Origin of the sequence: Huintestinicola butyrica, from assembly GCF_025567215.1 — a bacterium.
Lineage (GTDB): Bacteria > Bacillota > Clostridia > Oscillospirales > Ruminococcaceae > Huintestinicola > Huintestinicola butyrica.
Map to the genome: position 1 here is coordinate 1 of NZ_JAOQKB010000014.1, position 57671 is coordinate 57671.

Genomic DNA, 57671 nt, shown 5'->3' on the forward strand with positions numbered 1-57671 from the left:
TGGCTCTGCTGCGGAGCTTCTCATAAGGTCAACCTTTACATAGTAGCTGTCATGAGACTGGCTTGAAGGTTCACCTGCCCAAACCTTATTGACTGTTATATCAGTCTTAGGTGCGGGAATTGTAGCTTCCTTCCAGGTATTGGTTACTGTAGTGCCGTTGTAAGAAACTTCATAACCTGACTGAACTCCGTCAATATACTCGGGAGCGTCTGTAACCTCATTTGCTACAGTATAAGTATAAGTATTTCCGTCTGCGTCCTTTTCCTTAAGTCCTGTGAAGGTGTATTCAAAGTTGTTGGACGAATCAAGTATTGCATTATCTATCGCCTGAGCGGTCTCTGCTGCGGAGCTTCTCATAAGGTCAACCTTTACATAGTAGCTGTCGTGGGACTGACCGGAAGGCTCTGACCATACCTTGTTGACTGTTACATCAACAGTAGCAGACGCAGGAACTACAGGATTATATGCTCCCACAAAGTGCGACTCGCCTGTTGCGCCTATGTTGTTTGCAACGATAACACCGCACCAGTTTGAACCGACCTTCGCAGCGCCCTTGGGAATAATGATAGTACCATGCGCCGCATCAGTCATTGAAACAGTTTTGGTAGTCATTTTGTCGGCAGCGGATGAATCGTAGAAATTATAATAAATTCTGTTGACATTATCTTCAAGGATTACATCCTCATTCATAGTGGGCTGATTTCCGCCGATATTGAGCCTGAACGGCTTTCTGTCCCAGGATATATTTTTCAGGTCAATATTCAGAACTATGGAAGCTGTTGATGTATCACTAAAATTGATAATAGCATCACTATTTATCTTAGAGAAATTGGTATCATCAATGTTATAGAACACTGTGCCGCTTTCGGCAGTAACATTGATCCTATTGATATTCTGCCATGTATTAGAGCTACTGTCGTACTGACCATTAAAGCCAATGCCCTCTGTTGAATCAGCGTTTTCAGCCAGCATAGCAGAATAGCTTATAAAGCTGTTCTGAAGATTAACAAGGTCTATGTACTTATTGGTTGCGGTCTCAGCCTTGATATTTGTGACACTGGGACTTACCTTGACATGGTTAGGCTCGATGTATCTTTCCGAACCATTTGTAGAAATAGTATAATCGGAACCAAGTGTAAGGTTTGATACGCAGGGGTCGTTCTCACCTATCTTAAGCTCTCCGCTGATATTCTCGGGAAGCTTGTTGACATAGTATTCATATACTCCCGCATAGTTCTTTCTTATGCCCATGTCGCCAGGCAAACCTACGACCTTGTTGACCAGAAGATTTATGTGCTGGTGACCGTTCATATCAACTTCGTTGAAGCCTATGAAAGCATAATTTTTCATGATATCAACAACACTGTTAATATCACTTGGATGTTCATAAGTCACCTCTTCATCGGCGAATGCGCTTGTAGTCAGCAGACCTGCCGCCATTGCAGCAGCCGTAATGCCCGAAATGATCCGCTTGAAGAGCTTGCCCGAGCGCCTTTCTGATTTAAAATCAAATGAATCTTTTGTTTTAAGATCCATAATTACCCACCTTTCTGAAATTTGATTTTCTCCCTTATTTTCTTCCATATCATATGCCGCTGTTGATTTTAATTCATTAAAGCGACAAATTAAGAAAATATTACACCTATTTATAATTCAGTCTTTGTTACTGCTTATTGTAGCATTTATGCACCGCAATTTCATTAACAAGTGATTTGTTTTATCTAAACAAAGTGTTACGCATACTAATTTTAATGTCCCGATTTGGACAAAACGCATAAAGCCAGTAAAGGTCTATTAACAATGATTAAAAGCTGCCTGCACTATTGCATATTGGGCGGCAATGTGCTATAATATCATTAGAGTTTGCATATGCTAATCAATATATCGGAGGTATCACAATGGCTATAAAGGTAACAAGTCTCACAGAGCAGGAAATATCCGAAATAGGCGAGGCATTCGCCTACTATAACTATGCCGAGGGCGAATACGGTATGTCCGCCTTATACAAAAGCAAGGAGGACGTAAAGAAGTACATATGCGGATATGCCAGAGCAATGCTGAAAGCAGGCTTCCTCTACAGCACAAGCGAGGAGCACGAGGCATTCATCGCATTCAAAAGCTCTAAGGAAAGCCTTGGCTTCGGGGCAGTATCTGAGCTTATAAAGGCAGTTATCAGGACAATGCGCTTTCGTGACATGATAAAGCTGGTAAAGCTTGCAAAAAAAGGCGGCGAGTCCTATGAGGACTCGCTGAAAAAAGCTAAAAAGCCGTATGTATTCGTGGGAATGCTGGTGGTTCGCCAGAAATATCAGGGTCAGGGCTATATGCGCAAGGTGCTTGATATCGCCTATGAGGAGGGCAAAAAGCTCGGCTGCCCGGTTCTCCTTGATACCGATGCCGCCCTGAAGCGTGACAAGTACGTTCATCTTGGAATGAAAAACGTCCGTACCCGTAAATTTGACGAGGGCATTGTCCTTTACGATCTGGCAAAGGAAGACTGAATACCCTCAGCAGATCAGTATATGTACCGTATCCTTTTTGAAAGCATAAATCCCCCGAGCATGAAAACAAGTGATACACCCGCATAGCCTGCGGCGATAAGAGGAAGCTTTCCCGACATTGATATGACAGCTTCATATACTCCCGCAATAAATTCCAGATCACCGAAAAGAGCATAAACAAAGGCAAGCAGAGATATGCCGATAATTATCAGCGCCGCCGTATTGTTTGCTGTATCATCACCGTATTTCAATGAGATAAGGTTGTATAATGAATAAAATGTCATTGAAAATCCGTATATGATAAATGTGGGAGCAAAACAGGTCAATGTTATCTCAGTACCCCCAATAAGGCAGTCTGCGATTATGAACAGGGCCGCAAGAACTGCCGCAGCTGTATGGACAAGGAACGTAAAAAGATATTTTGCAGCGGATATATCCGAAATATCCGCAGGAGCTGCTAAGAGATATTTACCGAATTTTGACTTGTTCTCGTGCATATCCGATATTGTACACACTGCCGCCGCAAAGGCGGTTATCGTTACGGAGCAGGTAATGCCTGTTATATCCGACGTTTTATCACTGCCCGAAAGTGAAAACATGAAAAATATGGAGCAGACACCAACCAAAACACTGCTCTTATTAAAATGCGTCCTTATCAGAATAAGCTTTTCTTTGATAAGCGTTTTTATCATGAGTTATACACCCTGCCTTTCCTGAATTCAGTGCTAATGAGAAACGATACAGCAAACAGCCCTGCATATGCCGCCACAGGCATAATCGTCCAAAGGACGGGAGCAGCAGCCACCATGCCACGGAAAACTGTGACTGGGTCTGACGATATATCGGGAATAACAAGCGATATGCCTAAGCTGATTGCTCCTATTACAAACATTGTAACGGCCATAAATGCGTCAGGGTTTGTTTTGGAATAACCAGCCGGTATCTGTATCGCTGTATATATCACATCGGCAGCACCGACTATCAAAATCAGCACAAAACATGATATATCGGCAGGAAGAACTCCCATTGCCACAAAAAGCCCGACATAAGCCTCCGACAAAAGTATAAACCCGCCTGTCATTATAATGATGAACAGATAAAGCGACAATACATCTTTTTCCGCGCTTACGGGAGATGCCAGCATGAACCTGTCAAAGCCGCTGTCCGAATCATTTTTCATCGACTGCCCCACAAGACCTGTCATCATGGGAACAATGGCAGTCAGACTGATAAAGGTCATTATCAGATATGGAAAGACCTCGCTTTCGGCAATGCCCATTGCTTTAAGGTTTCCGCATACTGAGCTGAGATAAATAAGGAATGTAAACACGAACAGCCCCAGCGAAAGGATAAGTCCGAACCGCAGATTTTTTCGGCTGGCTGTCAGATGCCTGAATATCAGTTCTTTCATTTCACACCTCTGCTTGAAAATACAATGATGTCCTCGACCGATGCGTTGCAAAGCATTATGTCGGGATATTTTTCCGCAAACGCCCTGCGGTCTGTGACCAGCGCTTCACAGCCGAAGGGCGTTTTTCTCAGCCCCGTGTACTCCTCAGGGGAAATGCGTGGAATATCCTCCTCGCCGAATTTTGCCACAGCTCTCGTTTCGCTCAGTTCAATGGTATCTTCCGAGAAAATTATCCGACCGCCCCTGATAAACACTATCCTGTCGGCAATGCGCTCAAGGTCGCCTATGATATGCGATGAAAACAGCACCGTATGCTCCTCATCGCAGACAAATTCCTGAATAATGTCCAGTATCTCATTCCGTGCGGCAGGGTCAAGTCCGCCTGTAGGCTCATCAAGGATAAGCAGCTTTGCCTTGTGGGAAAATGCCGCGGCAAGGGAGAGCTTCATAGTCATGCCCCGTGAAAACCGGGCAAATTTCTTGTCAATAGGCAGGGCAAATCTTGCACAGTAGCCCACAAACTCATCTTCGTCCCAGTTTTTGTATATGCCCGACATAATTTTATTAAGGTCGCAGGCGGTCAGAGTATCGGGAAATTTCACCGTGTCAAAGACCACACCTATGTCCTCGTGTATCTCGCTTCGGTGGGTGATGTTGTCCATTCCGAAAACAAGTATCTCACCGCTGTCACGCTTGATTATGTCAAGGATAAGCTCTATCACGGTTGTTTTTCCCGCACCGTTTTCGCCCACAAAACCCGTTATAGTTCCCGACGGAAGCTTAAAAGAAACATTGTCTATCTTAAAGTCCTTGCGTACCTTGCAAACGTTTCTAAGCTCCGCAGCATTTATGCCTGTCATAAATATCAATCCTTTCCGCTGTACATAATGTCGATAAGTTCTTTCAGTTCATCTGCCGATATGCCGCATTTCACAGCCGCATCGCAGGCGGCAGATATGGAAGCGTCGATTATTTTCAGATTTTCCTCCCTGATAAGCTCAGAGCTTTTTGACCTTACAAAGCTGCCCTTTCCCGTGAATGACTCGATAAATCCGTCCCGTTCAAGCTCTTCGTAGGCTCTTTTGGTGGTTATTACGCTTATCCTCAGCTGCTGCGCCAACACACGCATTGAGGGCAGAGCATCCCCCGCTTTCAGCACGCCCGAAAGGATCATTTCCTTTATCTGTCGGTATATCTGCTCATATATGGGTGTTCCGTCCGTATTATTTATAAGTATCTGCAATTACTCACCGCCTTATAATGTATATATTGGATATATACATTATAAGCTATATATACACATTTGTCAATAGGTATGAGAAATTTTTCAAAAGAAAAAGGACTGCCGCAGTGTAATGCAACAGTCCTTTGCTATTATTATAGTATATCACTTATTCCTGTACCACTCTGTCAGCACCTTTTCAGCCTTTTTGCCGTGGATACCGAAGCCTGTGTCAACAGCGATCCTCTCGGGCGCCATAAGATTTGTTTCCCAGTCCCACCAGAAAAAGCCCTCAAAGTAAGGCTCGTCACACATGGCTCTCAGTGCGCTCTCGTAGAAATTCGCCTGCTCGTCCTCGTCTCTGGGGAACTCCTGATGAACAAAGTCCCAAGGCATAGCCGCACAGCCTCTTGCGCTGCGGCAGCCTATCTCCATGAAGATTATCTTCTTGCCGAACTTCTCGGCTATCTTCTTCATGCCGACCTTGTGGTGCTCCCAGGCTTTGACCATCTCGTCAGCGCTTGCTCCGCCCTCTTTTTCCACAGGATAATATGCCGATGTGCCAATGTAGTCCAGTGCGTCGAACCAGGTAACGTTCTCTTCCTTGCCGTGGTTTGCGTTATAGACCAACGGGCCGTGATATATCTCACGAACCTTTGCGATAAGCTCACGCCACTGCTCCTCCTTGTGCTCGGTGCCTATCATCTCGCAGCCGATGCACAGCATTTCGCAGCCTGTGTATTCGGCTATCTCCGCATAGTGGCAGATGAATGCAGTATAGCATGAAAACCACTCGTTCCAGTAGCTTTTCAGGCGACCGTGCTCGTCATAAATGGGAAATTCTCTCTCTGGGAAAGTGATGTTCGCTCTCCATGTGCCGTCCTCGCAGTTGAGGATAGGCTTGAGGCAGACTTTCAGTCCGCTGTCCTTAAGCTGCTTGATGGCAGTTTCTATCTCCCTGTCGGTGTCAACAAAGCGGAAGTCCATGCCGAAGCGTGAGGAAGAAAACTTCTCCTGAGTTACCGCAAATGCCAGAGCAGCCCAGTTGCCGCCCATTGCCGCCAGAGCCTTGACGGACTCATTTGCCTTTTCTGTGCCAAGCATACCCTTGTGGCTGTCCCAGCCGTAAGTAAATCCTTTTATCTCCATTATATATAGTACCTTTCGTATTTAATAGCGCCTTGACGCTTTGTATAAGTATATCATCACAGCATCGCAAAGGCTATAAAATTCAAATCAAAAAATCGTATAAATATATCAGTAGCAGATATCCGCAGTCTGACCGTTAATGAGCTTGATGATGTCGGCAGGAGCCGCTTCTATCTGCAAGCCTATCTTTCCGCCGCTGAAAACAACAGTGTCAAGAGCGTTAACGTCCTCGTGGAAGGTAGTCTTGAACTGCTTTTTCATGCCCACAGGAGAGCAGCCCCCACGGATATAGCCCGTAATGCCGTTTATCTCCTTAACGTGTATCATCTCAACGGACTTTTCCCCCACAGCCTTGGCAGCCTTTTTCAGGTCAAGCTCCTTGGCAACAGGGATAACGAAAACGTAGAAATTCTTAGACGGATTGGAAGCCCCTCTTGTAACAAGGGTCTTATATACCTTAACAGGGTCCTGACCCGTAAGCTTTGCCACGTTCATTCCGTCAACAGCCTCGCCCTCTGTGTGGGGATATGTGTGCATCTCATATTTTATCTTGGCACGATCAAGGATACGCATTGCATTGGTTTTGGTCTCAGCCATATATGTCATTCCTTTCATGGTTTATCATATTGATATAATTATAGCATCTAAGGCGAACCATTTCAACATTCACGTATTTTTACGCCGTGAAAAAACTGTTTACAAAAGCAAAAGTCATGGCAGCGTGTTTTTTTGCCGTCTTTACCCATGACTATAAATAAAGGGCCGCCGCATCATGTGCAGCAGCCCTTATACTGATCACCAATAAAACTATAGACAAAAAATCTTCACATAACCCATACACGCAAGATTATGCTCGATTTTTTGTATAGTTTTTAATTGGTGCTTAGTATTAATTAAATTCTCTTATTCCTTTATACCGTCATTCTCACGGATCTCAACACGGCGTATCTTGCCGCTGATGGTCTTGGGAAGCTCATCAACGAACTCGATTATTCTGGGATACTTATAGGGAGCAGTGTTTGCCTTGACATAGTTCTGAAGCTCCTTAACAAGCTTCTCATCGCCCTTGTCCTTGTACTCGCTGGTGAGTATGATAGTCGCCTTGACCACCTGTCCTCTGATTGGGTCGGGTGCAGCGGTGATGGCAACCTCAAGAACTGCGGGGTGCTCCATAAGGATAGATTCTATCTCAAAGGGGCCTATGCGGTAGCCCGATGACTTGATAACGTCGTCGATACGTCCCACATACCAGAAATATCCGTCCTCGTCCTTGTATGCGGTATCGCCTGTGTGGTAAAGTCCGTATGCAAATGCCTTTTCATTGGCTTCATCATTATTATAGTAGCCTTTGAAAAGTCCGTTGTTAACGCCCTCGTGGAGCTTTACGCATATCTCGCCTGTGGTGCCTGCGGGGCATTCATTACCCTCAGGGTCTGCGATGATAACGTTGAACATAGGCATTGCCTTGCCCATGGAGCCTGAACGGCTGACGCTTCCCTTGGGGTTGCCGATAAGCAGAACGGTCTCTGTCTGACCAAAGCCCTCCATAAGAGAAAGACCCGTATATTCCTTGAACTTGTTATAGACCTCGGCATTAAGTGCCTCGCCGGCTGTTGTGGCATGTTTGAGGGAAGAAATATCGTGGCCCTCCATGCCCTCCTTGATAAAGAAGCGGTACATTGTGGGGGGGCAGCAAAGAGAAGTTACCTTGTACTTTTCAATGATATGAAGCACGTCTGAGGGAACGAACCTTGAAAAATCATAGGTCATTACAGTTGCCGCAAGAGCCATCTGACCGTATATCTTGCCCCAGAAGAACTTGCCCCAGCCGCTTTCGGAAATGGTAAGGTGGATGCTGTCCTTGTTAATGTTGTGCCAGTACTTTGCGGTGGGTATGTGGGAAACGCTGTATCTGTGGGAATGGATTACCATTTTGGGGTAGCCTGTTGTGCCTGAGGAGAAGAACATGATGCAGTCGTCATCAACGTTTGTGGCAATTCTCTCCAGAGTGTCGGGGTAGTTCATAAGCTCAGCGTCAAAATCTATCCAGCCGTCATAATGCTCGCTTGTCTTTACGATAAATTTCAGTTCAAGGGGATATTCTGCGCACGCCTTTTCGATATTCTCACGTACATCGCCGTCGCCTGTGGCAATGATATGCTTTATGTCGCCTGATTTAAAGCGGTAGGTATAGTCCTTTTTCTTCAGCTGATTTGTTGCGGGAATAAGGATGGCGCCGATTTTTTCCAGCGCAAAGGTAACTATCCACATCTGCCAGTGGCGCTTGAGGACGGTCATTACCTTGTCGCCCTTTTTCACGCCCTTGTCCAGCAGCATATTTGCAGCACGGTTTGAAAGCAGCGAAAGCTCGCCGTAAGTAAAGATACGCTCTCTGCCCTCGTCATCGCACCATATCATGGCACGTCTGTCAGGCTCTATTTCCGCAATTTTGTCTATTATATCGTAAGCAAAGCTGAAATTTTCGGGAAGACGAAGGTCGAATTTGTTTACAACTCCGTTTTCGTCAAAGTCCTCTGTGATATACTGCATATGCACGTCCTGAACGTTCATTGAACTAACCTCCAAAATAAAATAAAATTAAATAAATTCCCTGTTACTTGCCGTTTACAGCCGCATTATATATATCTGCGGGAGTTTCTGCAATATACACCGCATGGTTTTCTTCAAGCTCTTCCCTTGTGCGGAAGCCCCACAAGCAGCCTATGCTGTCGCAGCCCGCATTTGTTGCTGTTTTCATATCAACCGAGGAGTCGCCCGCAAAAAGCGTATCTTCGGGGGAAACGCCCAGCTTTTCCATTATGTGGAGCGCAATTCCCGGGTCGGGCTTCTTTTCAAAGCCGTCCTTCTTGCCGGAAACATATGAAAACGTCCCCGCTTCAAACATATCGGAAACAATTACCTGAGTGAACTCATCAGGCTTGTTGGAGGCAACTGCGGTAAGTATCCCCTTGGCTTTAAGGTCGGCAACCAGCTTTACAATGCCGTCGTATGGGTGGGTAAGGCGGTTATAGGTGCGGCGGTATATCACATCAAACTCAGCCTTGACCTTTGCCAGCACCTCATCGGTTCCCTTGTCTGCGGGAACAGCTCTTTTTATGAGCATCGGAACGCCGTCGCCCACAAAATAGCGATATTTTTCAATATCATAGGTAGGGAACCCGAACTTTGCCAATGCCTCATTGCAGGCATTTCCCAGATCGGCAAGAGAGTTTACCAGAGTTCCGTCCAGATCGAAAATAACAAGCTTATACATATTATCATTCCTTTTTGAGAGCCTTATTATCCCTGGATCACAGGCTTCTCATTCCTTTATCAGGTCGATGCGTTACTCATTTATAATAGCATATCGCAAAAGAAAAGTTCAGTCTTTTTTGTGTACTGTCTAAGAATTTTTGTTATAATACACTCATTAAATTGTTACTGTCAACAAAAAGCGGCTCAAACGGACAAATTCCGCCTGAGTCGCAGGATCGGTATCACATAAATTACAGTTTTGATGCCAGAAGAGGGGAATATTTTGCTCTGAACTGCTCAAATTCGCCCTTTTCGATAGCGTCACGTATTCTTTCCATAAGAGTGTTGTAGAAATAAAGGTTATGAGCAACCGCAAGTCTGCCTGCCAGCTGCTCGTCAGCCTTGAACAGGTGACGGATATATGCACGGGAGAAGTTGCGGCAGGTGGGGCAGTCACACTCGGGGTCAAGAGGCAATGGGTCAGTCTCATAGCACTTGTTTGTGGCGTGCATGATGCCGTTCCAAGTGAATATAGTTGCGTGACGTGCATTTCGGCTGGGCATTACGCAGTCGAAAAGGTCTATTCCCCTTGCCACGCCCTCGATGATGTTGGAGGGAGTTCCCACGCCCATAAGGTAGCGTATCTTATTTTCGGGCATTACGGGGCAGAGGATATCAAGGATATGATACATCTCCTCAGTTGGCTCGCCCACTGCAAGGCCGCCCACAGCGTAGCCGTCCATATCAAGCTTTGCTATCTCTTCCATATGGCGCAGTCTAAGGTCATCGAAAACAGAGCCCTGATTTATTCCGAAAAGCAGCTGGTGCTTGTTGATGGTGTCGGGAAGGGAATTGAGCCTTGTCATCTCCTCCTTGCATCTGTACAGCCAGCGGACAGTTCTGTCGCAGGAATTTTTGGAATAGTCATAAGCCTTGCGGATTATTCTGTTCTTGGCCTTTTCGTCCATATCGGGGGTGATCTGAGCCATATGGTTGTCGATGCACTCGTCAAACGCCATGGCAATGGTGGAGCCGAGATTTGACTGTATCTGCATGGACTCCTCGGGGCCCATAAATATCTTTCGTCCGTCAACGTGGGAGTTGAAACAAACGCCCTCTTCCTTTATCTTTCTGAGCTTTGCAAGGGAGAACACCTGAAATCCGCCGCTGTCGGTGAGAATGGGCTTGTCCCAGTTCATGAACTTGTGCAGACCGCCCATCTGCTTTATCACCTTGTCGCCGGGGCGCACATGAAGATGATAAGTGTTGCACAGCTCCACCTGGCATTTAAGGTCGTTTTTCAGGTCAATGGAGGAAATACCGCCCTTTATGGCAGCGGCAGTTCCCACGTTCATAAAGCACGGGGTCTGGAATGTGCCGTGAACAGTTTCAAACTCTCCTCTTCTGGCTTTGCCTTCTGTTTTAATAAGTGTGTACATAAATGTTGATTCCTTTTTTATAAATTTATTTTAAAAAAACGCCAAATATCAAAATAAGCATCAGCAAAAGCAGTATCACTGCAAGAAACATTACTGTTTCACGCAGCGAATACAAGGTGCATACCCTGCTGTCATCACAGCAGTAAACATCGACCTCACAGTTTAAATGCTTTGTGGGCTTTCTTCCGTCATATACAGCCAAATTCTCAGCTGAAATATATTTTTTATCATTTGCGGTAACGATGTAGCGGTAATAATCAACGCCCCTGTAAGTTCTGCGTATCTCATATCCCGTCACAATACCTGTACATTTTCTTCCAAATAAAACTGCCTTTAATATGGAAAAAATCATTTGACAAAATCCCTTTTTTAAAGTATCAGCATAGCATCACCGAAGCTGAAAAATCTGTATTTATCCTCAACTGCGGTCTTATATGCGTTCATGGTGTTGTCGTAGCCCATAAATGCGGAAACAAGCATTATAAGGGTGCTTTCGGGCAGATGGAAGTTTGTGATAAGTCCGTCGATGACCTTGAATTTGTAGCCGGGGTAAATGAAAATATCGGTGTAGCCCTCGTGCTCGTCCATATCCTCAAAGAATGTGCCCACGCTTTCAAGAGTACGGCAGGAGGTGGTTCCCACGGCAATTACACGGCCGCCCTCAGCCTTGGTCTTTTTGATAAGCTCCGCCGTTTCCTTTGGCAGATGATAATGCTCGGAGTGCATCTTGTGTTTGAGCACCTCGTCCTCCTTTACGGGACGGAATGTGCCAAGTCCTACATGAAGTGTGACGAATGCGGTGTTTATTCCCCTGGCACGCAGGTCGTCAAGCATTTCATTTGTAAAGTGCAGTCCTGCGGTGGGAGCTGCGGCAGAGCCAAGCTCGTGGGAATATACTGTCTGATAGCGCTCCTTATCCTCCAGCTTTTTGGTGATGTAGGGCGGAAGAGGCATCTGACCGATATCTTCAAGGGCAGTGAAGAAATTGCCCTCGCACTCAAACTTTGCAATGCGGTTGCCGCCCTCAACAGTCTCAAGTATCTCAGCCTTCAGCCTGCCGTTGCCGAAAGAAAAGCGTGTGCCGGGCTTTGCCTTTTTGCCGGGACGGACAAGTATCTCCCACAGCTTATCGCCCTTCTGTTCAAGGAGCAGGAACTCGATAAATGAGCCTGTGCCCTCCTTTTCGCCGTAAAGACGTGCGGGAAGCACTCTGGAATCGTTCATTACCAGCAAATCACCTTTTTTCAGGTGCTTGCATAGATTATAGAAATGGTCGTGTGTGATATCGCCGCTCTGACGGTCAACGCACATAAGGCGGGAAGCATTTCTCGGCTCCACAGGCGTCTGTGCGATAAGCTCTTCGGGCAGATCATAGTAAAAGTCCGAACGGAGCATATTCTCAGGGTCTATCTCGGTGGTGACAACAACGTCGGGAGAGGCTTTCAGCTTTGACACAGCTTCCTCAGCCCAGGGCATAAGCTCCCTGTGATAGTTTTTCAGATGGACCGAATCCCCTGATGAGACCTCGCTTTCAAGAAAAGCCTCCAGCTTCTCTTTTGAATCAAGCTGAGCAAAATCGACCGTGATGTTTTTCAAATTGTATTTATCCTTTCATACCCGCCCCGAAAGACACTCCGCAGCGGTTAATAGCATAAAATTATTTAAATTTGGTATTGACAAAGGCTGTGCAATATTATATAATAAAAAAAACTGATAGAGGCGCAGTAAAGATCAGTAACCTGACAGAGGCTTCCGCTCCGAATGTATGTCAGGGGAAAGGCGATGCTGCCGAAGCTCCGTCGTGATGCGGTTTACGACCCTGCTGAGCATATGCCGAACAGGTATATGATTGTCATCATGATTGTATGATGGAGTGCTATCTGACACTTTATACATTATATAGTTATGATGGATCGGTTTTCAACCGATTTTTTTTATTTCTCTGTAAAATTTTATTAAATAATAAAGGAGTATTTCAGATGAAGCAGTACAACGTAGGTATAATCGGCGCAACAGGTATGGTAGGTCAGCGTTTTTCACTCCTGCTGGCAAATCACCCCTGGTTCAATGTAAAGGTCCTGGCAGCATCTCCCAGAAGCGCAGGCAAGAGATATGAGGACGCAGTAGGCGCAAAGTGGGCAATGAAGCAGGATATCCCCGAGCAGTTCAAGGATATGATCGTTCTTGACGCAACAGCAGATATCGAGAAGATCGCTTCTCAGGTAGATTTCGTTTTCTGCGCTGTTGATATGAAGAAGGACGAGATCAGAGCACTTGAGGAAAAGTACGCAAAGGCTGAGTGCCCCGTTGTATCCAACAACTCCGCTCACAGAGCTACTCCCGACGTTCCCATGGTCGTTCCCGAGATCAACCCCGAGCACATTGAAATAATAAAGGCTCAGAGAGAAAGACTTGGCACAAAGAGAGGCTTTATCGCAGTTAAGTCCAACTGCTCTCTCCAGAGCTATGTTCCCGCTCTCAACGCTCTCAAGGATAAGTACGGAATCAAGCAGGCTATGGTTTGCACATATCAGGCAATTTCAGGCGCAGGCAAGACCTTTGAGACAATGCCCGAGATCATCGACAACGTTATCCCCTACATCGGCGGAGAGGAAGAAAAGTCCGAGCAGGAGCCTCTTAAGATCTGGGGTCACATCGAAGGCAACAGGATCGTCAATGCCGACGGTCCCAAGATCTCCTCTCAGTGCCTGAGAGTTCCCGTTTCCGACGGTCACACCGCAGCTATCTTCGTTCAGTTCGACAAGAAGCCTACCAAGGAAGAAGTTATCAAGGCTTGGACAGAGTACAGCGGCGTTCCTCAGGAGCTGGAGCTTCCCTCCGCACCCAAGCAGTTCCTCCACTACTTCACCGAGGATAACCGTCCCCAGGCAAAGCTTGACAGAAACCTTGAAAACGGCATGGCTATCTCTATCGGCCGTCTGAGAGACGATATCATCTGGGACTACAAGTTCGTTTGCCTCTCCCACAACACTCTGAGAGGCGCAGCAGGCGGAGCCGTTCTTATGGCTGAGCTTCTCGCTGCAAAGGGCTATTTTGACTGATAACGCCATGAGTGCGGTTATTGTAAGAAATGCTGATGTTTCCGACGCTCCCGAGCTGTGCAGGCTCATAAGGGAGCTGGCGGAATACGAAAAGATGTCAGATGTATGCTCTGCCACTCCCGAGGGAATCCGTGAAATGATGTCGGAGCCTAACGGTCTTGGCGGAATCATCGCCGAAAAAGACGGCAAAGCTGTGGGAATGGCTGTTTACAGCATCTACAGGCTGGCAACTTTTTCGGGAAAGCGTGTTTTCTACATTGAAGATATTTTTGTGGAAGAAGCCGAAAGAGGCAGCGGTATCGGAAAAATGCTTTTTGATAAGATAAACGAGACCGCAAAAGCACTGGACTGCATCAAGATCGAGTGGAAATGTCTCGGCTGGAACAGCAGTGCTCAGGCTTTCTACGCAAAACAAGGCGGAGTCTCCGACGACGGATGGCTCACATATACAATAGATCTGAGAAAGGGCTGATATTATGAAAAATACTATTTTCACAGGCGCAGGCGTTGCTATCGTTACCCCTATGCACGATGACGGCTCCGTAAATTATGCGGCTCTGGGCGAGCTTATCGAAATGCAGATCGCAGGCGGCACAGACGCTATCATCATCTGCGGAACCACAGGCGAAAGCTCCACTCTTACCGATGACGAGCACAGAGAGTGCATTCGCTACACTATTGAAAAGGTAAACAAGAGAATACCCGTTATCGCAGGCACAGGAAGCAACGATACAGCATATGCCATCGAGCTTTCCAAGGACGCCGAGGCTATGGGCGCTGACGGACTTCTGGTTGTAACTCCTTACTACAACAAGACCTCCCAGAGAGGACTGGTGGCTCACTACACCGCCATTGCGGACGCTGTAAATATCCCAATTATCCTCTACAACGTTCCCTCCAGAACAGGCGTTAACATTTCTCTTGACACATACAAGATCCTCGCCGAGCATAAGAACATCGCAGCTGCAAAGGAAGCCAGCGGAAATATCTCCGCTATTGCAAAGCTCATTGCAGAGTGCGGCGACAAGCTTGATGTTTACAGCGGCAACGATGACCAGATAGTTCCTATCATGGCTCTGGGCGGAAAGGGCGTTATCTCCGTTCTTTCAAACGTTGCTCCCAAGCTTACGCACAATATCGCTCAGCTTTGTCTCGATAATAACTGCGCAGAGGCTGCAAAGCTTGCGGCTCAGTCACTGGAGCTTGCAAATGCTCTCTTCATCGACGTTAACCCCATTCCCGTAAAGGAAGCCCTCAATATGATGGAAATTGACGCAGGTCCCTGCCGTCTGCCCCTTTATGAAATGGAAGATGCTAAGAAAGAAAAGCTGGCTGCCGCTCTCAGGAACGCAGGCATCATCAAGTAATAAGCAAAACAGGGCGGCTTGATGCCGCCCGTGCTGTATATGCGAAAGGAATGTTTAAAATATGATAAATGTGACCATTACAGGCGCCAACGGCAAAATGGGTCATGTCATCAGCTCCATTATTGCAGAGCGTGACGACTGCACCGTTATCAGCGGAATTGACCTTAACACCGCCGACAACGGAAAGTTCCCTATCGTATCCGAGCCTGCACTTCTCCCTCAGAAGCCCGATGTTATCATCGACTTTTCTCACCCCTCCGCACTGGATAAGCTCCTTGAATACTGCCTTTCCACAGGCACTCCCGTTGTTATCGCAACCACAGGCTTCTCCGATGAGCAGATAGCAAAGATAAAGTCCGCAGCAGAGCAGGTTCCCGTGTTCTTCTCTTTCAATATGTCTCTGGGCATCAACCTGCTTGCAAACCTCGCTAAGACAGCCGCAAAGCTTCTCGGCGGTCAGTTCGATATCGAAATAGTTGAAAAACATCACAACCAGAAGATAGACGCTCCCAGCGGCACTGCCATTATGCTTGGAAACGCTATCAACAGTGTCCTCGACGACAAGTATCACTATGTTTACGACCGTCATTCCCGCAGAATGAAGCGTGAAAAGTACGAGATCGGTATGCACTCTATCAGAGGCGGCACGATCGTAGGCGAGCATGACATCATCTTCGCAGGCCGTGACGAGGTGATCACCCTGAGCCACTCCGCTGCTTCAAAGGAAGTTTTCGCAGTAGGCGCAGTAAACGCAGCCGTGTTCCTTGCTGACAAGACCGCAGGGCTTTACGATATGTCCGATGTTATTGCCGAGCTGAAGTGATATACTATTTCATCAATACAATAAAAATCCCTGTCTCACACGAGGCAGGGATTTTTATTATATAACATAATTATCGGACAAATGCTCACGGGAATGAGTTATGATATCCTCAACGGTAATGTTATCCACAACGTTTGTTATAGCCTCGTAAAGCTTTTCCCACACATAAAGTGTCTCGCACTCGGCAGCACGTTCGCAGGTGTTCACATTGTCCTCAAGACAAACAACGGGAGCAAGATTGCCCTCTGTCAGTCGGAGTATCATTCCAACGGTGTAATATTTCGGGGGATTTGTAAGCTTATATCCGCCCTGCGCACCTCTTACGCTCTTTACAAAGCCCGCTCTGCTGAGAAGAATAACTATCTGTTCAAGATATTTTACGCTGATATTCTGGCTTTCGGCTATGTCACGCAGAGGAATGGCAGTTCCGTTATCATTTGCCGCAAGGGTACACATCATACGAAGTGCATATCTGCCCTTGGTAGATATTTTCATAACAACTAACCTTCCTTTCATCTATCAAATCATATATTTCATAGTAGATTAGTATTATTATACTCCTTTTTTCCGAGAATGTCAATAGGGTTTTAGGAAATTAAATTTATACTGATATTTAATCGTTCTATAGGCAAAGCCAAGGATTTGTCTATAGGCTGATTGAGGATCAGTATTATATAAAAAAGCTGCTCCGCAATACGATATTTGCAGAGCAGCTTTTGCTTAACCGATATTATTCGGAATACTTGCTTCCGCTGTACTTTCTCTTTGTGGCAAATGCAAGAGCAATAGCCGAGATAACGGCTGCGGCTTCTGCTGCATAGAGAGGAGTGCGGCTCTCACCTGTCTTAGGATTGGAAACTGCGGAGAAGTCAGTAAGAGGAACATCGCCATCCTCTACAATTACCATATCGGTAAGAGGAACATCAGAGTCATAAACCTCAATATAAGTGGTGTTGGTCTCTGTTGTTTCGGTATCGGTGGTATTTGTAGATGTGCCCGTTGTTACACTTGTGCCTGTAGAGGTGTTGGGTGTATCAGGAACTGTGGGAACATCAGGTGTGGTATCAGGTGTATCGGGAGTAGTGCTGTCATGATCGCCTGTGTTGGGCGTGTCGGGATTGGTGTTGCCCGAACCGCCGTTATCGGGAGTATCAGGATTTGTATTTCCGGAACCACCGTTGTCAGGGATATCAGGTGTTGTGCTGTCGGAAGTTCCGGGATTGGTATTGTCCGAACCGCCATTATCGGGAGTATCAGGATTTGTATTTCCGGAACCACCGTTGTCAGGGATATCAGGTGTTGTGCTGTCGGAAGTTCCGGGATTGGTATTGTCCGAACCGCCATTATCGGGAGTATCAGGATTTGTATTTCCGGAACCACCATTGTCGGGAGTATCAGGGTTTGCGTTGCCTGAATCTCCGCCTGTAGGTGTGTCGGGATTTGTGTTGCCTGAATCTCCACCTGTAGGTGTATCGGGATCAGTATTGCCCGAATCGCCGCCTGTGGGAGTGTCAGGATTGGTATTGCCCGAATCTCCACCTGTTGGTGTGTCAGGATTGGTATTGCCCGAATCGCCGCCTGTAGGTGTATCGGGATTTGTGTTGCCTGAATCTCCACCTGTTGGTGTATCGGGATTTGTATTGTCCGAACCGCCGTTATCGGGAGTATCAGGATTTGTATTTCCGGAATCACCGTTGTCAGGGGTATCAGGTGTTGTGCTGTCGGAATCTCCACCTGTTGGTGTGTCGGGATCAGTATTGCCCGAATCTCCACCGGAAGGTGTGTCAGGGTTGGTGTTGCCCGAATCTCCACCGGAAGGTGTGTCAGGATCAGTATTGCCCGAATCTCCACCTGTAGGTGTGTCAGGATCAGTATTGCCCGAATCTCCGCCTGTAGGAGTGTCGGGGTTGGTGTTACCGGAATCCCCGCCTGTAGGTGTATCGGGATCAGTGTTGCCCGAATCGCCGCCTGTAGGTGTATCGGGATTTGTGTTGCCCGAATCGCCGCCTGTAGGAGTGTCAGGGTTGGTGTTGCCCGAATCTCCACCTGTAGGTGTGTCAGGATCAGTATTGCCTGAATCTCCACCTGTAGGTATGTCAGGGTTGGTGTTACCTGAATCTCCACCTGTGGGTGTATCGGGATTTGTGTTGCCCGAATCTCCACCGGAAGGTGTGTCAGGATTTGTGTTGCCCGAATCTCCACCGGAAGGTGTATCGGGATCAGTGTTGCCTGAATCTCCACCGGAAGGTGTGTCAGGATTTGTGTTGCCCGAATCTCCACCTGTGGGTGTGTCAGGATCTGTGTTGCCCGAATCTCCACCTGTAGGTGTGTCGGGATTTGTGTTGCCCGAATCTCCACCTGTAGGTGTGTCGGGATTTGTGTTGCCCGAATCTCCGCTGGAAGGTGTGTCGGGATTTGTGTTGCCCGAATCTCCGCCCGAAGGTGTATCGGGATTTGTGTTGCCCGAATCTCCGCCCGAAGGTGTATCGGGATCAGTATTGCCCGAATCGCCACCTGTAGGAATGTCAGGATTTGTATTACCTGAATCGCCGCCTGTTGGTGTATCGGGATTTGTTTTACCCGAATCTCCACCTGTAGATGTATCGGGATTTGCGTTGCCTGAATCGCCGCCTGTAGGAGTGTCGGGGTTGGTGTTGCCGGAATCACCGCCGTCGGGATTATCGGGATTGGTATCGCCGTTATCGCCCTTATCGGGAGCAGTGGGGTCATCGGGGACAAACTGTGTGCCGCCGAACTCATTTACACCCTCGTAGTTCTTGCAGATAAGCTGGCCCTCGAAGTGAGGATGACCGCCCATATCTGTGGAAGTAACATCAGCGTTGGGAGCAAGGAGGTTGCCCATGCTTGTTCCGATAGAAACGCCGTATGCGTCGGGAACGTTGAAAAGGATATTTGCGTTGTTTGCAGTGCCATTGCTTACAGCCTGACCTGCATAATATGTACCGCAGTTGACAGCCATATTAAGGTAACCCTCGCCTGTGATGTTGACAATGGCAACAGAGCCTGCGGGAACATCAAAGGTGAATTTCAGCTGACCGTAGGAGTTTGCAAGAATGCTGTTATACTCGCTGACAGACATTGTAAAAACGTTGATATCGTCATTTGTGCCCACAAACTTCATCTCAGCGCCCCAGTCGCCGTTGGTAACATAGCCGTTGGGGACCATTGCCGCAAGCTTTGCGGAAGTAGCTCTAAGGTTTGCGAACTCTACAGCAAAGTCGATACCCTCAGCATCGGCTGTGGTATATCCGTTAAGGAAGCTTCCGCCGAGAATAGTGCCGCCTACAACAGTCTTATAAGCGGAATAGCTTTCGGGAACTGTAACGTTTCCGCCTACTGCGAAATTACCCGGGCAGTCTGCGCCGTTAACGGTAAAGTTATTCTCAACGAATACGTTGTACTCGGCTGCCTTGCCGAGGAATGCGGTAGTGCCTGCCTCGCTGCGAAGCTCTGTTTCAGCCTCATCATCTTCATCGGTATCGGAATCAACATCGGTGAAATCAGCGTCCTCAGACTGACCGTCATCGCCGTTTTCTTCTTCGTCATAGTTTGTGGAAATGTCATCTGCATCATCGCCGTTGGCTTCGCTGTCAGTGGTCTTGCCCATAACACTGCCTTCACCGCCCTCGTTGTCAGCGGACTCGATTGCTGCTGTTTTAACGATAAGACCGTTAGCTGCGGAATCAAGAGTCTCAGCGGAAGCGCTTCCCTGAGCATTTGCAGCAAAAACAGTAAGAGCAAATGCAAACGCACTCAGCGACTGCATTATCTTACGTTTTTTATCGGTATTGCCGTTCATATATTATCTCTCCTCTCAAAAAATTAAAAAGGATAAACTTCATAATTAAAGCATAGGGATATTATTCCACCTGCTTAGTGTAATTATATCACTGTTGCTATGATTTTTCAAGGTTTTTCACTAAAAATTGTATAAAAAGGCTAAATTGTTGTTTTGTACAACCGTAAACCTTTACGTTTTGGCGGTATTGCAATAAATATACAAATCTTTAATAAAAAGATACAATCATTACTGTTTTCCCCGTGACAATTCTATCTTTTTGCTCATCATTGCAGGGCTTGAAGCATACTCCACAGCCGTCTCTTCGGAGATGATGCCCTCGGAGAAAAGCTTGAAAACAGCGCTGTCCATGGTCTGCATACCCTGAGTGGTCTGCATCACGGTCTCTATCTGGTGGGTCTTGTTCTCACGTATCATGGTCCTGATAGCGTTGTTGACAACCATTACCTCAAAAACGGGGTAAAGAGTGCCGTTGGTATCGGGCAGGAGCTGCTGGGAAATTACAGCTTTAAGCACCATGGAAAGCTGCATTCTTATCTGCTGCTGCTGATTGGTGGGGAAGCCGTCGATTATTCGGTCAACGGTATTGGCAGCGCCCACGGTATGGAGCGTCGAAAGCACCAGCTGACCTGTTTCCGCCGCAGTCATGGCAATGCTCATAGTCTCATTGTCACGCATCTCGCCCAGCAGGATAACATTGGGCGACTGCCTGAGAGCCGCTCTCAGGGCATCGGAGTAGCTTTCCGTATCAATGCCTATCTCACGCTGGCTGATAATGCTCTTTTTGTGCTTGTGGAGGAACTCGATAGGGTCCTCAATGGTAACGATATGCCCCGGGCGCTCGCTGTTTATCTTGTCTATCATACAGGTAAGGGTGGTGGATTTTCCGCTGCCTGCCGCTCCCGTTACAAGGATAATGCCGTTCTGGTTCTCCGCCAGTGACAATATGCTGTCGGGGATATGAAGCTTTCCGCTGTCGGGAAGCTCAAAGGGCACGCTTCTCAGCACTGCCGCAAGTGTACCTCTCTGACGGTAGGCATTCACTCTGAATCGTCCCACGCCCGCAAAGGAGAAAGAAAAGTCCATCTCACGGCGCAGATCCTCCGCTTCGGTATCAAGCTCCGCCAGAAGAAAAAGCTCCTTCATAAGCTGTGCCGAGTCCGCAGGCGTTACCGTCTCGTCATCGCAGCGCATAACATTTCCGAACACCTTGAAGCTTACAGGCGTTCCCGTTACTATAAAAATGTCCGAAGCGTTCAGCGTGACCGCTTCTTTCAGTATCTCTCTTATGCTTCGCATATTATCAGCCCTTTCTATCCGAGCCATACGTTGATGTGCTCTTCTTCGCTGCTATCTTCAGGCTCCAGCGCAACAGTGCGCCTTGCCGTGACCGTGTACCGCTCCCCCTCTGCCGATGCGTCAAGCGGCACCTTTATCTCCCAGTAAACAGCAGTGCTGCCGTCAACGGGCGTTGTGCAGGAAACAGTATAAAAGTCCTTTTCTATATGATATTCCGCATAGTCAAGCTCTGAGACCATTGCCTCAAAATTCATATCAAAAAGTCCGCTTTCCGCCGCCTGAGCAATGCAGCCGTCAACCTCTGCCAGCCGCTTTTCAGAAAGATTGTACGCACTGCGGTATCTGGTCAGATATTCTGCACTCCTGTCAGCCAGAGCCGAACCTCCTGCCGCTGCGGCGCAGGCAAGTCCTCCCAGAGATACAAGGCTCACTATCAGAAAAACGGTGATAAGGGTCATAAATCCCGGAACTGTGATGTTCTTTTTCATATTCCACCCTCCATAAAGTCAGGCTCATATCTTGCGGCAGTTTCCGAGATCTCTCCGTCCTGCCATATGATATTTATGACCGAGGTTTTCATCTGTCCGTAGGCTGAGTCCTCGGTATCCTCGCTTATTATGATGCTTATATTCCCCTCAGGGTCGTATGTAAAGCTGCTGTCTGTGATAATGGCAGTCCCCGATATGCCGAAAAGCTCCTCCGCACACTGTTCGAACGATCTTCCCGCACTGTACAGCTCGCACCACGACTGGGCACAGGCAATGGCAGAAGCCTTTATCTGCCTGTTTTCCGCCATCTTTGCGGCAATGGAGAACATCTGGAGCACCGCACAGCAGGATATGGCAAACACAGGGATTATCAGCACAAGCTCGGTAAAAAACGAATCAAGCAAAATGCCCCCGTCTGCACGCCTGATGCCGAAAATATTCTTTCTCACTCAATCGTCCTCCGCTGTCAGAAAAGTCATTTCAGCCCCCGCAGCGGTATAAACGGTGCAGGTGTTCCCGCTGCGGCTGGTAACGGTTATCTTTGCCGTGTCACCGCAGTCGGTAACGGTAAGCCCCTTTATCTCGAAAATGCCCTCACCTGCCGAAGCGCCGCTGCCCTCGGGGATAAGTGCCTCGCTGAGCAGTCCGTTTGAGCAGGTCATAACATTCTCGTAGCCGTCCCTGCGGGAAACGGTCATTTTCTCAAAATTTCCATTGCTGTCCGTATAAACGGTTATAGCCCCCTCTGCGCTGCGGATACGGTTGGCAGTGAGCTGAGCCGCCGCCAGTCCGTCAACAGCGTCCGAGCTGCTTTCGCTTATCCTGTCAAGGCAGCCCACCGCCGCCCACATAAGTGCAAATGCGCATACGGTGAATATGACCATCAGCAGCAGACTGACAGGGCGCACGCCGCCGGTATGCACCTTTGTTTGGGTAAATCTGTTCAAGCCGACGTGCCCCCTTTGCAATATCAGTATATCTCGGAGAAGTTGCCCAGGAATTTGAAGTAGCCCATGCCCGATTTAAGGTCATCAAGGAATGCAGCCACCTTGCGGTTTGCATATGAACCGTCAAAATCCAGGAAGATGATAGCCTCAAAATCCTTGCCCGCAAGGGTCTTGTTGACGATCTTTTTAAGGTTAAGGCCATAAACCGCAAACTTGGTAAGTATTCTGTAAAGTCCTCCGGGAGTATGGGGAACGGAGAAGGATACGGAAATAGTATTTGCCCCCTCGGGCGCCATGAACTTCTTGGAGAAGCAGATAAATCTTGTAAAGTTGGGATATGCGTCCGCAGCGTGCTCCTCAACTATTTTAAGTCCGTTCTTTTCTGCGCAGGACTTGGAGCATATGCAGCCGATAGTGTTGTCCGTGCTGTCACGCACCATCTCAGCGGCAAGAGCGGTGTTGGTGTATTCCGAAGGCTCATATCCGCAGTTTTTGATGTAGTTGGAGCACTGTGCCAGCGCTTCTTTCTTGGAATATACCTTTCTTACGTCGGCAGGGTCGGTGTCAGGCTTTACCGCAAAGCAGTGAGTTATCTCCACACGGACTATGTTTGTTATGTAAAAGTCGTGGTTTGCCATAAGGTTATAGGTCTCCTCAATAGAGCCTACAGTGGAGTTTTCCAGAGGCAGTATGCCGAAATCCGCACGTCCTCTTTCAACCAGGTCAACCACGTCCTTGAAGCCTGTCACAAAGCGGATAGGCTTGTTTTCGCCGAAAAGCTTGATGCAGGCAGCCTCGGCATATGCACCCGAAGTTCCCTGGCAGGCAATTACCTGCGCATTTTCGGGGTGGAATATCTCAGGCTTTTCGTATATCCTGCCCCATGTATATACCTCTGACTGGAGGCACTTGCTTATGTCCATTACCTCCGTGAACATTACCGCCGCAGCGTCCGCCATATGCTCGGGAGAAGCGGCTCTTACCTTGTCAATGACCTGCTGCTCTCTGCCCTCCTGCATAATGGGAAGGTCGTTTTCCTTTTTGTACAGAGCTATGCTTTTGCATATCTCCATTCTTTTCAGGAAAAGCTGGAGCATTTCCCCGTCTATATCGTTAATTTCTCTTCTGAGATCATCAAGCTTCATTTAAATAAATTTCCTTTCATTTTGCCTGCTTTGCAGCCGCTTACGAAATATCAGCAAGCTCCAGATATGCGCCGCCGTTTTCGGCAATATAATCCTTTCGTCCCTGAAGGTCGTCGCCCAGAAGCAGGTCAAACATCTTTGAGGTAGCCTCCGCATCTGCGGGAGTTACCTTGATGAGCCGCCTTGTTTCGGGGTTCATTGTGGTAAGGGACATCATCTCGGGGTCATTTTCGCCAAGTCCTTTTGATCTGTCTATCTTGTACTTTTCATCGCCTATCTTTGCAAGTATCTCCGCCTTTTCCTTTTCGTCATAGGCAAAATATGTCATCTTCTTTGTGGTTATCTCAAACAGCGGCGACTCTGCAATATAAACGCAGCCCTCCTCGATAAGCGTGGGGGTGAGCCTGTAAAGCATGGTCAGCACCAGTGTTCTGATCTGGAAGCCGTCAACATCGGCATCGGTACAGATGATGACCTTGTTCCAGCGGAAATTTTCCATGGAAAAGCTTGAAAGCTCCTTGTTCGCCTTGGATTTTACCTCAACGCCGCAGCCCAGCACTTTGATAAGGTCGGTGATGATATCGTTCTTGAATATCTTGTCGTAATCCGCTTTAAGGCAGTTGAGTATCTTTCCTCTGATGGGGATAACAGCCTGAAATTCGGCGTTTCTTGCAGTCTTGCAGGAACCGAGAGCCGAGTCGCCCTCCACGATATATACCTCCCTGCGTGATTTGTCACGGGTACGGCAGTCAACGAACTTTTCAACCATGTTCGCCAGGTCTATCTGCTTTGTAAGGGTGTTCTTGCTTGTCTGCCTGATGCGCTCCGCCGACTCTCTGCTGCGCTTGTTTACAAGCACCTGATCGGCTATCTTTGCGGCATCATCGGGATTTTCGATGAAATATACCTCCAGCTGATGCTTCAGGAAATCCACCATATTGTCATAGATAGACTTGTTGTTGATAGCCTTCTTGGTCTGGTTCTCGTAGGAGGTGTATGTGGAAAATGTAGATGAAACAAGCACAAGGCTGTCGCTCACATCATCGTCCTTGATAGACTTTTCATTCTTCTGGTACTTGTTGTTTGACTTGATATAATTATCAATAGAAGAGCGGAAAGCCTGGCGCACAGCCTTCTGGGGAGTGCCGTCATATTCAAGGAAGCTGGAATTGTGGTAATATTCCTGAAAGCTTACAGTCTTTGAGAATGTGAAAGCCACCGAAAGCTTCATCTTGTATTCGGGGCGGTCGGCAGCGTCCCTGCCCTTGCGCTCGCAGGAGCAGAACTGCATGGGAGTGAGCTTATCCTCCCCCACTATCTCCTCAAGATAATCTGTGATACCGTTCTCGTAGTAGTAGCTTACCTCGTCAAAGCCGCCCTCTTCCGTCTCACACCTGAAAACAAAGGTGACCTTGGGGTTTACCACCGCCTGCTTTTTAAGGATAGTCTCAAAATAATCACGGGGGATATCAATATCGGTAAACACCTCGGAATCGGGCTTCCAGCGGGTCTTAGTGCCCGTTGCCCTGCCCTTGTAAGGCTCCTTGGAAAGTCCGCCTATGTTCTCGCCCTTTTCAAAGTGGAGATTGTATTTATATCCGTCTCTGCGGACTTCAACGTCCATATATTCGGAGGCATACTGGGTAGCGCAGGCACCCAGACCGTTAAGTCCCAGTGAATACTCATAGTCGCTGTTGTCATACTTGCCGCCTGCGTACAGCTCGCAGTAAACCAGCTCCCAGTTCCAGCGCTGCTCGGCATTGTTGAAGTCAACGGGGCAGCCTCGTCCGAAGTCCTCCACCTCGATGGACTTGTCAAGGAACTTGGTGACGATTATCCTGTCGCCGTGACCGTCTCTTGCCTCGTCAATGGAGTTGGAAACTATCTCAAAAACCGAGTGCTTGCAGCCCTCCAGATCGTCCGAGCCGAAAATGACCGCAGGACGCTTTCTTACTCTGTCCGCACCCTTTAATACGCTTATACTTTCATTGCCGTAATTCTTCTTTGCCTGACTCATTAAAAAACAAAAATCCTTTCCTTATTTATGCTCTGTCTTTATGTTGGCGATGTTTTTCTCCCTTGAATCAAGGATATATTTGCAGCCCGCAAAGACTGCTCCGAAAAAGATGACAGGCCGCCAGTCAACTCTTGAGCGGCGTGACGACACATACACAGCCTTGGGTTTGTCATGCTCGCCAATGGTGTAAAGAGCCGCAGGGATACCGTCCTCCACAACTATCTTTGTGGGGCGTGAGCTTATGAGCGCCCTTAAAACAACATCGCTCAGGAATGCGGATATACAGGCAGCGGCAGCTGTCTTTCCGACAGTTTCAATGACCTCACGCAGGGTCTGTTCATCAACATAATATCCGTTGTAGCCGTTCATACGTCATTTCCTTTCTTTAATTATACGCTGCACTCCATAAAGTAGTCGTCCATAACGTAGCCGTTGCCGATATCGGTAACGCCGTCGCCTATGGTCTCAAATCCCATTTTCTTGTATGCAGCAATGGTGTTTGCGTTGTACTTGTTTACGGTGAGCCATATCGCCCTCATGCCGTGATCCCTTGCGAACTGCTTGTGGCAGTCCATTGCGGCACGGGCATATTTCTTTCCCCTCTCCTCCTTGCAGATGTAGAGCTTGGAGAGAAAGAGCCTGTCCCCGTCGGGCTTTATGGCAGTGTAGCCGATATCATCGGCACCTCTTTTGATGATGTAGTAGATATATCCCTCGCCTGCAATGTTTTCTTTCATCGCCTTGAATGAGCAGAATTTATCCACCATATAATCTATCTGACCCTCTGTAAGAATACAGGGGAAATATTCGTGCCAGATATGGTCGGCAATGGCTGCCACCCTTTCCAGCTGGTCGTCTGTTTTTGCTTCAACAAGCTTTATATCCATTTTGCTTCTCCTTCTGTTTTTGAAAAATTCCTTTAATATCCCTGCGCACTCTTCCTCCATAGATCCGCCGCACACCTGCGGGCGGTGATTATAGGAAAGCTCAAACAGGTTTGTAAGCGAGCCGCATGAGCCTGCCTTGTTGTCATATGCTCCGAATATCACTTTGTCTATCCGTGAATTTATGATGCCCCCTGCGCACATGGGGCAAGGCTCCAGCGTAACATACAGCTCGCAGCCGCAAAGCCGCCAGCCGCCAAGAAACCTGCTTGCCTGCTCAATGGCTTCAAGCTCCGCATGAGCTGTGGGGCAGCGGCGCTCCTCACGCCTGTTCCGACCCTCACCAACGATAAGCCCGTCCTTTTTTCTTACGACCACCGCTCCCACAGGGACTTCCCCCGCAGCGGCAGCCTCCTTTGCAAGCTCAATGGCACGGCGCATATATTCTTCGCTCATTGCACACCGCCCAGGTTTATCACCACCTGCATTACCGCAAAGGACACCCACATTATCATGGAAGGATTGGTAACGCAGCACATAAAGCGCTCCCTGCGGTTAAGATACATCTCATAAAGCGGAAGGCTTATCTTGTTGCTGTGGTTCTTCATAAACGCTATAAGTGAAAATACGCCGATAGTCAGGTATATTACGACAATAATAAGGGTGATGATGATATATGTGTCCGCAAACCTGCCCGAATCCCTCACCACGGTCATAAAGTAGGAGCTGGCGCTGATAGTCACACGCATTAGCACCGCCGTGATAAACGAGCCTGTGCGAATGGAAAAGTAGCCTATCATCAGCGATGATACAAAGTGGAACAGATATGTTCCCGGATTTCCTATAGTGATAGCCGCAAATATGCTGGTGGCAACAAGGGCATATCCGTCGCCGAACTGCCTTAGCACCTGCATGATAAGCCCCCTGTGCATAAACTCGCTGAGAATGGGCACTATCAGCACGGACAGTATGCAGTACATCACTGACGGGACAGGCTCATCGGGGAGCCATATTCGGTTCATGCCGTCAACACCTATCATACCCACAAACAGGAACTCAAATTTCGAGAGCAGTATATTTATTCCCATAATGCACATTGCCATAGGGACTGCCATCAAAAACAGAGGCTTGTTGGATATTTTCACAGGCACAAGAACTCTCATGGGAATGCCTGTCTTGCTGACAATATAGAATATAGGTATAAGCCTGCGCAGTATGTTCACCACGTAGGTCATAACAATGGCAGGGCCTTCATCGCCCGTGAAAAAGCCCAGTGAATTATAAGAAAGGTCATGCACCGTTTTAAAGGGCGTAAAATAATCCACTGCGGTGACAAGAATGTTTATTACTATATATATGATAAGTGCATTTGCCACAAGGGAATGTATCCCCGTTACGGCGCTGCGCTCGACAGCCTCGGGATACTCGGTGATAAAGCCCTCGCCGTCACGGTATGTAAGCTCGTCGGAGTTGTCGAAAAAGTAGAAGCCGTAGTCCTGCTTGTGTTCGATACGCCATTTGCGGTACATCTCGTTATACTCTTTATCCTGAGCTTTAAGCGAAGCTATCCTGCTGTCGCTGGTATCATGCTTATGATTTTTTGCCAAGCCCTCACTCCCCTTTTGCAAACTGATACAATTAAGATTATTATACCACGCAAATATTTCTTAACTATTAACTTTTTAACAGTTTTCTGCGGATATCGGGCTTACTATTATAAATGCAAATAATATGAAGATATGAGTGCAATGCCCGTTCATTCACCGTTTCATCACAAAAATTCCGCTGTATCAGGCGGTTTGCGGGCATTTTAGCACTCAATGTGATAATTTGCTAAAAAATTTTGCAAAACCCCTTGACAAGTGGAAAAAATGGTGTATAATATAATTAGCACTCAGAGAGAAAGAGTGCTAACAGAGATAAATCCAAAGTGCTAATGAAAGCGGTGATAACCGATGGATGACAGAAAACTTAAGATCTTAGCTGCTGTCGTGAACGAATATATCGTCACGGGCGAGCCCGTCGGTTCCAAGACCATCGCCTCAATGCCCGATATCCGAGTTTCCCCCGCAACTATCAGAAACGATATGGCAATGCTTGAACAGCTGGGCTACCTTGAACAGCCCCACACCTCAGCAGGCCGTATCCCCACATACAAAGGCTACAAGCTTTATATCGACCAGCTGATGCCCGAAAAGGCACTCAGCGACAGCGAAAAGCAGATGCTTGACAATATGCTGGATTCCGATAATCCCGCCGAGGATGCTCTCATCGACAGTGCTTCAAAGGCTCTGGCAGAGATCACAAACTGCGTTACAGTGGTTTCAAGCATATCTCCCCAGTTCTCGGTAATAGCAAAGGTCGATGCGATACCCACAGGCAAGCGAATGTATGTGCTTCTGATGATAACCTCATCGGGCAGTATCCAGAACAAAATGTGCAGGCTGGAGTTTGATCTTACAAACGAACAGCTCCAGTTCTTCAACAACTATATGACTGAAAACCTCAGCGGAGTAAGCATTGACAGTCTTTCCGATGAGACCATCGAAAAGCTGGCGGAGGCTATGGGAACATACGCCGTAACGCTTACACCTCTGATGAACGGTATCAGGGAGCTTGCAAAGAGCTTTATGCAGAACGACGTTCATGTGAGCGGCGAGAAAAATCTCCTTGCAAGGAACGATATCGGTGCGGAAGATGTGATAAACTTCCTTGAACGTAAAAATGAATTCTCCAAGCTTCTGGACGACAGCTTCAGCGGTCTGAGGGTGATGTTCGGAGAGGACGGAGGATTTGTTATAAGCAATTCCAGCATGATCGTTTCGCCTATCAAAAAGGGCGGAAAGACAGCAGGTTCTCTGGGGCTGATAGGTCCCATGAGGCTTGATTATGCAAAGATCATACCCTATATTGAATATCTGACGGATAAGATCAGCGATATCCTTACGGAAAGCGCCGATGAACCGCAGCAGCCCGCACTTACAACTGCTGCACTTCCCGATGACAAAAACGGAAAGGATGATTAGATAAATGACAGAAGAAGTTAAGGACCCTTCACAGCAGACATCCGAAGCTGAGGAGAGCATGAAAAATGCTGCCGAAGCTGCTGAGACCGATGCAGCTGCCGATGTTGCAACTGAAACGGAAGCCGCAGCTGCCGAAGCAGATAAAACAGCTGAGCTTCAGCAGAAGATAGAGGCTCTTGAAAAAGAGCTTGCCGATGAAAAGGAGAAATATCTCAGACTTGATGCGGAATATTACAATTACCGCACACGTTCCCTCAAAGAAAAGCAGGACGCATACGACAATGCCCTTACAAAGGCTGTCACCGAAGTTCTTTCGGTAATAGATAACTTTGAAAGAGCGCTCACCGCCGAATGTGCCGACGCTAACTTCAAAAAGGGCGTTGAGATGATTTTCAGGCAGTACACCGCTATCCTCGAAAAGCTTGGCGTAAAGGAAATAGAAGCAGAAGGCAAGCCCTTTGACCCCAATTTCCACAACGCCGTAAGCCAGATCACAGATGAGAACCTGGGAGAAAACACCGTAGCGGCAGTTCTCCAGAAGGGCTACATCATGGGCAACAAGGTCATCCGCCACGCAATGGTAACAGTTGCAAATCCGTGATGACCGAACGCAAAAAATGAAAATCACAGCCGCTTAAAGCGACATTTTGAAAGGAAGAATTTATATGTCAAAGATTATTGGTATTGACCTTGGTACAACTAACTCCTGCGTAGCAGTTATGGAAGGCGGCTCCGCAGTCGTAATCCCCAACTCTGAGGGTGCAAGAACCACGCCTTCCGTTGTAGGCTTCACAAAGACAGGCGAAAGACTTGTTGGTCAGGTTGCAAAGCGTCAGGCAGTTACCAACGCTGAAAGAACCATTTCCTCTATCAAGAGACACATGGGTACCGACTACAAGGTTGACATCGACGGCAAGAAGTACACTCCTCAGGAAATTTCCGCTATGATCCTCCAGAAGCTTAAGGCTGATGCTGAGGCATATCTCGGCGAACCCGTTACAGAAGCTGTAATCACCGTTCCCGCATACTTCACCGACGCACAGCGTCAGGCAACAAAGGATGCAGGTCAGATCGCAGGTCTTAACGTAAAGCGTATCATCAACGAGCCTACCGCTGCGGCTCTTTCCTACGGCATCGATAAGGAACAGGATCAGACCGTTATGGTTTACGACCTGGGCGGCGGTACATTCGATGTATCCATCATTGAGATGGGCGACGGTGTTCAGGAAGTTAAGGCTACCGCAGGTAACAACCACCTGGGCGGCGATGACTTCGACCAGAGAATAATCAACTGGATGATCGAGTCCTTCAAGGCTTCCGACGGAATCGACCTTACCAAGGATAAGATGGCTATGCAGAGACTCAAGGAAGCAGCAGAAAAGTCCAAGATCGAGCTTTCCTCCACTCCTTCCTCTATGATAAATCTCCCCTACATCACAGCTGATGCAACAGGTCCTAAGCACCTTGAGCTTACTCTTACAAAGGCTAAGTTCGATGAGCTTACCCACGACCTCGTTGAATCCACAATGGGCCCCGTAAAGCAGGCTCTTTCCGATGCAGGCCTCAAGCCCGCTGATATACACAAGGTACTCATGGTCGGCGGTTCTTCAAGAATCCCCGCTGTTCAGGAAGCTATCAAGAACTTCATGGGCAAGGATCCCTTCAAGGGCATCAACCCCGATGAGTGCGTTGCTCTCGGTGCAGCTCTCCAGGGCGGTGTATTCACAGGCGATGTAACAGGCATGGTTCTCCGTGATGTAACTCCCCTTTCTCTCGGTATCGAGACTATGGGCGGCGTTTGCACAAAGATGATCGAGAGAAACAAGGCTATTCCTATAAAGCACACAATGGTATTCTCCACTGCGGCTGATAACCAGACTGCCGTTGATATCAACGTCCTCCAGGGCGAGCGTGAATTCGCTAAGGATAACAAGCAGCTCGGTATGTTCCGTCTGGACGGCATCGCTCCCGCACCCAGAGGAATCCCTCAGATCGAAGTAACATTCGATATCGACTCCAACGGTATCGTTCATGTATCCGCTAAGGATCTTGGCACCGGCAAGGAGCAGAACATCACGATCCAGTCCTCCACCAATATGTCCAAGGAAGATATCGACAAGGCAGTTGAAGAGGCTGAGAGATACGCTGAGGAAGATAAGAAGCGTAAGGAAGAGGTAGATATCAAGAACCAGGCTGAAAGCCTCGTATTCCAGAGCGAAAAGGCTCTTGCAGATTTAGGCGACAAGGTAAGCGAGTCCGATAAGGCTCCTATCCAGGCTAAGATCGACGAGCTGAAGAAGGCTATGGAGGGCGGCAACACCGCTGATATCAAGGCTAAGACCGATGAGCTCCAGAAGGCAGTTTATGACCTTTCTTCCAAGGTATATCAGGCAGCAGGCGCAGCTCAGCAGGCAGCTCAGGGCGGAGATGCTCAGAGCAATGACAACAACAACGGCGGCGCTAATGGCGGCTCTGACGACAACGGCTTCGTTGACGCTCAGTTCACCGAGGAATAATCAAGAAAATCAACTGACATTCAGGGCGGAATCTCTCCGCCCTCTTGTCGGTTATGCGGCAGGGTCAAAAAACTGCTGCAAATGTACTGAAAACCTATTTGCAGGTCAAGTGCTTTTCGGTATAATATAAATGGGGACAAATGAGGAGTGTGTTCACCTATGGCAGATAAAAGAGATTATTACGAAGTCCTTGGCTTGCAGAAAGGAGCTACGGACGAAGAGATAAAAAAGGCATACCGTGCCTGTGTAAAAAAATATCACCCCGACCTCCATCCCGATGATAAGGAATGCGAGGAGAAGATGAAAGAGGTCAATGAAGCATATGAATGTCTCTCCGATGCCGACAAGAAGGCTAAGTATGACCAGTTCGGCTTTGCGGGCGTTGACCCCAGCTACGGTGCAGGTGCAGGCGGAGGAGGCGGCTTCGGCGGCTTCTCAGGCTTCGGCGATATGGGCGATATAGGCGATATATTCAGCTCGTTCTTCGGCGGCGGCGGCTTCGGAGGAAGCTCCAGAAGCAACCCCAACGCACCCAGACGTGGTCAGGATATCCAGACCTATGTTACGATCGACTTTATGGACGCCTGCAACGGCAAAAAGGTCGATGTTAAGCTCAACCGCATGGAGCAGTGCCCCGACTGTCACGGCACAGGCTCGGCAGCAGGTTCAGGCACCGATACCTGCCCCGACTGTCACGGTACGGGCTATGTAAAGACCGCTCAGAGAACTCCTCTGGGTATGATATCTTCACAGCGTCCCTGCTCACGCTGCGGCGGTAAGGGCAAGATAATCACAAATCCCTGCTCCGCTTGTCACGGCGCAGGCAGAGTATCAGTATCCAAGACAGTTAATGTAACTATCCCCGCAGGTATCGACGACGGTCAGACACTTCAGGTAAGAGGTCAGGGCCACAGCGGACTTAACGGAGGTCCCGCAGGCGATCTTCATGTAACAGTTCAGGTTCGTCCCGATCCTATCTTCGTAAGAGATGAATATGATATCCATACAGAGATACCCATTACCTACGGTCAGGCAGTTCTCGGCAGCGAGGTAACAGTTCCCTGCATCGACGGCAAGGTTAAGCTCACTATCCCCGAGGGCACTCAGTCGGGCACAGTATTCAGACTGAGAAACAAGGGCGTAAAGCGTCTTAACCGCACCGACAGAGGCGATCAGTTCGTTACGGTCAATGTAGAGGTTCCCAAGAACCTTAACAAGGCACAGAAGGATCTGCTCAGCAAGTTCGAGGCAAGCCTTGGCGAAAACAACTACAACAAGCGCAAAAGCTTTTTCGACAAGGTAAAGAAGATACTTAACAGTGATTTCTGACAATATTCGGATATATAATTCTTCCAAAAAAATTCCCGCCGGTCTCAGTTTGAGATCAGCGGGAATTTTTGTTATGTGCATTTAAAGCTCACATATGGCAGTGAATCGCCCTGAGCTTTGTATCAAGTATCTTTTCAAGCTCGATAATGTTCTCGTTGCCAAGCTCGCCCTCGGGATTTTCCACAACGAACTCCGCACACGCAAAGCCGCACGGGAAATGATATTTCAGGTCATTTAGAGAGCTGCTTTTTCCGCAGCACGGCATAGTTACATCAAGGCTCTCGAAATCATTTTCTATCGCCTTATCCACCTGCTCGCCCCACCACTCAAAGGAAATGTCCGCATTGCAGCAGGGGCACTTGATATATTCAAGATTGCTGCCGCAGTCGATGAACTCGGGGAAATCATAGCTGCGGTAATATATCTTGTCTGCCGTGATGTTGGCGTTCAGGAACTCCACAGTGCGCTGCACAGCCTCCTCATCGGGAACATGGTCATATTCAGCAGAAATTATCCTTATCTTGTTATCAGACATAGCTCTTACCTCTTTTTAAGAAATTTTACTTTATCTTCGGCTTCACGGGAAGAACTATCACTACGCTGGTTCCCACGCCCTGCTCGCTGAATACCTCCAGCGTGCCGCTGTGCATGGTGATTATCTCGTCCGCCACCGCAAGACCTATTCCCGAGCCTCTCTTTATGTGATTGGCACGGAAGAATTTAGTCTTGACCTTGGGCAGATCTTCGGGAGTGATGCCGCAGCCCGTGTCGCTGACTTCTATCTCAATGTGGTTTTCATCGGGCTGCACTGCCTGAACAGTGACCAGTCCGCCTTTTTCCGAATATTTGATGGCGTTGTCTATAACGTTGATGAACACCTGACGCAGGCGGTTTCTGTCGCCATATACGATAGGCAGATCCTCAGGCTCCGCATAAACAAGCTCTATGCCCTCTTTTTTTGCCCTTTCCGTATATATAAGCACCGCATCGCCCAGCTCCGCCAGAATATCAACGTTGCCCTTGTTAAGAGTGAACTTGCCGTTCTGTATCCTTGAAAAGTCCAGCAGCTCCTCAACCATTTGTGAAAGTCTTTCCGTTTCGGTGGTGATAACTCTCATTCCCTTGGAGACAGTCTCCCTGTCATCGGGCATGGAACCGATAGTCTCCGCCCAGCCCTTTATGGCTGTAAGCGGCGTTCTCAGCTCGTGGGACACGCTGGAAATGAACTCGTTCTTCATAGCCTCCGACTGTGAAAGCTCGTCCACCATTTTATTAAGTATCTCGCTAAGCTCGCCTATCTCATCGTCCGACTTCACAGGCATTCTTACGGAAAAATCGCCACGGGCATAGCGCCTTGCGGCAGCGCCTATCTGCCTTACGGGGATAACGATGGACTTTACAAAGTACATTCCCGAAAACATCATCAGCGCCAGAATTGCACCGCAGGTCACAGCCGCAATAATGATGTACAGCCCGATGTGGCTGTCAACACGCTTCATGGAGCTTACCAGCCTTATAACGCTGAACTCTCCCGTTGCGTCTGGGGTGACGATGCTCACAGCAATGACCTTTTCACCCGAGGGCAGCCTGCCCGTAAATGTGCCTGAGCTGCCGCTGTCAATGGCGTCGTAATAGTCCTGAGCGATGATATCCTTTGTAGGCGCAAAGCCCGAGGAGGTCATAGACACTTCCCCTGCGCTGTTGATGGTCATAAGCTCCATTCGGTTCTTTTCCGACCAGTTCTCCACCATGGAGCGCACCTCGGAAGCAAAGGTAACTGGGTTATCCGCATAATACTGGGAAAGCATTCCCGAAACCATGTTGAGCCTTGATGTGATGTACTGCCTTGCGGAATTGTAGTAATATACGTTCACAAACACCGAAAAAGCCATAAGCACGCTCATGAGCACAATAAAGATTGCGCCTAAGCTGTTGACAAGCCATCTTCTTGTAATGGTGTTTTTTGATCTTTTTATTGCGCTCACCTCAAATGATGGTCAAGGACAAGGAAACAAACGCTTCCTTGTCCTGCTTGTGACTTATTTCTTGTCGTCGTCGGGATTGCCATCACCCGACCACTTGTAGCCAAAGCCCCAGATAGTTGAGATATACTTGGGGTTTGAAGGCTCGTCCTCTATCTTCATTCTGATTCTTCTGATGTTTACATCGACTATCTTGTCGTCGCCGAAGTAGTTCTCGCCCCAGATGTGGGTGAGAATGCTGGAGCGGTCAAGAGCGGTGTTCTGGTTGTTCATGAAATACTCCAGTATCTGATACTCTACCTGAGTAAGATCAATGGGCACGCCGTTCTTGGAAACAGTCCTGCTCTTGAGGTTAAGCTCAAAGGGGCCTGAACGGATAACGGGAGTTTTCTCCTCCTTGATGAATGACATACTTACACGGCGATATACCGCATCAATGCGGGCAGTAAGCTCGGAGGGGGAGAATGGCTTTGTTATGTAGTCGTCAGCGCCCAGCATAAGGCCGCTTACCTTGTCCATCTCCTGAGTTTTTGCCGACAGCATGATAATGCCTATGGTGCTGCTCTTTCTTCTCAGCTCCTTGCACACCTGAAATCCGTCAATGCCCGGCATCATAATGTCAAGCAGAGCTATATCGAAATTGCCGTTTTCCTCGTTAAATACCCTGAGGGCTTCCTCGCCGCAGTCAACATCTACCACGTCATAGCCCGCACGCTTCAGGTTTATGACAACAAAATCCCTGATAACGCCCTCGTCCTCGCAGACAAGTATTCTTTTCATTGTTTTGACCTTCCTTTCGGAACAAGCCTTACAGCTCGTTCAGTATTTCCCTGCGCTTCTGTTCATATTCTATCTTTGTAATAAGTCCGTCACGGTAAAGAGCTTCAAGCTTTTCCAGACGTTCACGGGTATTATCCTCAGGCTTCTGCTCAGTTTCCTCGGTGATAACGGTACCCATAGGAATACCGTCCTCCGAAAAAACATTTATCCCGTTGAAAACAGTTATCAGCCCTGCAACAAGGGTCCAGATAATGCCGAACGCTCCTGAGCTTGGTATGACGGCAAATATCCCCAAAAGGACAAAAACTATCCCAACGATAAATCCCGGGAGCGACTGCATTTTTGTGGGGCGGACTGTGTATTTCTTTTTCACTCAGCAGCCTCCTCCTCGGGCTTGGGGTAGGGTCTGCCCATTACCATTGTGGAATGGGGCTTGATGATATAATCGTCGCAGACGGTGTAAAGAGGCTTGTTGCCTGCGTTGTCGCCGTCGATATATACATTGTACTCGCCGAATGCGTGGAGAGTGATATCATCATTTGTGGGGTTGAAGAACACGATTATCTCCTCCAGCTCGCAGTCCCCGTAAAGACCGAAGCCAACTATTCTCTGAGGGAGATGGTCGAAGAACTTCATATTTCTGCCGATGTCCTCGGCTGTGAACATTCTTAGTGCGGAATGAGCCTTTCTGAACTCAATAAGTCCCTTGTAGTAGTCAAAAACATCACGGAACTCGGACTTTCTGTCCCATTTAAGGCTGTTTACCGCATCGGGAGAATTGTAGCTGTTGTGGTCATATGCGCCGCCCGGGAGAGGCTTTGAGCGCAGGAAATCCTGACCTGCCTGGATAAAGGGTATGCCCTGAGCAAGGAATACGCAGGCAGCAGCCATTTTATCCATTTTCTTTCGGGTATCCAGAGAATCGGTGGGGTTGGTGTAAATAAGCTTATCCCAGAGAGTAAGGTTATCGTGAGCCTCAACGTAGTTTACGGTCTGGCAGGGACTGAGTGTCCATGCAAACTTGGTAAGGTTAGGTATCTGCGGGTGAGGTATTCTTCCGCACATTACCTCCTTGACATATTCCTCGCTGCCTGTAGCGCCGTTTACATATCCCCTGCTGCGGTTCTCAAAGTTGTTGCCTTTGATGGTATCACGGAAATCATCGCTGAAAAAGGCGATATTGGGGGTGTGGCGTGCGTTGAGCTTCATTGCACGCTTGCTGTCAGCCAGAGGTGAATCTCCGCCTATCCAGCCCTCGCCGTAAAGAATGATATCGGGATTGATAGCGTGAAGAGTTTCGTCTATCTTGTTCATGGTCTCGATATCGTAAAGCCCCATAAGGTCAAAGCGAAAGCCGTCTATCTTAAACTCGGTAGCCCAGTAAACAAGGCTGTCGATGATGTATTTTCTCACCATGAAGCGCTCGGTGGCTATCTCATTTCCGCAGCCTGAGCCGTTTGAGAAATACTCGCCGTTTTCGCCCCACAGGCGGTAGTAATACTTGTTGAATATCTTGTTGAAGGGTGAATCGGCAGTGGCATAGGTATGGTTATATACCACGTCCATGATGACCCTTATGCCCTGGCAGTGAAGAGCGTGAACAAGTCTCTTGAACTCTGCAACTCTCGCTCTGCCGTCATAGGGGTTGGTGGAGTACGAGCCTTCGGGACAGTTAAAGTTCTGCGGGTCATATCCCCAGTTGAACTGAGGAACATTGAGCCTTGTTTCGTCAACTGTCTGATAGTCAAAGGAGGGCATGAGATGAACGTGGGTAACACCCAGCTCTTTCAGATGGTCAATGCCTATCTTGTCGCCTGCGGCATTGATAACGCCCTTTTCCACAAAGGCAAGAAATCTGCCCTTGTAGCAGAAGTTTCCGCTTTTGTCGATGGAAAAGTCACGGACGTGCATCTCATAGATAACAGCGTCGGTGTAATGCTCCAGCGGCTCGGGGTGATAGTTGTGCCAGCCAGCGGGATTGGTCTCCTCCAGGTCGATCACCATTCCCATAGCGCCGTTCACGCCTGCGGTGCGGGCATATATGTCAATGGTTTCCTCAGTGATGTCATCGTGACGTATCTCATAGGTGTAATAAACGCCGTTAAGATCGCCGTGAGCGGTCTTTACCCAAACGCCCTTTTTGTCCTTTTCCATAGGAAGACGGCGGTATGGCTTTTCATCGGTACACGACTTATAAAGGAGCACTGTGGCATCGTTTGCCAGCGGAGACCACACCTTGAAAACGGTATTCTCCTTTGTATAATTTGCCCCCAGGTCGTTACCCGTGTAACCGTATTTTTCATCTACATCGGTAAACATTGCTCATAACCCTTTCTTGACCTTATTCCTTTTATTACAGTTAAATTTATTATACATCATTTTTCGTTATTTGTAAAGCAAATTTTGTCCACGCAGTCAAATTTATATTTATTTTGTAACCCGATAACAATAATTTGTCATTTTTGTAAAATGTATTGATTTTATATATGAATTGGCGTATAATAAGTGAGGATAAATAAATACGGCTATGCTTGTTTAATATGCACGATTATCATGTCATATTTTGTCGAAAATGCAGAATTATAAGTTTTTTTGAGAAAAGCTGTCCCCTATGCTTTGGTAAAAGGATTATATAAACAGATGATAATTTAAGATCATCAACTAAAGCTAAAGGAGGTAAATCCGATGGAAAGATTTAAATAACATTCATGGTATTATCATTAAAAAGAATTTTAAAAACCAAAGCCATATCGAAAGGGCGGATTTATTATGAAAAAAACTTCTTTAAAAGCAATATCCTCTTGTTTAGCAGCAATCATGTTATTTTCAACAACATCAGCATATGCGGCAACAAGTTATGCTGAGGAAATTTCAAATGATATTATAGGGAAATACAACTCTTATGATAAAGAAGGAACAGTTTATATTGACCTTTCACAAGGCACTACAGTTACTGTTGATACTTCTAATTTTGAAGAGATTGATTTGGGCGGAAATGCACGAGCTGTTTATTTACCATACTCAGGCGGAGTAGCATTTGGCGGTAACACTTCTTATGCTCTATCACCAATTTTTATTATAAACAGCACATCAAATTTATCTCAGCTTAAATTTAAGCCCTCAAATTTTGTCGGAAAGAAAAAAATAAAGCTTAATGTATATGCCCACTCTGCTGGAACAGATGCAACCACGTACACTAAAACAGGCTCTCACGACTTGGAATTTAATGCATTTACCAGCTACAAGATTATACTGTCTGGAACAATGGTTCAGGGAATTGACAAACTGTACTTAGAGTTTATTGAAACAAATGGATATGCAACTTCCTTTGATTACACCGTTTCCTTAACAAATCAATAATTTTCATTTTTAACAACATTACCCCGCTGTGCAACCTTTCATTATGCAGCGGGGTAAAATTGAGGTGCGTTTTATGAACAAAAAGATACTTATTACTGCAATATTCGTTATACTACTGCTTGCGGCTTCATTTGCCGCATTCCGTCTGACAGACAAGCGTTATACGCTGGATATCCGTCCCATGGCAGTCACCGTCAGCGATCCTGACAGCTATGTTATGTTTGCCGATATCGGAAAAATAACTTTTTACGATTACAGCAGATATTATGATACCCCATCACTTGTGCAAGATAATTACGGAGCATATGATATTGTTTTGTATTACTCCGTTGACTGCGGATACAGCGGAGCAGGAACAAAGCTGAACTGCAAGGTAGTTGAACAAGATCAGGATAAGCTTGTTTTGCAGTATTACGGAACAGGCGTAACAGCAGACGGCAGCAGCACTTCAGTTGATGATCGCTGGACTGTAAATATGGGAAATCTGTGGAACGGCAAATATGCCGAAGCCTTGATTACCGAGCAGGAAAATGTCTGATAAAATTCGGAATATAATTACCGTAAGCTGACATTACCCACAATTTTCAAGGAGTGACATTTATGAAACCAAGAAAAACCGCACTTTTTCTTTCCTGTCTTATGCTCATAAGCACCGCCGCAGCCAATGTGTCTGCGGCTGAGCGAAATGAAGACCACACCAACTATGAGGTCAGCAGCGAAAAATTTGCCGCACGGCTTAAAACCATAGACGGGCTTAAATACAGCTTTGACGAAAACGGAACGTCGAAAGGCTTATATACGGGCTGGGCGAGAGCCGTTCACAAATACAATTATTACAGAAACGGCAAGCGCTGTGCAGGCTGGCAGACCATAGACGGCAACAAATACTACTTTTATTACGAGGGCGGCTATGCTGTGGGCGATGTGCAAATAGAGGATAAGATATACACTTTTGACAGCAACGGAATTTATACAGGAAAATCAAAGAACGCTGTTGTATATGCAATGAATATCAAAGAGCCTTTTTATGCCGACAAGCTTCCCGACAGCATAGTGATTTACACATACTACCTATACAAGGATATGGGTACATTTGAGTATGATTATGATACATCTGATTTTTACTGGACTGACCATACTCCAATCTTTAACCATATCGAACGCTTCAATGGCAGAAAATGGGTAGTTATAAAGCCCAATTATGATTATATTGAAAAGAAATATCGTAATATGGGTTTTGGATTTGCAGGAATGGGAGACCTTATACTCCCCGATAATGTTACCCCCGATACACTGCTAAAGGAAGACAGCATCATTGACACAACAGAATCATACAAAGATATGCTGACAACACCGGGCAAATACCGTGTCGTTTACCATGTTATACCGTCATCAGAAGAAAGCGACTTTGAAGAAACTGAATTCTACTGCTATTTTACTGTCAAATAAACAAATAAATGGGAGCCAAACGGCTCCCATTTTTGTAGTATTACTTTACTCCGCCTGCCTGTCTGATAGCAGCCTCAAGGCTTCTCAGACGGATCTTTACAGCGCCCAGGTTGCTTATCTCATCTATCTTGAGCTGGGTGTAGAACTTGTCCCTGCTCTCAAGAATGGAGCGCACCTCATCGGTGGTAACTGCGTCTATTCCGCAGCCGAAGGATACCAGCTGGACAAGCTGCATATCGGGCTGTGTGGTGACATATTCCGCCGCTCTGTACAGTCTGGAGTGGTATGTCCACTGGTTCAGAACGTGAAGCACAGGTGTCTCGGAACGCTTACAGATGCTGTCCTCGGTGATAACAGCCATGCCCAGAGAGGTTATGAGCTTATGTATGCCGTGGTTTATCTCGGGGTCGATGTGATAAGGTCTGCCCGCAAGCACTATGATAGGCATATGCTTGCTGCGTGCATATTCGATTATCTCCTCGCCCTTTGCTTCAATATCGTGGTGGAAGCTGTCCATAGCCGCCATACCTGCCTCATATGCAGCCTTGACTTCCTTTTTGCTAAGGTCATACTTTCTGAACGCCTTGGGTATAGCCTCCGTGATGTGCTTTTCAAGGTTAAGATCAAGGTAAGGATAGAAGAAATTCTCCTCGGTAAGCTCGGGGATATTTGCCTTTAAAAGCTCGGGATAATATGCAACAACAGGGCAGTTGTAGTTGTTGTCGGAATGGCCCTCGTCAATGTTGTAAGTCTGGCAGGGATAGAAGATGATATCCGCCTTTTTCTCCAGCAGATCCACCACATGACCGTGTGCAAGCTTTGCGGGATAGCATACGGTGTCGGAAGGAATAGTGTGCTGACCCTTGAAATACATATCACGGGTGCTTTCATCGGAGATGATCACCTTGAAGCCCAGCGAGTTGAAGAATGTCTTCCAGAAGGGCAGCTGCTCGTACATATTAAGCACCAAAGGCAGACCGATAGTTGCCTTGGGACTTGCAGGGTCGCCCGACTTCATCACGCTGAGAAGTCTTTCGTATTTATACTGATAAAGGCAGGGAGCAGTGTCCTTTTTGGTAATGCCTGCGCCCTTTTCGCAGCGGTTTCCGCTGATGAACCTGTGTCCGTCGGAGAAAGTGATGATAGTAAGGGAACATTTTGCGGTACAGCCGCCGCAGTTTATCTGGCGGGACTTGTAGGAGAAGTCAGCCAGCTTGTCGGCAGTGATAACGCCCGACTTTTCTCTCTTGTCAGCCGCAGCCATTTCCTTGGCGTAAAGAGCAGCGCCGAATGCGCCCATAAGTCCTGCGATTGCGGGACGGACAACATCCCTGCCGATCTCCTGCTCGAAGGCTCTCAGAACTGCGTCGTTAAGGAACGTACCGCCCTGAACAACGATATTCTTGCCCAGCTCGTCTGCGGAATTTGCACGGATAACCTTGTAAATAGCGTTCTTGATGATCGAAGAGGAAAGTCCTGCGGAGATATCCTCAACAGTAGCGCCGTCCTTCTGAGCCTGCTTTACGGAGCTGTTCATGAAAACGGTGCAGCGGGAGCCAAGGTCAACAGGGTGCTCGGCGAAAAGTCCCAGACGTGCAAACTCGGATATCTCGTAGCCCATTGCCTGAGCAAAGGTCTGGATAAAGGAGCCGCAGCCCGATGAACATGCCTCGTTGAGCATGATGCTGTCGATGGCGTGATTTTTTATCTTGAAGCACTTGATGTCCTGACCGCCGATATCAATGATAAAGTCAACATCGGGGCAGAAGTAGGAGGCAGCCTTATAGTGGGCAACAGTCTCTACCAGACCGTAGTCAATGCCGACGCCCGCCTTGATAAGGTCCTCGCCGTAGCCTGTAACAGCGGAGGAAACAATGTTTATCCTGTCGCCGATAAGCGAATATATCTCTTTCAGTCTCTCGGTAATTACCGCAAGAGGCTGACCCTTGTTTGATGTGTAATGCTGATAAAGCAGCTTGCCGTCGGGAGTTATGAGCACAAGCTTTGTTGTGGTGGAGCCTGCGTCTATTCCCAGGTAAGCATCGCCTGTGTATGTCCTTATATCCTCAAAAGGCAGGTCATGCTTGCCGTGACGGGAAATGAACTCGTCATACTGAGCCTGATTTTCAAAAAGTCTCCTGCCTGTGATGATGTCGTCGTTCATCTTGGCAGCTCTCATCTTCTGAGCGATCTCTGCGGCGGTAAAGTCGCTGCCGTCAGTCTCAGTTGCGTAGAGGGCGCTTCCGTATGCCATGAAGCACTGAGCATTTTCGGGGAAAACAGCGTTCTCATCCGAAAGCTGGAGAGTGTTCACGAAAGCCTTTCTAAGCCCCTTGATAAATGTGAGAGGGCCGCCGAGGAACAGCACCTTGCCCTTTATCTCACGGCCCTGAGCCAGCCCCGAAACGGTCTGGTCAACAACTGCCTGGAAAATGGAAGCGGCAATGTCCTCACGCCTTGCGCCCTGATTTAAAAGGGGCTGGATATCCGACTTTGCAAAAACGCCGCAGCGTGAAGCTATAGGATATATCTTTTCAGCGTGGGAGGAAAGCTCGTCCATCTCGTCAACGGTAATGCCAAGGAGGGTAGCCATCTGGTCGATGAATGCACCCGTTCCGCCTGCGCAGGAACCGTTCATTCTCTGCTCGGTGCCGCCTGTAAGGAAGATGATCTTTGCGTCCTCACCGCCAAGCTCGATAACGCAGTCAGCGTCGGGATAATCATGCTTTACGGAGATGAACGCACTGTGTACCTCCTGCACGAAAGGCAGAGAAGCGGCATTTGCAAGTCCCAGACCTGCGGAGCCTGTGATAGCAAGCTTGAAGCGTGCATCGGGGAACATCTTTCCTATCTCTTCTACCTGCTCTGCAGCGGTCTCACGCACCTTTGAGAAGTGGCGCTGATACTTTGACCAGATGATCTTTCCGTCATCAAGAATGACCGTCTTTACTGTGGTGGAGCCAATATCTACTCCCAGAGAATATACTTTATCCATTAGCAAAATTCCTATCCTTTATATTTTGTCCGCATTCAGCGGGTAATGTTCACTTTTTTTATAAATTCTGCGATCTGCGCCGCAATTTGTGACGGTGCCCCTGTTCCGTCTGCCCTGAACGCCGAGTGTGCGGTGTAAAGAGCCTTCCGCTTTTCATAAAGCTCCCCCAGCGACTCCTTTGTGTTTACCGCTACAATGGGGCGGTTTGCATCGTCCTTTATCCGCTCCCAGCAGATGTCATAAGGGGTGTCGATATATACAACAACGCCGTTTTTGGCGGCAAGCTCTGCATTTTTCTCCCTGAGCATCGCACCGCCGCCGCAGGCAATGACTCCGCCGTTTTTGCCCATTTCCTCAACGGCTCTCGTCTCGGCATCACGGAAATATCCCTCGCCCTTGTCGGAAAAAATCTGCGGTATGCTCATTTTCTCACTTTTTTCTATGTAAGCGTCCATATCGGCATAAGCCGTGCCCAGCAGGTCTGCCAGAACACGCCCCACGGTAGTCTTTCCGCAGCCCATAAAGCCGCAGAGATAAACTGCTCTGCTCATATCACAACTCCTATATCTCCATTCCGCCGCCGAAATCGTCAGCAGAAAGTGCTTTCAGCCTTTCAAAAAGCTTTTCCTCAATATGCGGCCAGTACAGCGGAAACAAAAGATCCGCAAAGCCGAAAAGGAAAACGTTTTTATTTGTAAGCTCCGCCAGCTGCGGAACATTTTTAAGCACATATATCTTGAACCAGTCGGCACTGTAAGGAGGAAGCTCTTTTCCCTTTTTGGCAAGTGCTTTCATATCTTCATAGCTTTCGGGAACGGAATTCCTGTAGTTTTCCGCACCCATGGCCATAACAGCACTGTATATCTTATCCAGCTGACTGTCCGTCAAAGGGCCGCTTGCTCCCCTTAGACCTCTCAGCACAGGTATGCGCACCGCAAAGCTGTACGCCATAAGCACAAGCACCTTGTTGTACTCATCGCTTGCCATCTCAGCACAAACGCTTTTATCCGCAGAAAGCCCCAGCGACGGCAGCATATCCGCACCGCTTTCAAAGATTATCCTGAAAGCGTCCCTGATATCAACGCTGTAAAAGCTGCTGTCAGCTATGGAATAGATGTATTTCACGCTGTTGAACAGCTCTGCGCTGCCCTTGACTATGATATGTGCCAGCTCATTGACAGCGGCGCTTTCGTTTAAAAGATCCATATCTCTCCTTAGAACCTGTCTTCATAAGAAATGTGTGCGGATTTTCGAGCATAATTTTGTTGCAGAGTAGGCAAAAATCCGCAGGCGGGCTTTCGCCCGGCAAGGATTTTTAACGCAGTCTGCGGCAAAATTTGCCGAAAAGACGTGCGCATATGCTTGTGAAGACGGGTTCTTATAGCTTAAACGGCACATCCTCACGCTCCATAGCGTAAAGCTCCATATCCACCGCACCCTTGAAGCTGTCGGGGAAATAGATATTGTCGGGCAGCATGGAAAGCTCATCAGCCGCAAAGCCAAGCTCATTTTCCTCGGGAGGAGGCATATCACGCAGGTAGCTGAAAATATCCATCGCCACCTTGTCGCAGGTGCTTTCGTTCACCAGCCGAGGGCTGATATGCTCTGCCGAATCCAGCATAAAGGACAGCCGACCCGCAATGCTTTTGGCAGTCCTGCCCATAAGCTGTGTCTGCACCGCAAGTTCCGCGGGGGAGCATATCCTGAACGAACCTGAAAGCTCATTTCCGCAGCCCACATTATCCGCCGCAACGCCAAAGGCAAGGTCGAAATACTCCCGCTTGACATGACGGTCGCCGCCTGTGCGGTAAATGAACTCCGCCTTTGTCATGGCATATTCACGTATGCGCAGCACGTTTACCCACTGGTTTGACGCCCTGCCCGTCCTGTATGCGCAAAGGCGGTCAAATATTGCCTTTTCGTAATCTGTCACAGGTGAAATGCACCTGAACCACAGCCCCTCGGCGCTTATATTTTCCGAAAAACATATGCAGTCGATGATACAGTCTATGACCGCCTGAGAATATTCATTCCCCAGGCAGGCACGCACATATGGGTGGCATTTTGCCAGCTCAGTCCTTGCCATATCCTCCATTGAGGGTGACAATTCTCCCCTTTTACGCCCGTCACGGCCCGCTTCGATACATCTTTCACGGAAAGGGGCAAAATCGAAGTCGATAAAGGTACTGAGCGTTCTGCCCAGGGGAAGCTCATGCAGGCATCTGCCGTCCTTTACGGCAAATCTTATACTGTCCGTGCGCACTCCCTCCTCTGCATATAATCCGTCAATTTTATATTATAACACAGAAAAAAACTTTTTTCAACAATTTCTGAAAATTAGCGCAGGATATTTCCGTCAAAAAACCATTCTTTAACAGAAAAGCGGAACCGCAAAGCGATTCCGCAGATCACCGAAATTTTTCATTCATGCAATAATACATGATACAACCAGGATCACGGCCATAGAAAAAACCGCAGTAAACTCGATCACCGTAAATACCTTGTGTAAAATCTCTCTGATATTTGTTTTTCCCATAACCATTCCTCCTTACATTATCAGGTCATACTTTTGATAACGGCAGCGACCCTGTCCGCAGCCTCCTGCTCAAAACCCCCGCTGTAGCCGTCTATCATACCGATGATACTGAAATCACGGTCGTCCTTGTTTTCCTTCTTCATCAGCTTTTTCTTCATGCCCGAAAGGCTCAGCTTCTGACCGAAGGAAACCTTGCTTTTATCTATCTGACCCTCAACTGCCAGGCAGCTGTCGGGAGATATTACGATATTTGCCAGATATTTGTTTTTAAGTGAATCCGATGGGATATTCTCGGGAGCATCGTCCCAGACAGCAAAAACGAAAACCGTCTTTCTGTTCTGAAGCACCGTGCGGCACTTCTTTACAAAATCCGCACACTCCCATTTATCGTTATACACTCCGCCGAAAACAGCGACTGTCTGATATCTTGTAAGCTTGTCGGCAGATACCTTATCCGCCTCGAAAATATCAGTGTTAAGCTGCTTTTTGACCTCTTCCGCATACCTGCGGCTTATGCCCATTGTGGATTTCCAGATAATTGCAGCAGCCATAAAACCGCCTCCCGTTCAAACCGAGAGCATCACACCGCCGTTTCGGCGTCAAAACTGCTCTCAAAATTAAGGCAGTTATCAAGCATCCTGTCAAGGCACCTGCAAAGCACAGCTTTTTCTTCGTCGGAAATACCGTCCATAAGCATCTTTTCATGCTCTCTTCTCAGCTCGCCCAGCCTGATAGCAAGCCTGCGTGACTTTTCGGTGGTATGTATCTCCTTATGACGGCTGTCCGAAAAAGCAACCTTTCTTTCGATAAGTCCCTTGCTTTCCAGCCGCTGCACTATTCCCGTAACTGCGGGATTTGAGAGCATCAGCACCCTTTCGATATCTTTCTGAAAGAGCCGTCCGCCGCCATTCACTTCATTTTCGTAAATGCACAGCAGCACTCTCAGCTGCGACTGAGTAAGGTCCATATCTTCGAGAGCTTTATTTATGCAGCACTCAAAACGCCTTGAAAGCTGACTGATAACCAGCGCATATAAATATTCCCCGCTCATTCAAGTTCCCCCAAAGCTGCTATATGGTAACATACTGTCACAAAGTTCCAAATCGCTCAAAATCTACACATTTTTTAACAAGCAGGTTGCATATTTATCCAATTTGCTAAACTGCATAACCTGTTATGTATATTATACTACTCCGTTTCCCTTTTGTCAAGGCTGAAAAATACGGCAGATGATTTTCTCCGAAACGCACAAAGCATTCCCGTTTGTTCCGTCATTTTGCAGAATAACGTTGTTTTTTAATACATCATATCCATAAAGCAAAGGGCTGCCGAAGCAGCCCCATTGCCATTATGATTTACTTATTCTCTTCCATGAACTTCAGGTTCTTCTCAATAAGCTCGCATCTCTGCTTTACGCAGTCAACGGAGCGGAGAGAATCGGAAGGAGTGTTGAAGGTGTAGTCCATGAGCTTGTCGATGGTGGTAGCCGCAACATGAACTCTTGTGTCGGAGGAGGCGTAGTAGATATATACATCGCCGTTCTCACGAACAACAGCGCCGTTTGTGAAGCATACGTTGGAAACGTCGCCCACTCTCTCGCTGCCGTGGGGAGCAATGAACAGTCCCGAGGGAGATGCGATAAGCTTGGAGGGATCCTTCAGATCGGTAGCGAACACGTAGATAACGTATCTCAGACCTGCTGCAGTGTTTCTTACGCCGTGTGCAATGTGTATCCAGCCCTTGGGGGTCTTAATGGGCACAGCGCCTGCACCGTTCTTGACCTCGGTGATGGTGTGGTACTGTCTGGGAGAAATAACGACCTCATCTGTGCAGATAACAGGGTTTGTGATATCCTCGCAGAGTCCGAAGCATACTCCTCCGCCTGAGCCTGTCTGGATAAAGTCGTCCTGGGGACGGGTATAGAAAGCATACTTGCCGTCAACAAACTCAGGGTGAAGCACAACATTTCTCTGCTGAGGAGACTTGGACTTGAGGTTGGGAAGTCTCTCCCATGTTTTCAGGTCCTTTGTGCGGACGATTCCTGCCTGAGCGGTTGCGGCGGAAAGGTCGGAAGAGGTCTTGTCCTTGCTCTCGGAGCAGAACACGCCGTATATCCAGCCGTCCTCGTGCTGGGTAAGTCTCATATCGTAAACATTGGTCTCGTCAGGCTCGGTGTCGGGAAGACGCACGGGGAAATCCCAGAAGCGGAAGTTATCAACAGGGCTGTCGCTCTCTGCCACTGCAAAGAAGGACTTTCTGTCATTGCCCTCAACTCTTGCCACAAGGTAATACTTGCCGTTAAGGAAGATAGCACCCGAGTTCAGCACCGCATTGATACCCAGCCTCTCCATAAAATGGGGATTGGTTGCGGGGTTCATATCGTATCTCCAGATAACAGGTGCGTGTGCAGCTGTAAGCACGGGGTTCTCATATCTGTCATAGATGCCGTTGTAGGTGTCGGAAACCACGTTCCTGCGTGTGATAAGCTCTTCGTACTTAGCTATCACTCTTGCCTTGTTCTTTTCAAATTCGTTCATCAGTCATACTCCTTTTAGTGGGAAATCAATAAAATCATTATACAATATAATTGTTCAAAAAGCAATAGTGAAAAAAGCGGTAAACGTTTACCAAAATCGATTAAGATAATTTTTTGCCATTTCGCACAAAAAAAGCGGCCCCGCATATAACGAAGCCGCTTCGAATATCAGTTTTTGCGATAATTATGAAAGTGCAGTGAGCTGGTCATCAACTTCCTGTACCAGCATATCAACAACGTCAGCTATCTCTTCTCTGTTGGTAGCCCACTCAACGCCGTGGAATGCAGCTCTCAGACCGATCTGGCTGCCGCCGTCGGTGGTGAGGGAAGCAACGTCGGTGGAAACGCCTGTTGCCAGGTCAACAACGGGATACTTACGAGCAAGCTCGTTTATCTCCTTGTTGATTGCGATAAGCTCGTCAGACCACTGGAAGTCCTCCTTTGCCTTCTTGTCGGCAATGGCAATGGCATCGTCGCTGGTGTTTGCAAGACGTGTGCACTCGGAGAAGAGAGCAACGCCCTCAGGGTTAGCCGCGCCCTTACATATTACCCAGCCGTCAAGGGTAGCTGCCTGATAAGGGTCGCTGCCCTCGGGAGAGGGAACGGGTGCAAGTCCCAGATTTTCAACGGGGATCTTGGTGTTCCATGTGTCGGGATTGGACTGAACTGCCCATGCGCCGATGATGTAGAACAGCTCCTTGCCCTCGCCCATGAACTGAGGCTGCTCTGACCAGTCATAAAGGGACATATCCATTACCAGACCCTTGTTGTAAAGGCCGTACATCCAGTTCATAGCCTTTTCAATGGTAGGATCGTTCAGATTTGTTACAAGATGACCGTCAACAGCTTCAACGGAGGGAACGCCTGCGGAAAGCAGCAGAGCCTTCTCGTTCCAGTAGCCGTCAAGGCCTACCTGATCCGCATCGGGGTCAACAAACTGCTCCAGCATCTTCTCAAAGCTGTCCCAGTTCCACTCGCCTGCCTGATAAAGCTCCCAGGGGTCGTCAAGGCCCTGCTCGGAAATGGTCTGCTTGTTGTAGATAACAATGTTCTCGGCAGTTACGGAGTTAACAAGCTCATAGTGCTTGCCGTTGAAGTTGTATATCTCCATAGCCTCGCTTACATCCTGCCAGAGAGGAGAATTGAGGTCGATATAATCATCAACAGGCTGGAACATTCCGCTTACAACGCCCTTGGGAAGAGCAGCTGTATCGCAGGGGAAGAAGTCGATTCCCTCACCGCCCAGTACATATGTGGAAAGGTCGGAATATCTGGTGTTCCAGGTAGTGGAATACCACTGGATCTCTCCGCCGTATTTGCTCTTGAAGAGTGAGATATTTACAGCCTCGGAATCGCCCTTTGCGGTGGAAGGGTTGATGTCGTAGTGAGCAAGCCACTTGATGGTCTTGTTCTCAAGCTCCACATCACGCAGCTCCTTGTCAGCCACTTCTTCGAGAGTTGCTGCGTCCTCTTCTGCCAGAGTAGCAGTGTTAAGTTCAACGGTAGCTGCTGTAGTAGTGGTAGCAGTAGTAGTCTCTTCAGCGGGAGTATCGGAACCGCCGTTGGAAGAGCTGTCACCGCCGCAGGCTGTCATGCTCAGAGTAAGGGTAAGAGCAGAGATTCCTGCAAGTGTCTTCTTAAAATTCTTCATATTTACCTCCTGTTTTATATTTGACAAAACGAAAAAAACGCCTGCTGCAAAAGCGTTTTTTACACAGCGGACAAAATGCCCGCAAATCAAATAATTACATTATAATTTTATCATTTTTAGCTTATACTGTCAATGGCGTTTATATAAATTATTTTTATCACCGTTTGTACATATTGCACACTTAAACGTATTCGTAGCAGTCACATTTGCCGATATGCCACGAAATACAAGAGCTTTTTTATAATAAAATAAAGACGATATGAGAGCATTCTCATACCGTCTTTGAAATCAATATGCAATTATTCCTCGTCGGAAGCGCCGTTTTCCTCAAGAACTGCCTTGATGGAAAGGCTGATTCTCTTCTTCTCGGAGTCGATCTCAGTGATCTTTGCAGTTACCTCGTCACCAACGGAGAGAACGTCCTTAACGTTAGTTACTCTCTTGTCGGAGATCTGTGAAATGTGGATAAGACCATCAATGCCGGGAATGATCTGTGCGAATGCACCAAAAGGAGTGATGGAAACGATCTTGCACTTAACATCGTCGCCTTCCTTGTACTCATTCTCGAACTTGACCCAAGGATTGTCCTCGTCCTTCTTGTAGCCGAGGGAGATTCTTCCTGCTTCCTTGTCGAGATCCTTTACATAAACCTCGAGAACGTCGCCAACGGAAACGACCTCAGAGGGGTGCTTGATCCTGTTCCAGCTCAGCTCGGAGATGTGAACCATTCCGTCGATGCCGCCGAGGTCAACGAATGCACCGTAGGAAGTAAGAGACTTAACTTCGCCCTTGAATACGTCGCCCACCTGAACGTTCTCCCAGAACTTAGCTCTTGCTGCGTCCTTCTCAGCGGTGAGAACAGCCTTGATAGAACCTACAGCCTTGCCTCTCTGCTCGTTTACTTCGATTACCTTGAACTTAACGGTCTTCTTGAGGAGCTCCTCGAGCTTCTCGTCACGGCGCATAGTAGCCTGAGATGCAGGGATAAATACTCTTACGCCGTTGGAAAGAACGATAACGCCGCCCTTTACAACGTTTGTTACAACGCCTTCAAGAACAGTGCCCTCTTCCTTAGCCTTTGCGATCTCGTCAAAGCCCTTAAGAGCGTCAACCTTCTTCTTGGAGAGCTGAACGATGCCCTCGCTGTCGTTGATCTTTGTAACGATGAACTCAACCTCGTCGCCGACCTTAACCACGTCGCAGGGCTTGAGAGAAGGATCGTCTGTAAGTTCAGACAATGCTACATAGCCTGTGTGCTTTGTGCCGACATCAACTACAGCTTCTGTGTTTGTTACAGCAGTTATGTATCCTTTCACCCTGTTACCGGTATATATTTTTTTGAAGGAAGCGTCAAGAGCCTCTTCAAAGTTAAAGTCCTCGTCCATGTTTGTCATTTTTTCACTCATCTGGTTTTTAACCTCCTTGATTATATGTGCCGGGGTGGACGCTCCGGCAGTGATACCTATTCTGATATCACTTTTATAAGAAAAGCCTTCCGGCATTTTCAGCAATGGGATCTCCTCAGGGCCTTCAACATGAAAGCATACGCCGCAAAGCCCACTGCATATCCGAAAGAGCTTAACGGTATTGGAGCTGTGCCGCCCGCCGATGACGATCATGATATCGCTTTCGGCCGCCAGAAGCTCAGCTTCCTTCTGACGTTTCTCGGTAGCACTGCAAATAGTATCGAAGAGCACAGCCCCCTCATATAAGGAAGCTTCCGCCCTGCACTTCTGCCACATACTTATATTATACGTTGTCTGCGGCATAATTGCAACCTTTTTTTGAGGATTTTCAAAAATTTTTTTCAAAAATTCCGAAAGAGCCTTATCATCGGGCAGTATCACCGCATTTCCCGTGCAGTGCCCTGCTATCCCTATGACCTCAGGGTGAGTGCTGTCACCCATTATCACCACGGTCATGCCCTTTTGCGAGCAGTCCTCGGCGATCTTCTGGATACGCCTTACAAACGGACAGGTGCCGTCCGAATAGCCTATCCCCAGCTCTTCCAGCCTGCGGTAAACGTCAGCCCCCGCTCCGTGGGAGCGAATGACCACTCTTTCACCCTCCAAAGCCTCGTCGGGAGAGGATATTACTCTTACCCCACGCTCTTTCAGGTCGTTCACCACTGTGGGGTTGTGGATTATCTCACCCAGCGTGGCAGCCTTACAGCCGCTGTATATTTCATTATACACGAGTTTTACCGCTCTGTCAACACCAAAACAGAAACCTGCGGTCTTTGCAACGGTAATTGTGAATTTTTTCATAATTTTCAAGCTGCCTTTATGTATATTATTGCCATAAAAAGCAGAAGTTATTCAGCTTTATCGGCAGAATTTTCAGTATTTCCCGCAATGGCACCCGCATTTTCGGAAGCTATCTCGGGCTTGGGACCCTCCACCAGCTCGGTGATGGAGTCCATTATTCTTTTCTTGATGAGCTTCAGCTGCTTTGGCGAGCCGTCGCCGATGTCCAGCTCCTCCGATTTTATGAGCTTGCCTATTTTAAGTGTTACCTTGCTCCTGAAATGGAGCTTGGGGCCTTCAAAAACAATGCCCATGGGAAGAACGTCCGCTCCCGACTTTGCGGCGATGAGTGCAACGCCCGTCTTTCCCCTGCCCACTTTGTTTTCCTTGGAGCGTGTGCCCTCGGGGAATATGACCACGTTCCTGCCGCTTTCAAGGATATCAACGCAGTCGTCGATGACCTGCATATCGCCCGCACCCCTTTTTACGGGGAATGCGCCCAGGAAGCGGATAAATGCACCGAATATCTTGTTGTGGAAAAGCTCTTCCTTTGCCATGTAGGTAACGGGTCTTTTCATCGGCATGGTGAGGATAACGGGATCGGCGTAGCTTCTGTGGTTGGAAGCAATGATAACGCCCTCTTTTTCGGGAACATTCTCCCAGCCCTCTATCCTGAAGTTGTAAAACAGCTTGTAAATGCCCATTACGGTGTATCTTACAAAAGCGTTCATGTCAGTCCTCCTCAGCCCACAGCCTTTTTCACAAGGTCCATAACAGCCTTTACAGACTGCTCCAGATCAAGGGAAGTGGTATCCAGCAGAACAGCGTCCTCAGCCTGCTTCAAAGGCGCAATGGCACGGGTGGAATCGTCATGGTCACGCTTGATGATATCAGCCAGAACCTGCTCATATGAGGGTGCATTTTCCTTGTCTTTCAACTCCGCAAAGCGCCTGTCAGCCCTTGCCTCGGGGGAAGCGGTAAGAAAGATTTTCAGCTGTGCATTGGGAAGCACCACCGTTCCGATGTCTCTGCCGTCCATGATGACGTTGTTTTCCGCAGCTATCTTTCTTTGCAGGTCAAAGAGGAATGCCCTTACCTCGGGATATGCGGAAACGGAGGATGCACCCAGCGACACCTCAGGTGTGCGGATATTGCCCGAAACATCTTCGCCGTTTACAAAAACATGCTGAACGCCGTCAATAAATCTCAGCTCGGGGGATATCTCGGGAAGCAAGGCAGCTATCTTCTCCCTGTCCTTCACATCTGCGCCCTTAGTGATGCAGTAATAGGCAACAGAGCGGTAAAGCGCTCCCGTATCAACATAAATAAAGCCCATCTCAGCCGCAGCCCTGCGTGCAATGGTGGATTTTCCCGCACCTGCAGGACCGTCTATAGCAATATTGAAGCTCATATGATTACCTCTTTTCAATAAGTTCCGTCAGAAGTATTTATATCGTCAAAAATGACAGGTATGCGCTTTTTCAGCTCATCAAGCAGAGCAACGGATATCTCCCTTATCTGGGGGTGAGCCCTTTCGGCAGTTCTCAACCTGAAAAAGTGGCGCCACTCACGAAGGTTCATGGTGCATACTATCTCTGTTTTAAGGGAGTTGGGGAGAATACTCCTTGCCTCCTCAGGCTTTGCGCCAAGGGAGATAAGCTTTACGTAGGTCTTTTCTATCTCCTCCATAGCCTGCTTCCATACAGCATATTCCTCGCTGTCATCAGCCCAGAAGCAGGGGCGGATAAAGGTAAGCTCATTGCCGAACTTGTCCTTGGAATAATTGCAGTAGCGTGTGCTTTCCTGGCTGTAGCTTGCTATCCTGTGGCGGACTATCTCGTGGGTAACTCCCCTGTCGCAGATGAACTTTACAGTCAGCTTTTCATGCTCCAGAACAGACTCATGTCCCGACTTGAGTATCATGCCGATGAATTTCTCCGCAGAGCCTTCGGTTATCTTGTCCTCGCTCTTGTAGCAGACACGTCCGCAGCGCTCCAGCTTCTGCAAAATTTTTGCACCGTCGATGTCGTCCATTATTTCAAAAGAAGGTCTTATCTCTTTCATTTACGTTTCCTTTCTGCCTTGAAGCTCCACTTTAAGAATGGGATATCCCTGTTCGTAGGGCTTTATCATGGCAGGATCTTTGTCTGCCTCGGCAAATATCTTGTCGGCAAGACCGTTTTCAAGCTCCCCCACCAGTTTGTCGAGGGGCTTTGCATACATATCGGGGCATATGGAAGCCACGGATATCACACGAACGCCGTTGAACTCCATTATGCGGTAGGGCCATATCTTGCAGTCAAAGGGCTTGTTGTCGCCCAGAGTGCAGCCCTTATCAGGGTCAAGAGCAGGGCAGATAAAAAGCTCACGCTCACTGTCCCATGTCTCCTCCATGTTAAATATATAAGCGCCCGAATCGCCCTTTGAAACGAATTTCAGCTCAGGGCGTGCGGCGTGTATCTTTTCATAAAGCTCTGCGGAAACCACAGGCGTCTCCCACACATCGTACTTGTCGAAAATGCAGCAGATACGGCATTTTGCGCAGGTCTCGGGTGAAAGTATATTTCTGAGCATATTATCACCTCATCTATAAATCATACCACATTTGCGGTGCTGATGTCAATGTGAAAATCTGTCTGAATAAATCCGGTCATATATGAAATAATAAATCCAAAAAGAAAGGAATGATATTATGCCTGTCTCACAAAAAGAATACGGCGAAATGGTAAAAAAAGCCTCGCCCAACTCCAAAAGCTGCATTGATATCCCCTGTGCCTTTGTCATAGGCGGACTGATATGCGTTATAGGTCAGGCTCTTACCGACTTTTACTCATACCTTGGCTTTGATGACCGCACCTCTGCCGCATGGTGTACCGTAACGCTGGTCTTTCTCTCCGCCCTACTCACAGGTCTGGGCGTTTACGAGAAGATCGCAAAACACGGCGGAGCGGGAACTCTGGTGCCCGTAACCGGCTTTGCCAACGCCGTTGCCTCCCCTGCGGTGGAATTCAAGTCCGAGGGATTTATCCTTGGTCTGGGCGCAAAGATATTCATTATCGCAGGCCCTGTTATCCTTTACGGCACAGCAGCCTCAGTGCTGTACGGGCTTATCTACTATTTCTTATTAAGATAAGTCACACCATGGAAACTCCGACCACGGAAACGTTGTCGGGGCTTCCGTTTTTTATGGCAGCCTCCGCAAGCTTTGCAATGCGCCTGGGCAGCCTCATGGGCAGCGCCAGTATCTCTTCAAACTCGCCCTGAGTGATGTAGTCGGAAAGCCCGTCGGAGCAGATTATGATTATATCGCCCCTCTGCACTCCCCCGATTATCTCGGTGATGCAGGGCTGCGGCTCCTCGGAAGCATTGCCAAGAACCGGGAATATGACATTTTTCTGCGCATGGGTCTTTTTCTCGTCGGCGGTTATCCTGCCCTGCTCATAAAGCATCTGGACCAGCGACTGGTCAGTGGAAAGCTGACGTATGCAGCCCCCACGGCAGCGGTACATTCTGGAATCGCCCACATTCACCGCAAAAGCCCTTTCGTCCTCATCTACGGCAAGGGCGCACAGAGTGGTCTGCATATTGGCATGACCGCTGTGGACAGCCGCATATCTGCGCAGCTTGGTGTGGATATTCATAAGCTTTGCGGAAAGGTCGGTCTTTTTACCGTATTTCAGCGCCGAAAGCTGCTCCAGCGCCATGTGGGAAGCCACTTCTCCCGCATTTTCCCCGCCGACGCCGTCGGCAACGGCAGCGATAAAGGGAGCTTCCAGCTCGCATTCCTCGTGATCATCTGTAAAAACTCTTTTGTTGATAAGAACGGCGTCCTCATTGCTATCGCAGACGGCGCCCTTATCGGAAATTCCGCAGCAATAATACAAAACGGACACCTCACAATTTATGATAATACATATCCTGCATATCAGGACAGACAATATTATTATACACCCTTCATATGTCTTTTTCAATGCACATTTTCTATAGTTTTGCAGGCTGTTTTTTGTATCGGGAATTTACTCTCGGAAGGCGTTAAGAACCGATAACCGTTATTTTATCCGTTATGCGCAAAATTATTTGGTCAAATTCAACGATAATTATTTCAAATTGTTTACAAGATGTAGATTTTTTGAAGCAAGTACAACGTTTTTTAAAAAAGATATTGCATTTAATATTTAAATTTGCTATAATTTTAACTAAGATATTTTATCGGCGGCTTTTTTGTTCGCAAAGCTGCCGAGTCATGAGGAGCGTACTTAAATGAACAATCTCATCGAAGTAATTAACGACAGATGCGTGGGCTGCAGCGCTTGTGTAAGAGTCTGTCCGTCGCCCGAGGCAAACATCGTAAAAATTACCGAGGACGGCAGGACCGTCGTGGAAATAAATAATGACAAGTGCATTGCCTGCGGCGAGTGCATCAAGGCGTGCAAGAC

Annotated in this window: 56 protein-coding genes, 1 pseudogene and 1 riboswitch (1 of these 58 running past the window's edge); of the genes and pseudogenes, 14 read left to right on the plus strand and 43 right to left on the minus strand. The window is 47.8% G+C overall.

Annotated elements, in window-relative coordinates; all coding sequences use genetic code 11:
- On the minus strand, window positions 1-1536 hold a 1536-nt coding region (locus OCV68_RS12420), incomplete at its 3' end, for a Cna B-type domain-containing protein (RefSeq protein WP_262573118.1).
- Between the two features lie 362 nt (window positions 1537-1898).
- Here OCV68_RS12420 and OCV68_RS12425 point away from each other — a divergent pair.
- Window positions 1899-2501: a GNAT family N-acetyltransferase gene (locus OCV68_RS12425; protein WP_262573120.1), complete on the plus strand. Its 603-nt coding sequence runs from the start codon at window positions 1899-1901 to the stop codon at window positions 2499-2501.
- Between the two features lie 14 nt (window positions 2502-2515).
- On the opposite strand, the gene OCV68_RS12430 is transcribed toward OCV68_RS12425, so the two are convergent.
- The 11 genes from OCV68_RS12430 to queA form a co-directional block, all read right to left on the minus strand.
- Window positions 2516-3193, minus strand: coding sequence for an ABC-2 transporter permease (locus OCV68_RS12430; RefSeq protein WP_262573123.1), 678 nt, complete (start codon window positions 3191-3193; stop codon window positions 2516-2518).
- A complete protein-coding gene (locus OCV68_RS12435) occupies window positions 3190-3912 on the minus strand; it encodes a hypothetical protein (protein ID WP_262573126.1) in 723 nt (240 codons plus the stop codon). Before OCV68_RS12435 ends, OCV68_RS12430 begins: the two co-directional genes overlap by 4 nt.
- Complete coding sequence (locus OCV68_RS12440) at window positions 3909-4772, minus strand: ABC transporter ATP-binding protein (RefSeq protein WP_262573128.1); 864 nt, start codon at window positions 4770-4772, stop codon at window positions 3909-3911. Before OCV68_RS12440 ends, OCV68_RS12435 begins: the two co-directional genes overlap by 4 nt.
- A gap of 5 nt (window positions 4773-4777) precedes the next feature.
- Entirely contained in the window at window positions 4778-5155 is a 378-nt protein-coding gene (locus tag OCV68_RS12445) for a GntR family transcriptional regulator (protein WP_022475115.1), read from the minus strand.
- A 144-nt stretch (window positions 5156-5299) separates the two neighbouring features.
- Window positions 5300-6283: a glycoside hydrolase family 113 gene (locus tag OCV68_RS12450; protein WP_178086148.1), complete on the minus strand. Its 984-nt coding sequence runs from the start codon at window positions 6281-6283 to the stop codon at window positions 5300-5302.
- Between the two features lie 108 nt (window positions 6284-6391).
- A complete protein-coding gene (gene ybaK / locus OCV68_RS12455) occupies window positions 6392-6880 on the minus strand; it encodes a Cys-tRNA(Pro) deacylase (RefSeq protein ID WP_147622856.1) in 489 nt (162 codons plus the stop codon).
- Between the two features lie 306 nt (window positions 6881-7186).
- Complete coding sequence (locus OCV68_RS12460) at window positions 7187-8854, minus strand: AMP-binding protein (RefSeq protein WP_262573132.1); 1668 nt, start codon at window positions 8852-8854, stop codon at window positions 7187-7189.
- Window positions 8855-8897: 43 nt separating this feature from the next.
- On the minus strand, window positions 8898-9557 hold the full coding sequence (locus tag OCV68_RS12465) for an HAD family hydrolase (protein ID WP_262573134.1): 660 nt from the start codon (window positions 9555-9557) through the stop codon (window positions 8898-8900).
- Between the two features lie 232 nt (window positions 9558-9789).
- Entirely contained in the window at window positions 9790-10977 is a 1188-nt protein-coding gene (tgt, locus tag OCV68_RS12470) for a tRNA guanosine(34) transglycosylase Tgt (protein WP_262573136.1), read from the minus strand.
- 25 nt (window positions 10978-11002) lie between these two features.
- Window positions 11003-11329 (minus strand): hypothetical protein, encoded by a 327-nt coding sequence (locus tag OCV68_RS12475; RefSeq protein WP_262573139.1) that lies wholly within the window; start codon window positions 11327-11329, stop codon window positions 11003-11005.
- 17 nt (window positions 11330-11346) lie between these two features.
- The gene (gene queA / locus OCV68_RS12480) at window positions 11347-12372 is read right to left on the minus strand and encodes a tRNA preQ1(34) S-adenosylmethionine ribosyltransferase-isomerase QueA (protein WP_262573226.1); all 1026 of its coding nucleotides are present in this window, start codon (window positions 12370-12372) and stop codon (window positions 11347-11349) included.
- Window positions 12373-12683: 311 nt separating this feature from the next.
- A riboswitch (Lysine riboswitch) is annotated at window positions 12684-12864 on the plus strand.
- 92 nt (window positions 12865-12956) lie between these two features.
- On the opposite strand from queA, the gene asd reads away from it, so the two are divergent.
- The 4 genes from asd (at window position 12957) to dapB (ending at window position 16229) form a co-directional block, all read left to right on the plus strand.
- Entirely contained in the window at window positions 12957-14039 is a 1083-nt protein-coding gene (gene asd, locus OCV68_RS12485) for an aspartate-semialdehyde dehydrogenase (protein WP_147622851.1), read from the plus strand.
- A complete protein-coding gene (locus OCV68_RS12490; protein WP_147622850.1) occupies window positions 14032-14511 on the plus strand; it encodes a GNAT family N-acetyltransferase in 480 nt (159 codons plus the stop codon). The genes asd and OCV68_RS12490 overlap by 8 nt, the downstream gene beginning before the upstream one ends.
- A 4-nt stretch (window positions 14512-14515) precedes the next feature.
- Window positions 14516-15406: a 4-hydroxy-tetrahydrodipicolinate synthase gene (gene dapA, locus OCV68_RS12495; protein WP_022475359.1), complete on the plus strand. Its 891-nt coding sequence runs from the start codon at window positions 14516-14518 to the stop codon at window positions 15404-15406.
- Window positions 15407-15467: 61 nt separating this feature from the next.
- Window positions 15468-16229: a 4-hydroxy-tetrahydrodipicolinate reductase gene (dapB, locus tag OCV68_RS12500; protein WP_022475358.1), complete on the plus strand. Its 762-nt coding sequence runs from the start codon at window positions 15468-15470 to the stop codon at window positions 16227-16229.
- A gap of 57 nt (window positions 16230-16286) precedes the next feature.
- Here dapB and OCV68_RS12505 read toward each other — a convergent pair whose 3' ends face one another.
- From OCV68_RS12505 to OCV68_RS12560, 12 genes and pseudogenes are all read right to left on the minus strand, one after another.
- Window positions 16287-16724, minus strand: coding sequence for an RrF2 family transcriptional regulator (locus tag OCV68_RS12505; RefSeq protein ID WP_022475357.1), 438 nt, complete (start codon window positions 16722-16724; stop codon window positions 16287-16289).
- Between the two features lie 235 nt (window positions 16725-16959).
- Complete coding sequence (locus OCV68_RS12510; protein WP_262573143.1) at window positions 16960-20049, minus strand: collagen-binding domain-containing protein; 3090 nt, start codon at window positions 20047-20049, stop codon at window positions 16960-16962.
- Between the two features lie 228 nt (window positions 20050-20277).
- Window positions 20278-21348, minus strand: a complete 1071-nt coding sequence (locus tag OCV68_RS12515; protein ID WP_022475205.1) for a type IV pilus twitching motility protein PilT — start codon at window positions 21346-21348, stop codon at window positions 20278-20280.
- A 14-nt stretch (window positions 21349-21362) separates the two neighbouring features.
- Window positions 21363-21836 carry a hypothetical protein gene (locus OCV68_RS12520; RefSeq protein ID WP_022475204.1) on the minus strand — a complete coding sequence of 158 codons (474 nt, stop codon included), beginning with the start codon at window positions 21834-21836 and terminating at the stop codon, window positions 21363-21365.
- The gene (locus OCV68_RS12525) at window positions 21833-22285 is read right to left on the minus strand and encodes a hypothetical protein (RefSeq protein WP_262573145.1); all 453 of its coding nucleotides are present in this window, start codon (window positions 22283-22285) and stop codon (window positions 21833-21835) included. The genes OCV68_RS12520 and OCV68_RS12525 overlap by 4 nt, the downstream gene beginning before the upstream one ends.
- Window positions 22286-22783, minus strand: a complete 498-nt coding sequence (locus OCV68_RS12530) for a hypothetical protein (RefSeq protein ID WP_262573148.1) — start codon at window positions 22781-22783, stop codon at window positions 22286-22288. It lies immediately after the preceding gene.
- Between the two features lie 23 nt (window positions 22784-22806).
- Complete coding sequence (locus OCV68_RS12535) at window positions 22807-23928, minus strand: bifunctional chorismate mutase/prephenate dehydratase (RefSeq protein WP_262573149.1); 1122 nt, start codon at window positions 23926-23928, stop codon at window positions 22807-22809.
- A 40-nt stretch (window positions 23929-23968) separates the two neighbouring features.
- Entirely contained in the window at window positions 23969-25945 is a 1977-nt protein-coding gene (locus OCV68_RS12540) for a DNA gyrase/topoisomerase IV subunit B (RefSeq protein WP_262573152.1), read from the minus strand.
- Window positions 25946-25966: 21 nt separating this feature from the next.
- A complete protein-coding gene (locus tag OCV68_RS12545; protein WP_022475199.1) occupies window positions 25967-26314 on the minus strand; it encodes a hypothetical protein in 348 nt (115 codons plus the stop codon).
- 20 nt (window positions 26315-26334) lie between these two features.
- Window positions 26335-26832 carry a GNAT family N-acetyltransferase gene (locus tag OCV68_RS12550; RefSeq protein ID WP_262573227.1) on the minus strand — a complete coding sequence of 166 codons (498 nt, stop codon included), beginning with the start codon at window positions 26830-26832 and terminating at the stop codon, window positions 26335-26337.
- Window positions 26833-27285 (minus strand): annotated as a pseudogene (locus OCV68_RS12555) (nucleoside deaminase); the annotation flags it as partial.
- Complete coding sequence (locus tag OCV68_RS12560) at window positions 27282-28436, minus strand: CPBP family intramembrane glutamic endopeptidase (RefSeq protein ID WP_262573154.1); 1155 nt, start codon at window positions 28434-28436, stop codon at window positions 27282-27284. The pseudogene OCV68_RS12555 and the gene OCV68_RS12560, both read right to left, overlap by 4 nt.
- 348 nt (window positions 28437-28784) lie before the next feature.
- Between OCV68_RS12560 and hrcA the strand changes: the two genes are divergently transcribed.
- The 4 genes from hrcA (at window position 28785) to dnaJ (ending at window position 33700) form a co-directional block, all read left to right on the plus strand.
- Entirely contained in the window at window positions 28785-29855 is a 1071-nt protein-coding gene (gene hrcA / locus OCV68_RS12565; protein WP_147622843.1) for a heat-inducible transcriptional repressor HrcA, read from the plus strand.
- A gap of 4 nt (window positions 29856-29859) precedes the next feature.
- On the plus strand, window positions 29860-30456 hold the full coding sequence (gene grpE / locus OCV68_RS12570; protein WP_262573157.1) for a nucleotide exchange factor GrpE: 597 nt from the start codon (window positions 29860-29862) through the stop codon (window positions 30454-30456).
- 64 nt (window positions 30457-30520) lie between these two features.
- Window positions 30521-32371 carry a molecular chaperone DnaK gene (gene dnaK, locus OCV68_RS12575; protein WP_262573160.1) on the plus strand — a complete coding sequence of 617 codons (1851 nt, stop codon included), beginning with the start codon at window positions 30521-30523 and terminating at the stop codon, window positions 32369-32371.
- Between the two features lie 159 nt (window positions 32372-32530).
- Window positions 32531-33700, plus strand: a complete 1170-nt coding sequence (gene dnaJ, locus OCV68_RS12580) for a molecular chaperone DnaJ (protein ID WP_262573163.1) — start codon at window positions 32531-32533, stop codon at window positions 33698-33700.
- A gap of 88 nt (window positions 33701-33788) precedes the next feature.
- On the opposite strand, the gene OCV68_RS12585 is transcribed toward dnaJ, so the two are convergent.
- From OCV68_RS12585 to pulA, 5 genes are all read right to left on the minus strand, one after another.
- A complete protein-coding gene (locus OCV68_RS12585; protein ID WP_262573165.1) occupies window positions 33789-34235 on the minus strand; it encodes a hypothetical protein in 447 nt (148 codons plus the stop codon).
- A gap of 25 nt (window positions 34236-34260) precedes the next feature.
- Window positions 34261-35604: a sensor histidine kinase gene (locus OCV68_RS12590; protein WP_262573229.1), complete on the minus strand. Its 1344-nt coding sequence runs from the start codon at window positions 35602-35604 to the stop codon at window positions 34261-34263.
- A 135-nt stretch (window positions 35605-35739) separates the two neighbouring features.
- A complete protein-coding gene (locus tag OCV68_RS12595; RefSeq protein WP_022475190.1) occupies window positions 35740-36462 on the minus strand; it encodes a response regulator transcription factor in 723 nt (240 codons plus the stop codon).
- A 28-nt stretch (window positions 36463-36490) separates the two neighbouring features.
- Window positions 36491-36835, minus strand: a complete 345-nt coding sequence (locus tag OCV68_RS12600) for an SHOCT domain-containing protein (RefSeq protein WP_262573168.1) — start codon at window positions 36833-36835, stop codon at window positions 36491-36493.
- The gene (pulA, locus tag OCV68_RS12605; RefSeq protein ID WP_262573170.1) at window positions 36832-38781 is read right to left on the minus strand and encodes a type I pullulanase; all 1950 of its coding nucleotides are present in this window, start codon (window positions 38779-38781) and stop codon (window positions 36832-36834) included. The genes OCV68_RS12600 and pulA overlap by 4 nt, the downstream gene beginning before the upstream one ends.
- A gap of 450 nt (window positions 38782-39231) precedes the next feature.
- Here pulA and OCV68_RS12610 point away from each other — a divergent pair, with 450 nt between their 5' ends.
- The 3 genes from OCV68_RS12610 to OCV68_RS12620 all read left to right on the plus strand — a co-directional run bounded on the left by OCV68_RS12610 (window position 39232) and on the right by OCV68_RS12620 (window position 41271).
- Entirely contained in the window at window positions 39232-39822 is a 591-nt protein-coding gene (locus OCV68_RS12610; RefSeq protein WP_262573172.1) for a hypothetical protein, read from the plus strand.
- A 73-nt stretch (window positions 39823-39895) separates the two neighbouring features.
- Window positions 39896-40360: a hypothetical protein gene (locus OCV68_RS12615; protein WP_022475186.1), complete on the plus strand. Its 465-nt coding sequence runs from the start codon at window positions 39896-39898 to the stop codon at window positions 40358-40360.
- Between the two features lie 62 nt (window positions 40361-40422).
- Window positions 40423-41271: a hypothetical protein gene (locus OCV68_RS12620; RefSeq protein ID WP_262573176.1), complete on the plus strand. Its 849-nt coding sequence runs from the start codon at window positions 40423-40425 to the stop codon at window positions 41269-41271.
- A gap of 40 nt (window positions 41272-41311) precedes the next feature.
- Here the strand turns inward: OCV68_RS12620 and OCV68_RS12625 are convergent, their stop codons facing one another.
- From OCV68_RS12625 to OCV68_RS12685, 13 genes are all read right to left on the minus strand, one after another.
- Window positions 41312-44266, minus strand: coding sequence for an acyl-CoA dehydratase activase-related protein (locus OCV68_RS12625; protein ID WP_147622833.1), 2955 nt, complete (start codon window positions 44264-44266; stop codon window positions 41312-41314).
- 35 nt (window positions 44267-44301) lie between these two features.
- Entirely contained in the window at window positions 44302-44817 is a 516-nt protein-coding gene (locus OCV68_RS12630) for a shikimate kinase (protein ID WP_262573179.1), read from the minus strand.
- A 10-nt stretch (window positions 44818-44827) separates the two neighbouring features.
- On the minus strand, window positions 44828-45472 hold the full coding sequence (locus OCV68_RS12635; RefSeq protein ID WP_262573181.1) for a hypothetical protein: 645 nt from the start codon (window positions 45470-45472) through the stop codon (window positions 44828-44830).
- Between the two features lie 172 nt (window positions 45473-45644).
- Window positions 45645-46529: a hypothetical protein gene (locus tag OCV68_RS12640; protein WP_262573183.1), complete on the minus strand. Its 885-nt coding sequence runs from the start codon at window positions 46527-46529 to the stop codon at window positions 45645-45647.
- A gap of 293 nt (window positions 46530-46822) precedes the next feature.
- Window positions 46823-47353: a flavodoxin domain-containing protein gene (locus OCV68_RS12645; RefSeq protein ID WP_262573185.1), complete on the minus strand. Its 531-nt coding sequence runs from the start codon at window positions 47351-47353 to the stop codon at window positions 46823-46825.
- Between the two features lie 29 nt (window positions 47354-47382).
- Window positions 47383-47853, minus strand: coding sequence for a MarR family winged helix-turn-helix transcriptional regulator (locus OCV68_RS12650; protein WP_022475178.1), 471 nt, complete (start codon window positions 47851-47853; stop codon window positions 47383-47385).
- Window positions 47854-48157: 304 nt separating this feature from the next.
- On the minus strand, window positions 48158-49339 hold the full coding sequence (locus OCV68_RS12655) for a glycoside hydrolase family 130 protein (protein ID WP_262573187.1): 1182 nt from the start codon (window positions 49337-49339) through the stop codon (window positions 48158-48160).
- 183 nt (window positions 49340-49522) lie between these two features.
- Window positions 49523-50989, minus strand: coding sequence for an ABC transporter substrate-binding protein (locus OCV68_RS12660; protein WP_262573189.1), 1467 nt, complete (start codon window positions 50987-50989; stop codon window positions 49523-49525).
- Between the two features lie 299 nt (window positions 50990-51288).
- On the minus strand, window positions 51289-53256 hold the full coding sequence (locus OCV68_RS12665) for a bifunctional 4-hydroxy-3-methylbut-2-enyl diphosphate reductase/30S ribosomal protein S1 (RefSeq protein WP_262573191.1): 1968 nt from the start codon (window positions 53254-53256) through the stop codon (window positions 51289-51291).
- Window positions 53257-53303: 47 nt separating this feature from the next.
- Window positions 53304-53966, minus strand: a complete 663-nt coding sequence (locus OCV68_RS12670) for a lysophospholipid acyltransferase family protein (protein ID WP_022475174.1) — start codon at window positions 53964-53966, stop codon at window positions 53304-53306.
- 11 nt (window positions 53967-53977) lie between these two features.
- On the minus strand, window positions 53978-54646 hold the full coding sequence (gene cmk, locus OCV68_RS12675; protein ID WP_022475173.1) for a (d)CMP kinase: 669 nt from the start codon (window positions 54644-54646) through the stop codon (window positions 53978-53980).
- A gap of 14 nt (window positions 54647-54660) precedes the next feature.
- The gene (gene thyX / locus OCV68_RS12680; protein ID WP_147622824.1) at window positions 54661-55299 is read right to left on the minus strand and encodes an FAD-dependent thymidylate synthase; all 639 of its coding nucleotides are present in this window, start codon (window positions 55297-55299) and stop codon (window positions 54661-54663) included.
- On the minus strand, window positions 55300-55809 hold the full coding sequence (locus tag OCV68_RS12685) for a hypothetical protein (protein ID WP_262573194.1): 510 nt from the start codon (window positions 55807-55809) through the stop codon (window positions 55300-55302).
- A gap of 118 nt (window positions 55810-55927) precedes the next feature.
- On the opposite strand from OCV68_RS12685, the gene spoVAC reads away from it, so the two are divergent.
- The gene (spoVAC, locus tag OCV68_RS12690; protein WP_022475170.1) at window positions 55928-56368 is read left to right on the plus strand and encodes a stage V sporulation protein AC; all 441 of its coding nucleotides are present in this window, start codon (window positions 55928-55930) and stop codon (window positions 56366-56368) included.
- 1 nt (window position 56369) lies between these two features.
- Here spoVAC and OCV68_RS12695 read toward each other — a convergent pair whose 3' ends face one another.
- A complete protein-coding gene (locus OCV68_RS12695) occupies window positions 56370-57119 on the minus strand; it encodes a PP2C family protein-serine/threonine phosphatase (protein ID WP_178086147.1) in 750 nt (249 codons plus the stop codon).
- Window positions 57120-57495: 376 nt separating this feature from the next.
- Between OCV68_RS12695 and OCV68_RS12700 the strand changes: the two genes are divergently transcribed.
- Window positions 57496-57671: the 5' portion of a [Fe-Fe] hydrogenase large subunit C-terminal domain-containing protein gene (locus tag OCV68_RS12700; RefSeq protein WP_262573198.1), read on the plus strand. 1528 nt of this gene lie beyond the right edge of the window; only the first 176 of its 1704 coding nucleotides appear in the window; the start codon lies at window positions 57496-57498; the stop codon falls past the right edge of the window.

Bases quoted from the DNA above. Each gene is read 5' to 3' on its own strand.
- cmk (WP_022475173.1), bottom strand. From the start codon at position 54,646: ATGAGCTTCAATATTGCTATAGACGGTCCTGCAGGTGCGGGAAAATCC.
- grpE (WP_262573157.1), top strand. From the start codon at position 29,860: ATGACAGAAGAAGTTAAGGACCCTTCACAGCAGACATCCGAAGCTGAG.
- OCV68_RS12450 (WP_178086148.1), bottom strand. From the start codon at position 6,283: ATGGAGATAAAAGGATTTACTTACGGCTGGGACAGCCACAAGGGTATG.
- spoVAC (WP_022475170.1), top strand. From the start codon at position 55,928: ATGCCTGTCTCACAAAAAGAATACGGCGAAATGGTAAAAAAAGCCTCG.
- OCV68_RS12630 (WP_262573179.1), bottom strand. From the start codon at position 44,817: ATGAGCAGAGCAGTTTATCTCTGCGGCTTTATGGGCTGCGGAAAGACT.
- tgt (WP_262573136.1), bottom strand. From the start codon at position 10,977: ATGTACACACTTATTAAAACAGAAGGCAAAGCCAGAAGAGGAGAGTTT.
- dapB (WP_022475358.1), top strand. From the start codon at position 15,468: ATGATAAATGTGACCATTACAGGCGCCAACGGCAAAATGGGTCATGTC.
- ybaK (WP_147622856.1), bottom strand. From the start codon at position 6,880: ATGGCTGAGACCAAAACCAATGCAATGCGTATCCTTGATCGTGCCAAG.
- OCV68_RS12425 (WP_262573120.1), top strand. From the start codon at position 1,899: ATGGCTATAAAGGTAACAAGTCTCACAGAGCAGGAAATATCCGAAATA.
- dnaJ (WP_262573163.1), top strand. From the start codon at position 32,531: ATGGCAGATAAAAGAGATTATTACGAAGTCCTTGGCTTGCAGAAAGGA.
- dnaK (WP_262573160.1), top strand. From the start codon at position 30,521: ATGTCAAAGATTATTGGTATTGACCTTGGTACAACTAACTCCTGCGTA.
- OCV68_RS12635 (WP_262573181.1), bottom strand. From the start codon at position 45,472: ATGGATCTTTTAAACGAAAGCGCCGCTGTCAATGAGCTGGCACATATC.
- OCV68_RS12595 (WP_022475190.1), bottom strand. From the start codon at position 36,462: ATGAAAAGAATACTTGTCTGCGAGGACGAGGGCGTTATCAGGGATTTT.
- OCV68_RS12515 (WP_022475205.1), bottom strand. From the start codon at position 21,348: ATGCGAAGCATAAGAGAGATACTGAAAGAAGCGGTCACGCTGAACGCT.
- OCV68_RS12670 (WP_022475174.1), bottom strand. From the start codon at position 53,966: ATGAACGCTTTTGTAAGATACACCGTAATGGGCATTTACAAGCTGTTT.
- OCV68_RS12685 (WP_262573194.1), bottom strand. From the start codon at position 55,809: ATGCTCAGAAATATACTTTCACCCGAGACCTGCGCAAAATGCCGTATC.
- OCV68_RS12665 (WP_262573191.1), bottom strand. From the start codon at position 53,256: ATGAAAAAATTCACAATTACCGTTGCAAAGACCGCAGGTTTCTGTTTT.
- dapA (WP_022475359.1), top strand. From the start codon at position 14,516: ATGAAAAATACTATTTTCACAGGCGCAGGCGTTGCTATCGTTACCCCT.
- OCV68_RS12540 (WP_262573152.1), bottom strand. From the start codon at position 25,945: ATGAGTCAGGCAAAGAAGAATTACGGCAATGAAAGTATAAGCGTATTA.
- OCV68_RS12460 (WP_262573132.1), bottom strand. From the start codon at position 8,854: ATGAACGTTCAGGACGTGCATATGCAGTATATCACAGAGGACTTTGAC.
- OCV68_RS12550 (WP_262573227.1), bottom strand. From the start codon at position 26,832: ATGGATATAAAGCTTGTTGAAGCAAAAACAGACGACCAGCTGGAAAGG.
- OCV68_RS12435 (WP_262573126.1), bottom strand. From the start codon at position 3,912: ATGAAAGAACTGATATTCAGGCATCTGACAGCCAGCCGAAAAAATCTG.
- OCV68_RS12645 (WP_262573185.1), bottom strand. From the start codon at position 47,353: ATGGCTGCTGCAATTATCTGGAAATCCACAATGGGCATAAGCCGCAGG.
- OCV68_RS12510 (WP_262573143.1), bottom strand. From the start codon at position 20,049: ATGAACGGCAATACCGATAAAAAACGTAAGATAATGCAGTCGCTGAGT.
- OCV68_RS12660 (WP_262573189.1), bottom strand. From the start codon at position 50,989: ATGAAGAATTTTAAGAAGACACTTGCAGGAATCTCTGCTCTTACCCTT.
- OCV68_RS12475 (WP_262573139.1), bottom strand. From the start codon at position 11,329: ATGATTTTTTCCATATTAAAGGCAGTTTTATTTGGAAGAAAATGTACA.
- OCV68_RS12545 (WP_022475199.1), bottom strand. From the start codon at position 26,314: ATGAACGGCTACAACGGATATTATGTTGATGAACAGACCCTGCGTGAG.
- pulA (WP_262573170.1), bottom strand. From the start codon at position 38,781: ATGTTTACCGATGTAGATGAAAAATACGGTTACACGGGTAACGACCTG.
- OCV68_RS12440 (WP_262573128.1), bottom strand. From the start codon at position 4,772: ATGACAGGCATAAATGCTGCGGAGCTTAGAAACGTTTGCAAGGTACGC.
- OCV68_RS12535 (WP_262573149.1), bottom strand. From the start codon at position 23,928: ATGAAGCTTGATGATCTCAGAAGAGAAATTAACGATATAGACGGGGAA.
- OCV68_RS12620 (WP_262573176.1), top strand. From the start codon at position 40,423: ATGAAACCAAGAAAAACCGCACTTTTTCTTTCCTGTCTTATGCTCATA.
- OCV68_RS12650 (WP_022475178.1), bottom strand. From the start codon at position 47,853: ATGAGCGGGGAATATTTATATGCGCTGGTTATCAGTCAGCTTTCAAGG.
- OCV68_RS12655 (WP_262573187.1), bottom strand. From the start codon at position 49,339: ATGAACGAATTTGAAAAGAACAAGGCAAGAGTGATAGCTAAGTACGAA.
- OCV68_RS12465 (WP_262573134.1), bottom strand. From the start codon at position 9,557: ATGTATAAGCTTGTTATTTTCGATCTGGACGGAACTCTGGTAAACTCT.
- OCV68_RS12625 (WP_147622833.1), bottom strand. From the start codon at position 44,266: ATGGATAAAGTATATTCTCTGGGAGTAGATATTGGCTCCACCACAGTA.
- OCV68_RS12520 (WP_022475204.1), bottom strand. From the start codon at position 21,836: ATGAAAAAGAACATCACAGTTCCGGGATTTATGACCCTTATCACCGTT.
- OCV68_RS12585 (WP_262573165.1), bottom strand. From the start codon at position 34,235: ATGTCTGATAACAAGATAAGGATAATTTCTGCTGAATATGACCATGTT.
- OCV68_RS12590 (WP_262573229.1), bottom strand. From the start codon at position 35,604: ATGAGCGTGCTTATGGCTTTTTCGGTGTTTGTGAACGTATATTACTAC.
- queA (WP_262573226.1), bottom strand. From the start codon at position 12,372: ATGCTCCGTTCGGACTTTTACTATGATCTGCCCGAAGAGCTTATCGCA.
- OCV68_RS12610 (WP_262573172.1), top strand. From the start codon at position 39,232: ATGAAAAAAACTTCTTTAAAAGCAATATCCTCTTGTTTAGCAGCAATC.
- OCV68_RS12505 (WP_022475357.1), bottom strand. From the start codon at position 16,724: ATGAAAATATCTACCAAGGGCAGATATGCACTTCGTATGATGTGTACC.
- OCV68_RS12615 (WP_022475186.1), top strand. From the start codon at position 39,896: ATGAACAAAAAGATACTTATTACTGCAATATTCGTTATACTACTGCTT.
- OCV68_RS12430 (WP_262573123.1), bottom strand. From the start codon at position 3,193: ATGATAAAAACGCTTATCAAAGAAAAGCTTATTCTGATAAGGACGCAT.
- hrcA (WP_147622843.1), top strand. From the start codon at position 28,785: ATGGATGACAGAAAACTTAAGATCTTAGCTGCTGTCGTGAACGAATAT.
- thyX (WP_147622824.1), bottom strand. From the start codon at position 55,299: ATGAAAGAGATAAGACCTTCTTTTGAAATAATGGACGACATCGACGGT.
- asd (WP_147622851.1), top strand. From the start codon at position 12,957: ATGAAGCAGTACAACGTAGGTATAATCGGCGCAACAGGTATGGTAGGT.